Below are 57,671 nucleotides of genomic sequence, written 5' to 3'. Positions count from 1 at the left end.
AACCTTGATTGAAAATTCAATCGTCGAGGTGTTAGCACAGCACGGTATTACCTCTTATCCTAAGCCTGATGCGCCTGGGGTATATGTCGATGAAATGAAAATTTCATCGCTGGGGCTTCGTGTCCGCCGTGGTTGTTCTTTCCACGGTGTAGCCTTAAACGTCGATATGGATCTCGAACCTTTTTTACGTATTAACCCATGTGGCTATCAAGGTCTGCAAATGGTTGATATGAAACGCTTGCAGCCAACCACAGACATGGCTCAGGTTAAAGTTCAGCTGGCAAACATTTTAGCTGAACGTCTCGGATATTCTCATCCAACTATCCAACAAGGGTGAATTAGAATGACAACTCAGCAAAAGCGAGTGGTGCAGGGCGAGAAACTTCGCGGTGCCGATAAAATGGCACGTATTCCTGTCAAAGTTATCCCAACCGAAGAGATTCCGCGCAAACCAGATTGGTTGCGTGTGCGTATGCCGGCCTCTCCAGAAATTGCTCGTATCAAAAACACGTTACGTGAACACAAGCTGTCTTCTGTTTGTGAAGAAGCTAACTGCCCCAATTTAGGTGAGTGTTTCTCCAACGGTACAGCGACCTTTATGATTATGGGCGATATTTGTACTCGTCGTTGTCCGTTTTGTGATGTGGCGCACGGCCGTCCTAATGCCTTGAGCCTTGATGAGCCAAAAGAGCTTGCCGTGGCGATTCGTGATATGCGTCTAAAGTACGTTGTGATCACATCCGTTGACCGTGATGATTTGCGTGATGGTGGGGCTCAGCACTTTGTTGATTGTATCGACGAAACACGTAAATTAAGCCCATCGATTGAAATCGAAACCTTAGTACCAGATTTTCGTGGTCGTATGGATGTAGCATTAGATATTTTGCAAGTGTCGCCGCCTGATGTGTTTAACCACAACTTGGAATCGATTCCACGCCTTTACCGTCAGGTTCGTCCGGGCTCGGATTACCAGTGGTCGTTGGATTTGTTGAAGAAGTTCAAAGAGCGCTGTCCAGACGTGCCGACGAAATCTGGTTTGATGGTCGGTATGGGTGAAAGCTTTGAAGAAATTGTAGAAGTGATGAAAGATCTACGTGCACACGGTGTGGATATGCTGACGATCGGTCAATATTTACAGCCTTCTAAGCACCACTTCCCAATGGATCGCTTTGTACACCCAGAAGAATTCGAGCGCTATGAGCAGGTCGCTAAAGAGCTTGGTTTTAAGCATGCCGCTTGTGGGCCGTTGGTGCGTTCATCTTACCATGCTGACAAACAAGCGCATGGCGAGCGAGTGTCTTAACATTCGTGTAATCTCTAAAGGCGAGCTGTGTTTCATAGCTCGCCTTTTTTATGGCTATGCATAAAAAAGCCCGCTGATGACAGCGGGCAAAAAAGACTCTTCCTGCTGGCGTATAAAACGCCAAAAAGTATAGGAAGCTAGGTGTAAGAAATCGCATAACCTTTGCAATTTCACAGATGGGTGGAGCTTCCTGCTTACTGCCCAGTCTGTATAAATTATAGACAAGCTCGGAGCTGTAAAGTTCCGAAACTGATAAAAATCTTTAGGTTGTCATACATGGAAAGTCGCTATCCTACGCCATATTTCGCGGTCAACGTCACCACTTCTACCTTGATGGACGACGTTATGTTTCGTGTCATGGCCGAAAAAATTATTGAGCTGGCCAGTGAACAAGCAGGCTACTTGGACACGGAATGGGTGGTCGAAGAGTGTTCTAGTATGACGTTTTATTGGCACACAAAGGATCAAGCGCAAGCATGGATGAATCACACTATGATGCAACGAACCTTATCCATTGGTCAGCAATGTTGGTTTGATCGTTACAGTTTAAAACTCATGGAAGTGCACAAGGAGAAAGTGGCGGTGACCTCATCTGATAAACGTCGTGAAGGGCGTTTTCCCTATCTTAAAACAGCACGTGGTGTGTTGAAGGTACTGGATCTAGAAGATATGCCATTGTTACATGCTTACGTAAATGAGCAACGCGATTTTCTTGCGCCTTGGGAGCCGCAACGCCATGAAGATTATTATTCAGAGCAAACCTGTTTGCTGCGTATTAAAGAAATGCGGCGTGATTTTTTGGAAGATAAAAGTTGTGTCTTGTGCCTATTAAATGCCGATGAAACACGCATGTTGGCCTATAGCAATTATTCCCAATTGGTGCGCGGTATTTCTCAGTCCTGCTTTTTAGGCTATAGCTTGGCCCAAGATTGTCAGGGGCAGGGGTATATGCACGAATGCTTAGACGCCGGCATTAAGTTTGTCTCAGACGTGTTAAATATTGATCGTATTCAGGCGTGTTATATGCCTCGTAACCAGCGTAGTGCAGCGGTACTTGAGCGGCTAGGCTTTGAGCGCGAGGGGATGGCTCGAGATTATTTGAAAATAAATGGCGTCTGGGAAGATCATATTTTAACCGCTCTTATATTACGTTAACGCGTCAGCTTAATGATTCTTCCTGGGCGTGGGTAAGGGGCCGTGATGCTAAGTAATGTCAAAGGTCGATCGCTGATGTTGCGTAGACTATGGGACTGGTTTGCTGCAATGATGAGACCATCCTTTGTAACGGTTTCGACGGGTTGCTCGCTATAGTGTGCTTGTAAGCCATTGGCGCTGTTGATGGGTAAAATAAACTGAGTTGCCTCGCGCACGTAGTACATAGGTTCTTGGTAACGTGCGGGCAGCATTTGCCACTGAACTTTTGCTAATGAGTCATCAGAGGCGGTCCACAAGGTGACTCCTGTAGGCAGGTGTTTTTTGGCTTCAGTGCCACTGGCGAAGCGCTCTAAACGATTGTCTTTGCGTTGAGTTTGGCCGTTAAAGCAGACCACAAAAAACCTAGAGTGGGGGGCGATGGTGACCAAGCGTAAAGGCAGTAAATGTTGTACCCAGACAGCTTGATTTGCCTTGAGAGTGAGCTCTTCACTGTCAGTCTGCAAGAACACCTGACCATCACTCATAAATAAAACGCTGTCAAAAGGTAGTGCCAAGTTATGACTGCTATGCTCGTTGAGCGCGAGCTGAATGTCGTACACTCTAAGGTGTGCCGTTTCAAACGCAACTCGCTGCCAACTATCGCTTCCTAATGGTGTTTTCATGAAGAGTCCCTGTATGGTTTGTCGCCATATTAGTGTATACGCGAAATAAAAAACACACTATCTGTAGAAATCCTGATGCCCAGTGGTTGCAGGCTTGCAGGTGCCTCATTATAGTAGATGCCACATTAAGTTATCGAAATGCCTAGGCTTTTTGCCAATCAGCCAGACTAAGAAAGGAAATTGCTTTTGAGTGATATTGCCAACTTTGAAGCCAACGAGACGCTATCGTTAAAAGATTATACGGAAAAAGCGTATCTCAACTACTCGATGTACGTCATTTTAGACCGGGCGTTGCCGCACATCGGTGACGGGCTAAAACCGGTACAGCGTCGCATTGTGTACGCGATGAGTGAGCTAGGTTTAAAGGCAACGGCTAAATACAAAAAGTCTGCGCGTACAGTCGGCGATGTGTTGGGTAAATTCCACCCTCACGGTGATAGTGCCTGTTATGAAGCCATGGTGTTGATGGCTCAGCCATTCTCTTATCGTTACCCGTTAGTAGACGGCCAAGGTAACTGGGGCGCACCAGATGATCCAAAATCCTTTGCTGCCATGCGTTATACTGAGTCACGTCTGTCTAAATATTCGGATGTGCTGCTAAAAGAAGTCAATCAAGGCACTGTTGATTGGGTGCCAAACTTTGATGGTACGCTGCAAGAACCTGCTGTATTGCCGGCGCGTTTACCTAACTTACTGCTAAATGGCACGACGGGTATTGCCGTGGGCATGGCGACGGATATTCCACCACATAATTTGCGTGAAGTGGGACAAGCTTGTATCCACATGCTGCAAAACCCTAAAGCGGGCTTAGACGATTTGATGGAGTTCGTACAAGGGCCTGACTTCCCGACTGGTGGTGAAATTATTACCCCGCGCGATGATATTCGTAAGCTCTATGAAACGGGTAAGGGGCAAGTCAAAGCGCGTGCTCGTTATTTGATGGAAGAAGGCGAAGTGGTGGTGCATGAGCTGCCTCATCAGGTGTCTGGTAGTAAGGTGCTAGAGCAGATTGCCGCGCAGATGCAGGCCAAGAAGTTACCAATGGTTGTGGACCTGCGAGATGAATCTGACCATGAAAACCCAACTCGACTGGTGATTGTGCCTAAGTCTAATCGTGTGGATGTTGAAGCGCTGATGACGCATCTGTTCGCAACGACTGATTTAGAGAAGTCCTATCGCGTCAATATGAACGTGATCGGTCTTGATGGCTTGCCGCAAGTGAAGCCGTTGGCGGCTTTTATTAGCGAGTGGTTGCGATTCAGAATCGGAGTGGTACGTAAGCGTCTGCAATATCGTTTAGATAAAGTCCTGAATCGACTGCACATTCTCGAAGGCTTGTTGGTGGCTTTTTTAAACATCGACGAAGTGATCGAAATTATTCGCAACGAAGATAAACCTAAGCCTGTATTAATGGAGCGCTTTGGTTTAACGGATACGCAAGCGGAAGCAATCCTTGAGCTTAAACTGCGCCACTTGGCCAAGCTTGAAGAAATGCGTATTAGATCTGAGCAGGATGAGCTTGAAAAAGAGCGTAAGCAGCTTGAGGCCTACCTTGCATCGGATCGCAAGCTTAAAAACTTGATTGTTAAGGAAATCGAAGAAGCCATCGATGCGTTTGGCGACGACCGACGTACGCCGATCATTGAGCGTAAAGAGGCCCAAGCGTTCAGTGAAGAAGACCTGTTGTCTAATGACCCGATCACGGTCGTGCTGTCCAAGCAAGGCTGGATTCGTGCCGCTAAAGGACATGATATTGATGAGCGTGGTCTAAGTTATAAATCGGGCGACGAATTTTTATTGTCTACCAAAGGTCGTTCAAACCAAACATTGGTGTTGTTTGCTTCCAACGGACGTACTTATTCTATCAAGGCCCATACCTTGCCATCAGCGCGAGGACAAGGTGAGCCAATCACTGGTCGAATCTCCTTAGAAAAAGACTGCCACATCGTCGCTGCGGTATTAGATCATGACGATGCCTTCTATCTGGTGGCGTCAGATGCAGGCTATGGCTTTGTTGCTAAGCTAGGTGATTTGCACGCCAAAAATAAAGCTGGTAAAGCGACTTTGAGTTTGCCAGTCAATGCCCAGGTATTAGCGCCGGTAAAAGTCGTTGACCCCGAAACAGCGCGTGCTGTGGTGGTGTCCAACGAAGGGCGCATGTTGGCCTTTAGTGTCGCTTCGCTGCCGCAGATGGCGAAGGGCAAAGGGAACAAATTACTGAATATCTCATCCGCTCGTGCCAAAGACCGAGAGGAGTGGGTGTGTGCCATGGCATCTCTACAGCCAGATGATTTGCTGTGTGCGCACAATGGTAAGCGCTTCACATCGTTTACCGAAAAAGAGTTGATGGATTATGTCGGTGAGCGTGGGCGCCGTGGTTTGAAATTGCCACGAGGCTTCCAGCGTATCGATCAGCTTGAGGTAAAAGTAGGAGAGGGCAAGTCTACAAATTAGGCTTGGTAATTTAGTATTGAAACATTATGGTGCTATTTTTAAATAGCTACTACGAATAAGAGGTAAAACCATATGAAAGGTAGTCAAAAAGTCATTGATAGCCTAAACGCGTTATTGGAAAACGAGTTGGCCGCGATCGACCAATACTTTATTCACTCTCGTATGTACGATGATTGGGGTCTAAGCAAACTTTATGAGCGCTTAAACCACGAAATGGACGAAGAAAAAGATCATTCTGATTGGCTAATTAAGCGTATTTTGTTCCTTGAAGGCGTGCCTTGTATGACTAAGCGTCGCGAGCTGCTAGTGGGAACTGACGTGCGCTCTATGATGAAAAATGATTTAACACTTGAGCTTGAAGTGGTGGCGTGTGCGCGTAATGTTATCGCCATCTGTGAAGAAGAGGGTGATTACCAAACCCGCGAAATGCTTGAGAAGCTTTTGTATGACACAGAAGAAGATCATGTTTACTGGCTTGAGAAACAGCTACGCTTGATGGATACCATCGGCGAGCAAAACTACATTCAGTCACAGATGTAAGAGGTCGTTATGAAAGGTGATCGCGAAGTCGTCGCTAGCTTAAATAAAGTGCTAGCAAACGAGCTGGTAGGCATTAACCAGTATTTCTTGCATGCGCGTATGTTTAAAGATCAGGGGTTTGATCTGTTGGATAAAGCGGATTACAAAACTTCTATCCAGAAGATGAAAAACGCCGATCGTTTAATTGAGCGTATTTTGTTTTTGGAAGGCTTGCCAAACTTGCAGGACCTTGGTCGTCTGCGCATTGGTGAAGATGCTGAAGAAATGATTGACTCTAATATGGCGTTTGAATTGGCAACACTGCCTGATCTTCAGGCGGGCGTTAAGCTTTGTGAAGCGAAAAAAGACTTCATGAGCCGTGAAGTGCTAGAGAAGATCCAAGAAGAGCAAGAAGAGCAGATTGATTGGCTGGAAACACAGCAGAATTTGATCAAAACGGCAGGCCTGCAAAACTACCTACAGTCACAAATGGGCGAGTCATCACTGGATCACTAAACCAGTGATGCTATGCCACCTTGACGAGGAGCTCGTCAGCCAGTTTTAGTAGCTCCTCGTTAAGAATTCCTTTTACGTCTTTACAGCACTTCCCGCACTGTTTACCAATATCATGCTCGTTATAAAGCTCACGCATCGTTGTCGCGCCGTCGGCGATCGATTTTTTGATGGCTTTATCTGAGATAGCATTGCAAAGACAAACGTACATAAAATGAAAATCACTCTCAATTCGATTTATTGTAAATAATATTTGGGATGATAATTGTTATCAACAAAAATAAATTTATCTGAATTGCAGGCCTGATAGATTTTGTTAAATGTTTCGGTGAAGGGGGTAGGCAAAAAAAATGACGCTTAAGCGTCATTTTCTTGGTTGATATCGGTGAGGATTTCAGCAAAGGTTTCCGGTGGGTGCGCCCCTTGTACAAGGAACTTTTCATTGATGATATAGGTTGGCACCGAATCGATGTTTAGCTGCGCCAAACGTTCCATTTTCTCTTCTACTAAGATTTCTGCCTCACGAGAAAGTGCCTCTTCGATGTCTTCTTCTTGTAGACCTACTTCTTTGGCTAAGCGTGTTAGCACAGCACTATCACCAATGTTTTCGCCCTTCGTGAAGTAAGCGTAAAAAAGCGTGGTTACCATAGGCGTTGCTAAGTTCATACGACCTGCTTGAGCAATAAACTGATGGGCCAGCTTGGTATTAGGGACGATATCTTTATCTGAAAAATTAAACTCAAGACCCGCTTCATGGCCTACGTTCTGCAGAGCATGAGTGACTTCGTTAAGCTTTTCTTGGCTACCAAACTTTTTGCCTAAGTAATCGTTACGGGCAACGCCATCTTTAGGAACATCTGGGTGCAACTCAAATGGCAGCCAGTGAATGTCGAAGCGAAAATCATCGCCTAGATGTTCCATAGCCGCTCTTAAGCGGGTGTAGCCAAGGTAACACCAAGGACAAACGGGATCGGCGACGATATCAATAGTTAGATCGGCCATTTCAACTCCAATTAATAGTTAGTTAACACTGTAAGCAATGCACTGGCTGATTTGGCAATAAGGTAAAGCTGATTCTTTATGCCAGTGATTGAAGGCTGCCTGGGCAGCGTTGAGCGCGCTTTGCGTGTCTCGGCCTGTCGTTAGGATAGACTGATGACGCAAATAGCCCTCCACGTCTTTGCTGAGCAAAAACGTATCTTTCCCCATGATGCGTAATGTATAAGCACCAGTATTGCCGCCTAAGCGCGATCCCTGTTGTTTGAGATAGCGCCACAATGAAACGATGTCGTCGCTGGGGTAATGGGCAATAAAGTTAGCAAAGCTGCCATGAGTTGCTTGGATATCTGCCATCATGAGCGCATTGTCACGAATTGTCATAACCTTGCCAAGATGGCGAATGATGCTTCGGTCTTGAGCTTTTTGTTCCCACATTTCGTCGTGCATTAACAGCATCTTCTCGATGTCAAAGCCAAAGAAAGCTTGCTCGAAGTTAGGCCATTTATTACGCACCACTTGCCAGTTCATACCGGATTGGAAAATCTTCTGAGTAAAGGCCGCCAACCAGCGATCATCGCCGATCTTGGTAAGCTCAGTTGGTGTGAGCGGCTGTGCCAGTTGCTGTTGCAACAGCGCTTCACTGCCAAAACGTGTGACGGCACGGTCATAAATGTCGGCAAAAGGTTCATACGTCATAATCTTCCTCCGTAGCGCGCGATTGTAGCATAGGATGTGAGCCGCGACTTATATCTGTAGAATTAGTGCTTAAAGTTAGCGCCAGCTATCGCTTATACTCCGTACTGAATGTTTTTAATAGGAAGTAACATGACGCACCTTAGTGTAAACCTTAATAAAATCGGCCTGTTACGTAATTCTCGTGGCCGCAATTATCCTAACATGGTCGATATGGCCAAGCGTACCTTGGAGCTAGGGGCGTTCGGTTTGACCATTCACCCGCGTCCAGATCAGCGCCATGCTACTTACCAAGATGCGTTTGATTTAAAAGAGCTGCTAAAACACTACCCTGGCCGTGAGCTTAACATCGAGGGGTTCCCTGATGAGAAATTCTTAGAAGTGGTGTTAGAGGTGCTTCCAGATCAGTGCACGTTGGTGCCGGATGATCCGAACCAGCTAACTTCCGACCATGGCTGGAACATTGCGCGTGATCAAGATGCCTTGCGTCCAGTGATTGATCGCTTAAAAGAGCAGGGTATTCGAGTGGTGCTGTTTATGGACCCGAACCCTGACAATATGGCGCTGGCCAAAGCCGTAGGCGCGGACCGTGTCGAGCTTTATACCGAGGCGTACGCGAATGCCTATCACACAGAGCAGGCTACTGAAGTAAATGACCAGTATCAAGCGGCTGCTCAAGCGGCTTTAGACGAGGGTTTAGGTGTTAATGCTGGTCATGATCTAGACTTAGAAAACGTCGCACAGCTATGCCAAGAGGGTCGCATTACCGAGGTGTCGATTGGTCATGCGTTGACGGTCGAAGCGTTAGATTATGGCTGGGATAATGTTGTTAAGCGCTATTTGGAGCTGCTTGGGTGAGCGACTTAGTGGGTAAGCGCCCAATTTGCAGCGCTTGCCAATATCCTGCTAAGCAGTGTATTTGCCACTTAATTACCCCTATGGACGGCCGAACTCAGGTTTGGATTTTGCAGGATAAGCATGAAGCCAAGCACGCCAAAAATAGTGCTCGCTTATTTGCCTTAAATTATACCTCGACACACATCGTACCATTTACGGATGATCAAGCGCTGGCGCATTGCTTGGCGAGCTGTCGCCCAGAAGAAACCTTATTGCTTTTTCCTGAAGAAGAGGCGACGCCAGTTGAACGGTTATCAGAGGATAAAAAGCGTTGTATCAAGCATGTGATTTTATTGGATGGTACTTGGCCTAAAGCCAAAAAAATGCGCTTACTTGAGCCGCGTCTAAACGCTTACCAAAGTGTCAGCTTTGCCTCGCCGCCAGAGTCTGTGTATGAAATCCGCAAATCGCCCAATGCTACGGCCTTGGCAACCCTTGAAGCCGCTAGCTATTTTTTGGAGTGTGTAGAAGATTTACAATTTTCTGTAATTCGACACACTTTTGCTGACATAATCGCACTACAATGGTCTCAACAGCCTGTAGCGCATAAACACAAACAAGATTGAGATGACTAATGGATAAACAAACGCAAACCGAAGTGGAAGCAGCCGTATTACGTCGATTGATCGAGCATCTTGATGCGCGCAAAGACGTACAAAACATTGACTTGATGAATCTAGCAGGCTTTTGCCGCAATTGTTTGAGTAAATGGTATGCGGCGGCCGCACAAGAACGTGGTGTGGAAATGGATTACGAACAAGCTCGTGAAGTCGTTTACAAAGAGCCTTACGCTGACTGGAAGGCTAAGTATCAAGCGGAAGCATCGCCTGAACAATTGGCGCAATTTGCTGAACGCTCTAAAAGCGAGAGCTAATCGATGAAAACGTCGCTCCGAGCGTTTGCTGGCGTCATCACTTTGTGGCCTCGTGCCATTTTAAGTGTGTGGCTTGGGCTTGCGCTATTAGGGGCGACTTTTCTTCAAGCTGATATTTCACAAAAATATGTGACCTTGGCGCAAAACATTGGTGCCAAATACGGTGATCGAGCTGAGAAACGAATCTTGGCTTGGCGTCGGATGGTGGAAGGTGCACAAGGCTCTGATGTAGTGGGTAAGCTGCAAACGGTCAATGACTTCTTTAATATGATGGAGTTCGTCAACGACATCAAACACTGGGGCAAAGAGGACTATTGGGCAACGCCGATAGAGTTCTTGGCAACAGGCGGCGGAGACTGTGAAGATTTTACCATTGCAAAATACTTTGCCTTGCGTGAGCTTGGCGTGCCCGATGACAAGTTAAGACTTGTTTACGTTAAAGCGTTAACATTAAACCAGCATCACATGGTGTTGGCTTACTATGATACCCCAACCTCTGTCCCAGTAATCTTAGATAACTTGGATCGTACTATTAAGCCGGCAATCCAGCGTAATGACCTGCAACCAATTTATTCCTTTAATGCTGAAAACCTGTGGCTCTCCAAAGAAAAGGGCCGTGGTCAGCTAGTAGGGGGTTCATCACGTTTAAGCTTATGGACAGATTTGAATAATCGACTAACAGACTTGGAAGGTTAGGAGACAAACCGTGACATTATTTAGACAACTTTTATTGACCATTGTGCTGCTCTTGTCTCTAGTGCTCCTAGTAGTGTTGGCGATTAACTTTCAGAATACGAAAGATTATTTGATCAATCAGCTGCAGTCGACCACCCAGGACTCTGCTACAACCTTGAGTATGCAAGTCTCTGACTACATGGCGCTGGAAGATTATACTTCCGTCGAGAGTAGCGTGAATGCGGTGTTTGATAGCGGCTATTTTGCCAAAGTTAGAGTGCATGCTTATGCGACGGATCGCTCGATTGTACGAGCTAACCCGACGCGCATTGTTGGTGTGCCTGACTGGTTTATCCAAGTTATTGACTTTGAGGTGCCTACGGCGAAAGCGGTCATTTCCAATGGCTGGAACGAGCTGGGCCAAGTCTATGTTACGGGCAGTGCAGGTTATGGTTACTACCAGCTTTGGCTGGCAACGCGAGATTTATTACTTTCATTTATTGTGATCGGCACCATCGCGATTCTATTAGGCGCTTTAGCCGTGCGTTGGCTGGTACGTCCATTATCTCAAGTTGAAAAACAAGCGGAAGCGATTCAGCAGCGCCGCTTTGTGCAAATGACTGAGTTGCCCAAAACCCGTGAGCTTAAATCCGTCGTACAGTCCATGAACCGTATGGCGGCGAAGCTGGAAAAAGAATTTGCCGCTGAAGCGCAGACTGCCCAGTGGCTGCAGGCCAAAGCGTTCAAAGACCCTGTCAGTGGCCTAGGTAACCGTAACTTCTTTGAAAGCCAAATCGTCGCACATTTTGATGATGGCGATCGTACTTTTGATGGCTTGTTGTTAGTGAACTTATTAGACCTTGCCAAGGTAAACAATGAGCGCGGTTATGAAGCGGCCGATGGTTTTATTCGTAGCTCCGCTGAGATTATTTCAAAGCATGTGCGCCAATACCCTGAAGCCATTGTGGCGCGATTGAGTGGGGCGGACTTTATTGTTTTGATTCCTAATATCGAAACAGAGCGCCTAACAGAACAGGTGCAAAGCTTGATGGTTGAACTCAAAGAGCTGTCTGGAGCGCGCATCAGCTATTCGGAAGCTGTTGCCAATATCGGTGCGGTCATTATTGATGACAGCGTGACACGTTCAAGCGCAATGGCACAGGTGGATGCCGCATTAAGGGCGGCGAAGCAATTAGGTGCCAACCAATTTAAAGTGTTCGACTCAGATATGGCGCAGCAAATGGCGATTGGTCGTATGGCGTGGAAAGCGATGTTGGAAAACGCTATCGAGACGCAAAGTTTTGCCTTGCGCCGTCAGCCTGTTGCGAATATGAATCAACGTGATCAAATTATACAGCAAGAAGTGTACGCCAGCTTAGTGAGCGATGGTAAACAGTATCATGCGGGCTATTTCATCGGCCTAGCAGAACAGTTTGATTTGGGTGAGCAGGTCGACCAAGTGATTATTGAGCGAGTGATCTCGACCATCGAAACTACGCGTGATCAAGGTCCATTTGTGATCAACTTGTCGGCGTCTGGTTATGCAAAATTGACCTTTGTAAGTTGGTTAGATAAAACCTTGGCGCAATTGCCGGCAAGAGTGAAATCATTGTTGGCATTTGAAGTGTCTGAGCAAAGTGTTCTAGCGGCTGAAGATCATGCATTTTTGTTGGTGCAAACACTTAAAAATCATGGCGTGAAATTCGGTATTGATAACGTTGGCAAACAATTTTCTGCTTTCCAATATCTGAAAACCTTAATGCCGGATTACGTTAAAGTGGACCCTTCCTATACGAAGCTTGCGGTGGGCAAAGAGTCAGAGTCCTTCTTTATGCATACCTTATGTAAGATGTTCAATAGTCTGAACATCGAAGTCATTGCGACAGGTGTCGAAACGGACGAGCAAATAGAAATCCTTCGCGGGTTTGATATCAGCGGCCTACAAGGCTTTGGTATCGGGCGTCCAGAAGCCTTTGGCGAGCGCTAATCTTATATTAACGAATCGGTTTCGTTGAATTCCTCAAGGATGAGGGCTTCATTGTTACCGTTATGGATATTACGCACCCATTTGCGGCTGAGGATTTTCTTTTGTGCCGCAAGTGGCAGTTCGGTAAATTGAATTAAGCGCTTTTCTGCTAGTAAATCAATTAAATCTTCCAGTACCCGCATCATGTCTTGATCAGAAGAGTGCAGAAGATCTTGTGAGGACTTTTGGTCAAGTTTTTGTGCCAGAATATTTGCGACAACAGGATTATCTGGGGCGACTAAGGTGTTGTATTCTTCACTATGTTGGGTAGCAACATCTAAGATGTCGCCGTTTTCGTCTAATTTTGCGTACAGCATCCTTTGATCACCTTCTATATTGAACCATAATGGTTATATTCATGATGTGTATGGGTTACGATGATTGAATTTTAGATTACTAATCAAGTTGTTGTAACATACTATACGTTTAAATTTTCTCTTAGAGTATGATTATGGGTGTTTTTTAGCGGGCAAGCTTTGTCAGTCGTTGAACACCTTTATCCTCTACTAGGCTGTAAACTCCCGCGCAACGGAATCACATAACATGGCTGCAAATAACAGTTCTGAACATTCGCTTAAGCAAGAAGAATCGGACTACGATACGGATCGTAATGACGAGTTAGCGCAGACCGAGCCAGCCGAAGACGATAATACTGCGTCGGACGCAGCATCGACAGATGACGCCAACGCGGCAGCAACCGAGTCGGCGTCACGCCCTAAAAACAGTAAGTGGCATAAATCTGTAGAAGAGTTAGAAACTCCGGACCCATTACTCGATTGCTTGGTGAGCCTGACCAAATATTTTGATAACCCTTATACGCATCAAGGGGTGTCTGTCGGCTTGCCATTGTCGCAAAGCGGTATGACGCCAGAATTGTTCCAGCGAGCAGCACAGCGTATCGGCTTAGTAACACGCTTCGTCAAACGCCCGCTAGACAAGATTTCATCAGCGTTATTGCCAGTGGTACTGTTGCTTGAAAATGATCAAGCTTGTGTGATGCTTGAAGTTGATGAGCAAGAGCAGCAGGTCAAAGTATTTTTGCCTGAAACAGGGGATGGTGAGACGTGGCTCGCGTGGGAAAACATCGCTGAGCTATACACTGGATACTGCTTTTTTATTCGCCCGCAATACCGTTTTGATAAGCGAGCACAGTCCACTAAAGATGAGAAGGTCAACGATCGGCATTGGTTTTGGGGGACGGTGGCGACCTCTTGGCGTATTTATCGAGATGTGTTCATTGCCTCGTTATTGATCAATATCTTTGCTTTGGCTAGCCCACTGTTTGTCATGAATGTGTATGACCGAGTGGTGCCTAACAATGCCTTCGATACCTTATGGGTATTGGCGATCGGCGTGACAATCGTCTATTTCTTCGATTTCTTACTGCGTACCTTGCGTGCCTACTTTATTGATGTAGCGGGCAAAAAGTCAGATATTCTGCTGTCCGCCAATATTTTTGCCAAGGTCAATAACATTCGCATGGCGTCACGTCCTAAGTCGGTCGGTGCGTTCGCAAAAAATCTGCAAGAGTTTGACAGCATTCGCGAGTTTATTACCTCTGCGTCTATTACCACCTTGGTCGACATCCCTTTTATGTTCCTAATCGTTGGGGTGATTTGGTTAATCGGTGGACCTATGGGGGTGATTCCGTTGATCACCATTGCTCTGGTTTTGATTTACTCCTTAGTGATCCAAGCACCATTGCGTAATTCGATCGAAGAAGGGCAAAAAACATCGTTGCAGAAAAATGCGGTATTGATTGAAAGTCTTTCTAATGCTGAGAGCGTTAAGCTGAACAACGCCCAAGGTACCTTGCAGCAACATTGGGAAAGTGCGGTAGGCAACATCGCTGACTGGGGCTTAAAAACGCGTCAATTGGCTCAGTCTTGTTCTTCTTTTGCTATGACTGCGCAGCAGATGACCAGTGTGGCGATGGTGATTGTCGGGGTGTACCTGATCTCCGAAGGTGAGATGAGTATGGGAGCCTTGATTGCCTCCGTCATGCTGACGGGGCGCGCTTTAGCGCCGATGGCGCAGTTTGCAGCATTGGCTTCGCGTTACAATTACGCAAAGTCAGCGTTTAAAGCATTGAACGAAATCATGGCTTCCCCCGTCGAACAGCCAGAAGATACTAAATTTGTGCATCGTTCTCGTTTTGACGGACGCTTTGAGTTCGACAATGTTAGCTTCAGCTATCCTGAAGAAGAGCAGGATGCTGTGGCGGCGCTCAATCTTAGTATTAAAGCCGGCGAAAAAGTCGCCATTATCGGCCGAATCGGTTCTGGTAAAAGCACCTTAGGTAAGCTTATGACGGGGCTTTACGAGCCGCGCGAAGGCGCCGTGCGTATTGATGGCATTGATCTGCGCCAAGTTAATCCGGTGGACTTGCGCCGTAGCATTGGTGTGGTGTCTCAGGATGTCAGTTTATTTTATGGCAGCATCAAAGAGAATATCTGTTTTGGTGTGCCTTATATTGAAGATGAGGCGATTATTCGAGCAGCAGATTTGTCGGGTGTGTCAGAGTTTGCTAATCACCGTCCGTCGGGACTGGATAGTATTGTTGGTGAGCGTGGTTTGCAATTATCGGGTGGTCAAAGACAAAGTGTGGCGATTGCTCGTGCACTGCTATTTGACCCGCAAATCATGATTTTAGATGAGCCAACCGCGTCAATGGATAACACCACTGAGGTACGAATGAAGCGTCGTCTAGCAAATATTATTGCGGATAAAACCTTGATTCTAATCACCCATAAGTCGTCAATGCTTGACCTAGTAGATCGAATTATCGTCATGGATAACAGTCGCATTGTTGCCGATGGACCGAAAGAACAAGTCTTTGAAGCGTTGCGTCAAGGCAAGCTTAAGGTAAGCTAAATCAATGAGTAAAAATACTTCAGTAGCACAATCAGATCTCAGCTTTTTGAGTGATCGTAATGCAGCCCTGATGCTGAAAACCCCACGTGGTGGGCGCATCATTCTTTGGTGTGTCTTGCTGTTTGTTGTGTGTGCGCTAATTTGGGCCTATTTTACCGAGCTGGATGAGGTGACGGTCGGTGATGGTAAGGTCATTCCTTCCAGCCAAGTACAGGTTATTCAGAACCTTGAAGGCGGCATTCTAAAAGAGATTAATGTGCGCATTGGCCAGCGTGTTGAAGCTGGTGATTTGTTGATGACGATCGAAAACACAGAGGCTTTATCAACATTGCGTGAGCGCCAAGCCGAAGAGATGAATTTGTTGGCTCGCGCGGCGCGCTTATATGCCGAAGCGAACGGCCAGGCGCCTGACTTTCCTGATAGGCTCACCAAAGATTATCAAGACCTAATCGATCGTGAAACGAATCTGTATGATAACCGTGCAGCTTCTCTTGCTGCTAACCAAGCGATTTTTGAACAGCAGGTTCAGCAGCGCCGCCAAGAAATTGTTGAGCAAGAGGCCAAATTGAGCAACTTGCGCAGCAGTTACGAGTTGGCCAGTGAAGAGCTACGTTTAACACGTCCGGCTTTTGCGCAAGGGGCGGTATCAAGAGTAGAGTTACTGCAGTTGGAGCGCCAGGTTAACCAGCTACAAGGGGAGCTTGAGGCGACACGCTTGGCCCTACCGCGAGCGCGCTCTGCATTGGTTGAGGCACAAACCAAATTAGAAGAAAGTGAAGCGAAGTTCAGGGCTGAAGCACAAGAGCAATTGACAGATGTGCGTGCCGATTTAGACAGCATCCGTGAGGCTAGCGTCTCCTTAGAGGATAAGGTGAATCGTACTTTGGTGACTTCGCCAGTGAAAGGGGTGGTGAAGCAAATTGAGATCAATACGGTCGGTGGAGTGATTCGCCCTGGTATGAATTTAATGGAAGTGGTGCCCATCGAAGATTCGCTGTTGATTGAAGCGCGCATCAAGCCAGAGGATATTGGCTTTATTAAGCCGGATTTGCCAGCTGTTGTGAAATTAAGCGCCTACGATTTCTCCATTTATGGTGGCCTTGAGGCGTCGGTTGAAACGATCTCGGCAGACACTATCGTGGATGAAGAGGGTAACAGTTTCTATGTCGTACGTGTTCGTACTGATAAAAGTTATCTAGGTAGTGAGGCTAATCCTCTGCCAATCATCCCAGGTATGCAGGCATCAGTGGATATCATTACTGGTAAAAAGACTATTATTGACTATATTCTTAAACCAATATTTAAGGCAAAACAAAACGCTTTAAGAGAGCGGTAGTTACATAAATTCCGTTGCTAAACATGCTTTTGTTACAAAACATTACAGGGAAGAATTAGGGCTAGCGCTAACATCAAAGTATACAGTCTTAAGGATACATCTATCGTGAAAATATTGTGCTGGAACGTTAATGAATCAGTATGGCTCCACTGGTGCAATGTCTTGAGTGGTCGAGCGGAGTTGACGCGCACAACAGGTCAGCAGGAAACGCTAGATCAGTTAGCCAAGGAGCCATATGACTACTGCTTTGTTTATCTTGATGAAGCGCAGTTCTCCAGAAAAGTAGAAGATGTGGTGGCGCTTAGAAATGCGCACGCCAACCTTAATATTATCGCTTTTCCTTACTTACGTAGCCAAACGGCTGGTATTCGCATGCTGTCAGCGGGCGTTAATGCCCAATGCCCTCCATTTGTTAAGGCGGAGCAGTTGTCTCTTATTATGTCGGTAGTGGAATCGGGTGAGATTTGGGGCGGAAAAGAGTTCATTCAAAGCTTAATTGCTCAGTCTGCAAAGAATATTCCTGAGGAACATTGGGAACAGGATGAATTAGGGAGTCTGTCTGAGCGTGAAAATGCGGTGGCGTTGTTGGTGTCTCGAGGGTCTTCCAATAAGGTGATTGCAACACAGATGAATATCACTGAACGTACGGTTAAGGCCCATTTGACTGCTATTTATAAAAAACTGGCGGTAAAAGATCGCCTAGCGCTAGCTTTGTTAGTACAGCAGCATATTAAGTCCCATGGCTCAGCCGATGAAACTCAGTCTCCTGATCAGTTGATGGCACATTAGTGGTGGTTTCTCATTACTCCGATATAACTCTTACTGCCGTCATTCTCGCAGGTGGCGAAGGACAGCGAATGGGGGGCGTTGATAAAGGTTTGCAGATCTACCAAGGCCGCCCATTAGTACATTATATGCTGTCTTTGGCCGGCTCACTTAGTGAGTCTCTTGTTATTAGTGCCAATCGCAATCTTGATCGCTACCGCCAAATGGCTGACTGCGTTGTACCAGACGATGAATGTTTGGGGGGAGTCGGTCCGCTAGGTGGTCTTTTGGCGGTGCTGGGATATGTACATAGTTCGCATATGCTAGTGTTGCCATGTGATACGCCTAAGCTTTCTCGTGCAGCGCTCGTTGAGCTAATTGCTAGTGCTGAAGCCTGCTCTGATAAAATTCACTACTTGTCTACTGTCTCCGGTTCTCAGCCTTTACATGCCATCTTGCCTGTAGCGTCATTACAGGCATCACTTAGAGCGTTTTTGCACACTGCTGAACACCATGGTGTGATGAAGTTTTATCGTGAAATTGGCTGTCACGCGGTCCATTGGGATGTGGAAAGCGAGTTTGACAACTTTAATTACAGCCACCAACTACAAGCAGCGAAGTAGCACTACCTTTAGTGCTACTTGAGAGCGATCTTCTCAAGATCGAGAGTGTAGGATTCGCCTTTGTCGTGGTATTCCATTCTGACTAACAAAAAGTCGTACTTTGGGGCAAACCAAAAATAGGAGCTACGTTTATCTGAGTCGTTATCAGTACGAATGACTTTGATGGCGTCCAGCTTCCCCAATTGGGTGTCAATCTGTTCATGGCCTTGTGCTGCAAATGCATAGGTCTTGAGTTTGCCGCCGTCTGCTATGTGATAAGCAAAATTCCCTGTTGGATCGGCTTTGAGGTCATAGCGTAACTGCAATTGCATGCTTAGGCGATCGAGTGTTTGATCGGTAATGTCCATACGCCAAGGCTTCTGCTTAACGTCATTCAAAACACTCATTGCTTGCCAATCAAAGGTCAACTTGGCTTGTTTTTTCTTACCTAAAATACTGGATTGGTAATGGTAAGAAAGCGGACGTATTTGTGATGCTTGTCGGGTAAAGGTGCTTTGCTCTGAAAGCGTAGCAAAGAAGGTGTCGGCGTAAAATTTAAAGCGCCATTGATCGGCACTGGTTTGGCTTAGTGTTTGTGAGCCTTCTACTTTAATGCTGATGCCTTTTTTCCAAGTCGTACTGTAAGTGGCTTGGTAAGGTTGGAAAAAACTCGCCGCGGGTGCTTGAGCAGGTGACGGCGAGTCGGCAATTATGGGCAGAGTGGGAATGGCGAGTGTTGCAGCGACAATAATCCGGCGAATGCCCATAATAATACTTCCTGTTGCTAAGTTAATGCATTGTGGTAGCGCATACCTGTCGTGGGTAGCGCTTGACCATCTAAGTTAGCGATTCCGTTCTCAAGTGTTAAGCGTCCTGTACTAAACCACTTTACACTTAATGGATAAATGATGTGTTCAAGAGTATGAACTTTTTGCGCAAGTGAGTCTGCGGTATCGTCAGCTTGAACGTCAGTGGCTGCTTGTAAGACTACTGCACCGCCATCAAGTTCCGAGGTAACAAAGTGGACTGAAACGCCATGCTCTGTTTCGCCATCCTCAAGTGCTCGTTGGTGGGTATTCAGCCCTTTATACTTAGGCAGTAGAGAGGGGTGAATATTAAGCATGCGTCCTTCATAGTGACGAGTAAATTGCTCGGTCAAGATGCGCATAAAACCTGCAAGCACCACTAGCTTGGGTTGGTACTGATCAATCACCTGCATCAGTGCTTGATCAAACGCTTCACGTGATTCAAATTGCTTGTGATCAAGGCTGTGTGTTGGAATGCCAGCTTTGCTCGCGCGCTCTAGACCAAAAGCCGACGCTTTATTGCTAATGACAGCTTTGATGTCGATATCAAGATCACCTTGCAGGCTTTGATCGATCAAAGCCTGCAAGTTGCTGCCGCTGCCTGAAATTAGAACAACGACGGGGAAGCTCATGCAGACGCCTCTAGGTCAGAGATGATGACTTCTTTATCTGTCTTGTTGCGAATTTCACCGATGACCCATGCTTGCTCGCCTTCGCTCTGAAGTACTTGTAGGGCTTGCTCGGCTTTGTCTGCATCAACTGCGATCACCATGCCGACACCGCAGTTAAGCACGCGGTACATTTCTTCTTGCTCAACGTTGCCTTGCTCTTGTAGCCAATCAAATACAGCAGGGCGAGTCCAGCTTGCAGCATCAATGTAGGCCGCTGAACCTTCCGGTAGCACGCGCGGAATATTCTCAAGTAAGCCACCACCAGTGATGTGAGCTAGCGCGTTGACGGGCATTGTTTCCATCAACTTAAGGATCGACTTAACGTAAATCTTAGTTGGCGCCATCAAAGCGTCTTTAAGAGCGACACCGTCGATCTCTTCGTTAAGGTCGGCGTTGCTTACTTCTAAGATCTTACGGATCAAAGAGTAACCGTTAGAGTGCGGGCCTGATGAGCCAAGTGCGATCAAAGTGTCGCCTGATTTTACCTTAGAGCCATCGATGATGCCGTCTTCTTCCACGACGCCAACACAGAAACCTGCAAGGTCGTAATCGCCATCGTGGTACATGCCAGGCATTTCAGCTGTTTCACCGCCAACTAGCGCACAGCCAGACTGTAGACAGCCTTCGCCAATACCGGTAACAACGTCCGCAGCGACGTCTACGTCTAGTTTGCCTGTTGCATAGTAATCTAGGAATAGCAGAGGCTCGGCACCGGCAACGACCAAATCATTGACACACATAGCCACAAGGTCGATACCGATTGTGTCATGTTTGTTTAGATCCATGGCGAGACGTAATTTTGTGCCAACGCCGTCAGTTCCGGATACCAGGATAGGATTTTTGTACTTTTGTGGTAGGCGAGTTAGGGCGCCAAAGCCGCCCAAGCCGCCAAGTACTTCTGGACGACGTGTCTTTTTGCTAACGCCTTTGATGCGTTCTACGAGCTCATTGCCCGCATTGATGTCGACGCCTGCGTCTTTGTAACTGATCGAGGTTTTATTCGAATCGGTCATTGCCTAAGCCTTATCATGGTGTGGGAAAAAAATGCATTTTACCACAGTGGGAAATAAGGGCTATGGTTCTTTGCATAGAAGACAGTAGAATAGGCGCAATACTTTGTATGAGGGGACAGTTTTGAGGCAAATTCTATTTTTATTGGCATTGATGATGGCGCCGCTAAGTTTTGGTGCACAAGTGTCTAACCTTTACAGTGCAACGGTACAAATTCGTGACGCTGATAATGATTCCGCCTTACTAGAGCAAGCATTCTCGCAAACCGTGGAGCAGGTATTAGGGCGTGTTAGTGGTCAGCCAAGTGCTATATCTTCCAGTGTGCTGTCCGAGGCACAACGCCAAGCCGCTTCTTGGGTTGCTCAGCATTCCGTAGAGTCCATCGCGGGCGGTGATGCCAAGCGCGTTCATGTGACCTTTTATAAAGAATCCATTAACAATTATTTATACCAATCTAACCTACCGGTTTGGGGGGCGAATCGTCCTAGTGTGCTGGTGTGGATGGTTGAAGAGAGTGATGCTGGGCGAGTGACCTACGGTTCGCAACGTTCTTCCAGTACGTTATCTGGGTTTTTTGACCGTGCCGGTGCGCTTGGATTGCCTGTATACGCGCCATTAGACGATAACAGCGACCGTACTAAGCTGCCTTCAAGCGAGCTATGGGGTTTCTTTCAAGAGGAAATTCGTGACGCCAGTCAGCGTTACGACACGGATGTCATCGCCGTTGTTCGCATCGGACGATACTCAGGGGAATACGTATTTGACAGTATGTTGCTATACCCCGAGCAAAGCGTGCGTTTGAGCTCTGTTAGTGATGCATCGAAGTCTGAAGGTATGGGTCAAGTGGCAGCTATGTTAGCATCCAGACTCTCAGAGCGATACGCAGCGACTCGTGCTAGCGGTGATCCGGATGCTATGCAAATTCGTGTCGATGGGATACATAGCTACCAAGATATAGCCAAGGTGACGCGTTACTTGAGTGACCTGAGTATTGTACGCCAAGTGCAGCTGGCTAAAGTCGTTGAGGATAAGGTGGAATTTATCTTGTCGCTAGATGGTACTGCGGCCAAGTTTAACAATAGTGTGGCATTAAATACCGTGCTGCGTAGTAAGCAGGTCAGTGCGTTAGATCCTGATGCCAATCGCTTAACAGTTTTTGAATACAGAAAATAAGGTGTCGGTTAATGACCAATACAAATGAAGAAACTCCAGTCGCAAAAGATTTTTTTGCGCGTCCAGTCGAGGAGCAAAACGACTTTTTGAGCCAGACTTGGTGTAACCAATGTCAGGAAATGGATTTGGGGATGAAAAATCCAAAAGAGTTTGAGACATCAAGCCGTTTTTGGATTGAAGGTGAGTGCGTTAAATGCGGGTCGCCAGTGGTCACCGAAATCCAGTATGAAGACGAAGAGTGAACTGACTTTATTAAATAGGTATTGTGGTAATAAAAAAGCGGCTAATTAGCCGCTTTTTTTGTATCACAGATAGGTGATGAAACTATTTTTTGTCGCTTGGGTAATCGCGCTCAGTGTGGCCAACGTACAATTGACGAGGACGACCGATTTTGTAATTGCCACTGATCATTTCATTCCAATGCGAGATCCAGCCAATCGTGCGCGACATAGCAAAGATTACCGTAAACATTGACGTTGGAATACCGATGGCCTTCATGATGATGCCAGAGTAGAAGTCTACGTTAGGGTATAACTTACGCTCGACAAAATAGGGGTCTTCCAGTGCGATTTGCTCAAGGCGCTTGGCGATCTTAAGCATTGGGTCGTCTGCTTGGCCAAGTTCAGCAAGAACTTCATCACATGTCTCGCGCATGACTTTGGCGCGCGGGTCAAAGTTTTTGTAAACGCGGTGACCGAAGCCCATTAGACGGAATGGATCGTTTTTGTCTTTTGCCTTAGCGATGTACTCATCTATTTTAGACTCGTCACCGATTTCTTCAAGCATTGTCAATACTGCTTCGTTGGCGCCGCCGTGAGCAGGGCCCCACAAGGTTGCGATACCGGCAGCGATACAGGCAAATGGGTTGGCGCCTGAAGAGCCTGCTAGGCGTACTGTAGAGGTTGAAGCGTTTTGCTCATGATCCGCATGAAGGATGAAGATGCGGTCCATTGCTTTCGCAAATACAGGATTTACCTTGTAGTCTTCACACGGCGTAGCGAACATCATGTAAAGGAAGTTTTCGGCATAGCTTAAGTCGTTACGTGGGTACATGGTCGGTTGACCTTTTGAGTACTTGTAACACATAGAGGCAAGTGTCGGCATCTTAGAAATCAAGCGGAACGCAGCGATTTCACGGTGCTTTGGATCGGTGATGTCCATTTGGTCTTGGTAGAAAGCAGACATAGCGCCAACTAAGCCAACCATAACGGCCATCGGGTGAGCATCGTTGCGGAAGCCTTCAAGGAATTTCTGCATCGATTGTGAAACCATGGTGTGATTTTTTACGGTTTCAACGAATTCGGCTTTCTCTTCCGCGCTCGGAAGCTCTCCTTTAAGGAGTAGGTAACAAGTCTCAAGGTAATCTGAATGTTGTGCTAAGTCGGCAATTTTGTAGCCGCGATGTAGCAGCACACCTGCTTCACCATCGATGTAGGTGATAGCAGATTCGCATGAGTCAGTGGACATGAAGCCAGGGTCGTAAGTAAATACGCCATGTGAGCCTAGGGTTCTAACGTCTACTGCGTCGAATCCTGCTGTGCCTGAAAGTACAGGCAGCTCAATCGTTTGATCGATACCGTCTACTGTTAAGCGAGCTTTTTTGTCAGCCATTATATAGGTCTCCTTCGTACTCTGGTCCGGGGCAAAGAGCCTTGAGTTAGCTCTCCAGGCCCAGAAGGTGCGGAAAAAATACTGTCTTAGGGTAGGCAAAGTCAATTAGACAATTTTCTCAGTGCTTACCTAATCATTTTAATTTCTTTGTAATTTTGTAACGAAAACAAGGGCTTAAAGTTTTCTTGATAGTGATAAATAATTCTTAAGTATCTGATTTAAAAAAACTAATTGGCATTGATTGGGTGTCTTTCCTTTGTAATTTTCTACCATTATTGTCTATGTTTATGGCTGCATTCATTTTGTGAATGATGACCATCAAAAACCCTACAATCTGTCTATTTGTATTAAGTTTTTTGCGTGGTCTATAATTGCGCACCGATGATTTCATTGATTTGTCGGGGGTAATTGGCAAGTTTGAGTCGCTTTCGCCAATGTCGCTTGCAAATCGATGGGATTTTCACGTAGGCCTATGTAATCCAACTGTCGCTAAAATGAGTAGTGAGTATAGTCGGAAAAAGTAGAACTTGGGTCGTGATTGACCATTCAATCAATTTAAGTGGTGTAGAGTCGTGAATAAAAAAAGACCAGTCAATCTTGATATTTCTACAATATCAATGCCAGTAACAGCAATCGTCTCAATCCTTCATCGTGTGACAGGGATCATCCTATTTATTGGGTTGGTGTTCTTGTTTTACGCGTTTGATACGTCTTTATCTTCGCAAGAAGGTTTTGATCAAGTCGTTGAGACACTTCAAAACAACTTCCTAGCGAAATTCATTATCTGGGGCGTTGTGTCAGCTCTGATGTACCACTTCGTAGCAGGCGTCAAACACTTGTTCATGGACATGGGACATTTTGAAGAACTTGAAAGTGGCCGTATGGCGGCGAAAGCGAACCTAGTGATCGCTGCGGTTCTAATCGTATTAGCAGGGGTGTGGATATGGTAACTCAAATAACTAGTTTTGGCCGTTCAGGTCTTTATGACTGGATGATGCAACGCATCTCTGCGTTGGTTTTGTCAGTTTACAGTATTTTTATCATTGGTTACTTGGTTCTGAATCCAGATCTTACCTACGAGCAGTGGAGCGGTTTGTTCGAAACTACGGCAATGCGCATCTTCTCTCTACTAGCGCTGCTATCTGTTGGTATTCACTCATGGATCGGTTTGTGGTCGGTCTCTACTGACTACATCAAAGCAACTGGTGTTCGTTTCTTCTTTCAATCTCTATGCGGCTTAGCAATGTTTATCTACGTCGTATGGGGTGTTCAGGTTCTTTGGGGGCTGTAAGTAATGGCTAATATTCGTACGATTTCTTTTGATGCGATTGTTGTTGGCGGTGGCGGCGCAGGTATGCGTGCTGCGCTTCAGTTGACGGAATCTGGTCTTAACACGGCCTGTGTAACCAAAGTATTTCCAACGCGTTCGCACACAGTATCTGCTCAAGGTGGTATTACTTGTGCCATTGCAAGTGAAGATCCAAATGACGATTGGCGCTGGCACATGTACGACACCGTGAAGGGGTCGGACTACATTGGTGACCAAGATGCGATCGAATACATGTGTTCAGTTGGCCCGCAGGCGGTGTTTGAACTTGAGCACATGGGTTTGCCGTTCTCACGTAAAGAGAATGGTCGTATTTACCAGCGTCCTTTCGGTGGTCAATCAAAAGACTTTGGTAAGGGCGGTCAGGCTGCTCGTACCTGTGCTGCTGCGGACCGTACTGGTCACGCACTACTGCACACGCTTTACCAAGCCAACTTGAAGGGCGGTACTACGTTCTTTAACGAGTGGTATGCCGTTGATCTAGTGAAAAACGCGGACAACGGTGTTGTGGGTGTGGTTGCGATCTGTGTCGAAACTGGCGAAACCGTTTACCTAAAAGCCAAAGCAACTGTGTTGGCGACAGGTGGTGCAGGTCGTATTTACCAGTCTACTACGAATGCTCACATCAACACTGGTGACGGTGTCGGTATGGCATTGCGTGCTGGCTACCCAATGCAAGACATGGAAATGTGGCAGTTCCACCCAACTGGTATTTACGGTGCGGGTACGCTTGTTACAGAAGGTTGTCGTGGTGAAGGTGGTTACCTGATCAACAAAGATGGCGAACGTTTCATGGAGCGTTACGCACCAAATGCTAAAGACCTTGCGGGTCGTGACGTGGTAGCACGTTCTATGATTCTTGAGATTCTTGAAGGCCGCGGTTGTGGCGAGAATGGCGATCACGTATTGTTGAAACTTGACCACTTGGGTGAAGAGACATTGAACAAACGTTTGCCTGGTATCCTTGAGCTATCTCGCACGTTTGCTCACGTAGACCCTGTGAAAGAGCCGATCCCGGTTATCCCTACTTGTCACTACATGATGGGTGGTGTACCGACGAACGTTGGCGGTCAAGCCTTGATTCAAACGGAAAGCGGTGAAGATCAGATTATTCCAGGCCTTTACGCTTGTGGTGAAGTAGCTTGTGTATCGGTACACGGTGCTAACCGTTTGGGTGGTAACTCACTACTAGACTTGGTTGTCTTTGGTCGTTCAGTAGGTCTTCAGGTGAAGAAATCTTTAGACGAAGGTTTTGAGTCACTGGATGCCAGCGATACAGACGTAGCGAAAGCGATGGCACGTCTGGAGCGTTTGAATAACAGCACTGGCGGTGAAAGTGTTGCCCAAGTTCGCGAAGACCTACAAAAGACTATGCAGCTTTACTTCGGTGTATTCCGTGAAGGTGAGTCTATGCAAAAAGGTCTAGAGCAGCTTAAAGAGCTGCGTAAGCGTGTTGAGAACCTTCACCTTGAGGATAAGAGTCAAGCCTTCAATACCGCGCGTATCGAAGCCCTTGAGCTTGAAAACTTGTTGGAAGTTGCAGAAGCAACTGCGATTCCTGCAGAGTTCCGTAAAGAGAGTCGTGGTGCCCACGCTCGTAATGACTTCACTGAACGTGACGATGAAAACTGGTTGAAACACTCTTTGTATCACCCAGCTGAGAAGAAAGTAACCCAGCGTGATGTTAACTTTGCGCCGAAAACTATGGATGCTTTCCCACCTAAAGTTCGTTCATACTAAGGAGTTATGTCAATGTTAGTTAGTATCTATCGTTACAATCCTGAGAAGGACGATGCGCCTTACATGCAGGATTTTGAAATCGAGCTGCCAAAGGGTAAAGACCTAATGGTGCTTGATGTTTTGAACTTGTTGAAAGCGCAAGACCCAAGTATTTCTTACCGTCGTTCATGCCGTGAGGGTGTGTGTGGTTCTGATGGTATGAACATGTCTGGCAAAAACGGTCTAGCGTGTATTACACCAGTGTCTGTTGCAGCCAAAAACAACAAACTAGTGCTTCGTCCTCTACCTGGCTTGCCAGTTGTGCGTGACCTAGTCGTTGATATGGCTCAGTTCTACAAGCAGTATGAAAAAATCAAGCCATTCTTGATCAATGATAATCCAGCGCCAGCGATTGAGCGTTTGCAGAGCCCTGAAGAGCGTGAGAAGCTTGATGGACTTTACGAATGTATCTTGTGTGCATGTTGTTCTACGGCTTGTCCTTCGTTCTGGTGGAATCCAGATAAATTTGTTGGTCCATCTGGTCTTTTACAAGCTTACCGCTTCTTGGCGGATAGCCGTGACACTGCTACGCAGGAGCGTCTAAGTGATCTAGATGATCCATTTAGCGTTTTCCGTTGCCATGGCATCATGAACTGTGTAAATGTATGTCCTAAGGGACTTAATCCGACCAAAGCGATCGGTAACATTCGCACTATGTTGCTACAGCGCGCGACCTAATTGATTGGTCCAACTGGCGTTTTTAGTATTTAACGCTATGGTTAAAGAGGCGAACATCTTTCGCCTCTTTAACACCTCTCCAGTGCAGTAAGGAGACACGTTTATAAATAAGGACTGCAAAGAATTTAATTTTTCATGACTGTCTATTTTGGTTCATGAAAAACACTGAATAGCCCCATTTGTTACTGAAATAGTAAAGCAAACGTGCTTTAAAATAGGACTGTTAAGTGTGGTACACAGCGAAAGCAATAATAATCTGACAGCTTCAGAAAAAGCCTAGTCAGCAAGACATAACATGAGTTATCCCATAAGGTGATAGCTAGCTCGAACATAAAAGGGTGATCGAGAATGCATGAAAGTTTGATGGAGTTGCTATGGAGCACTTCTCACTTTTCAGGGGGCAACCTTGAATATGTTGAGGGGCTGTTTGAAAGCTACTTAGTTGACCCCAACTCAGTATCAGAAGAATGGCGAAAATGTTTTGATCAGTTGCCAAGAGTCAGTGAAGCACAATCAACCGATCTTCCACATTCCGTTATTCAACAACAATTCTTAGAACTTGGTAAAAACAAGTTCCGCAACATTTCTGCTTCTTCAGGTGTTGCTACCAGCTCAGAGCATGAGCAGAAGCAAATCAATGTTCTTCAATTAATTAATGCCTACCGCGTACGAGGCCACCAGCATTCTAATCTGGACCCACTCGGCATTCAAAAGCGCGACAAAGTTGCAGACTTAGATCTCAGCTACCACCAGTTAACTGGTGCCGATCTTGATACACAATTCAATACTGGTTCTCTTTTCTTTAACCAAGATGCCATGCCTCTTAAAGACATGATCTCAGAGTTAGAGAAGACCTACTGTGGTTCAATCGGCTACGAGTTCATGCACATTGTTGACACTCAAGAAAAAGCTTGGTTGCAACAGCGTGTGGAGTCTGTCCGTTCGCGTCCTGAGTATTCAGAAGAAACCCGTAAAGCATTGTTAGAGCGTCTAACGGCAGCTGAAGGTCTAGAGAAATACTTAGCCAGCCGATACCCAGGTGCGAAACGCTTCGGTCTTGAAGGTGGCGAAAGCTTAATTCCAATGGTGAATGAGCTGATTCAACGCTCTGGTGCACTAGGTGCTAAAGAAGTTGTCATCGGCATGGCTCACCGTGGTCGTCTAAACGTATTGGTTAACACGTTAGGTAAGAACCCGAAAGACTTGTTCGATGAGTTCGAAGGTAAAAAGCTGGTTAACACTTCAGGTGACGTAAAATACCACCAAGGCTTTTCATCGAACGTGATGACGGCGGGTGGTGAAGTACACACAGTGCTAGCCTTTAACCCATCTCACCTTGAAATCGTATCGCCAGTAGTTGAAGGCTCGGTACGTGCACGTCAAGATCGTCGTCAAGACAAAACGGGTAAAACGGTTGTCCCTATTTCCATTCACGGTGATGCAGCATTTGCTGGTCAAGGCGTGGTCATGGAAACCTTCCAGATGTCACAAACACGTGCCTACAAAACAGGCGGTACGGTGCACATCGTGGTTAACAACCAAGTAGGTTTCACTACTAACCGTCAAGAAGACTCACGTTCGACTGAATACGCAACAGATGTTGCTAAGATGATTCAAGCACCGATCTTCCACGTTAATGGCGATGATCCTGAGGCAGTATTATTTGTTACTCAGCTGGCACTGGATTACCGTTACGAGTTTGGTCGTGATGTCGTAATTGACATGGTATGTTACCGCCGTCGTGGTCACAACGAGACGGATGAGCCTTCTGGTACACAGCCGCTGATGTACAAAATCATCAGCAAGCTAAAAACCACACGCACAAAATACGCAGAGTTCTTAGTAGAGCAGGGTGTTATCACACAGCAAGAATCTGATGAGTTTGTGAGTGAGAACCGAGAAGATCTAGATAATGCACGTCATGTAGCGAAGAGCCTTGTCTTAGAGCCTAAGTCAGAGTTGTTTGTTGATTGGACGCCTTACCTAGGTGTTGAGTGGACGCACGAAGGTGATACCTCTTACCCATTGGCGCAACTGCAAGAAGTGGCACGTAAAACGACCGCTATTCCAGATGGTGTGGTTGTTCAACGTCAGGTTACGAAGATCTACGAAGATCGTGACAAAATGACTGCCGGTGCGATGCCTATCAACTGGGGTTATGCTGAGATGATGGCGTTTGCTACCTTGCTAGAGCAAGGCTACCCAATTCGTCTAACAGGCCAAGACTCAGGTCGTGGTACGTTCTCGCATCGTCACGCGGTCATCCACAGTCAAAAAGATGGCAGCACTTATATTCCTCTGAAACATTTGTCGGAAGATCAACCGACATTGGATCTATACGATTCTTACCTTTCAGAAGAAGCTGTATTAGCGTTTGAATACGGCTACTCAACCACATCACCGAAAGGATTAGTGTTGTGGGAAGCGCAATTCGGTGATTTTGCAAACGGTGCCCAAGTGGTGATTGACCAATTTATCACTAGTGGTGAGCACAAGTGGGGCCGCCTATGCGGTCTAACGATGCTGCTGCCACATGGTTATGAAGGTCAAGGTCCAGAGCACTCTTCAGCACGTCTAGAGCGCTTTATGCAGTTGTGTGCGGAGTACAACATCCAAGTATGTGTACCAACGACACCATCGCAGATTTTCCATATTTTACGCCGTCAGGCGATCCGACCCATGCGTCGACCTCTAATCATCATGTCGCCGAAGAGTTTGTTGCGTCATAAGCAAGCGATTTCGACACTTGAAGATTTATCTGAAGGCAGCTTTAAAACCGTGCTACCAGAAACCGCCGATAACATTTCACCAGAAAATGTTAAACGTTTAGTTATCTGTAGTGGCAAGGTGTATTACGACCTATACAATCGTCGTGAAGAGCTGGCCAAGGAAGATGTGGCCATCATTCGACTAGAACAACTGTACCCATTCCCATACGCTGATTTTGAAGCCATTTTGGAACAGTACAAAAACGTTGAAGATCTTGTTTGGTGTCAAGAAGAGCCTAAGAACCAAGGCGCTTGGCATGCAAACCGCCACCGTATGAATCGTGTACTAGAGCGTCTGTACCCGGATCTTAAGATTCGATTTGCAGGCCGCATTTCATCTGCTGCTCCGGCTGCAGGTTACATGTCGGTACACGTAGAGGAACAAGAAGCGCTGGTTAACGACGCAATTGTCGGCTAGCAACACTGCCTGTCAGAGATAAGGGTAAAAAATGAGTATTGAAATTAAAGCACCTACTTTTCCAGAATCTGTAGCGGATGGCACTGTCGCTACTTGGCATAAACAACCAGGCGAAGCGTGCAAGCGCGACGAGCACATTGTTGATATCGAGACTGACAAGGTCGTTCTTGAAGTGGTTGCACCAGCAGATGGTGTGATCAAAGAAATCAAAAAGAACGAAGGCGATATCGTTTTGAGTGAAGAAGTGCTGGCCACTTTTGATTCAGGTGCGCAAGCGTCTTCGTCTGACGACGCTGCTTCAGAAGCTAAGCAAGAAGAAGCACCAGCAAAAACTGAAGAAGCGCCTAAGGCAGCCGCTGCCTCAGCAGCCAAAGAAACGGTACAAGTGAAAGCACCTACTTTCCCTGAGTCAGTTGCTGACGGTACGGTTGCTGCGTGGCACAAACAGCCAGGCGAAGCGTGTAAGCGCGATGAGCACATCGTAGATATCGAGACTGACAAAGTTGTGCTTGAGGTAGTAGCACCTGCAGATGGCGTGATTGCTGACATCGTTAAAGCCGAAGGTGATACGGTATTGTCCGAAGAAGTGCTGGCGAACTTCGCAGTGGGTGCTGCCGGTGAAGAAGCGGCCCCTGCACAAGAAAGTGCAGCGCCTGCTCAAGCAGAAGAAGGTGATGAAGATGCTGTTGCAGGCCCTGCAGCTCGCAAAGCTATGGCTGAAGCAGGCCTAACGCCAGCGCAAGTAAAAGGCACTGGTAAAGGTGGACGCATTACTAAAGAAGACGTTGATGCTGCTGTGAAAAGCAAGCCTGCTGCAGCACCTGCAGCTTCGTCTGCTAAATCAGAATCTGCTCCGGCTAAAGCAGCGGCGACAGGCGCTTCTATGCCTGCGTTAGGTGACGAGGGTCGTGTTGAGAAGCGTGTACCAATGACGCGTCTACGTGCAACGATCGCTAAACGCCTAGTAGAAGCACAGCAAACAGCTGCCATGCTTACCACTTACAATGAAGTGAACATGGGTCCTGTGATGGAACTGCGCAGCAAGTACAAAGACTTGTTCCAGAAAACGCACAACGGCACTAAGCTTGGCTTCATGTCATTCTTTGTTAAAGCTGCAACAGAAGCTCTTAAACGCTTCCCAGCAGTAAACGCATCGATTGATGGCAACGACATGGTTTACCATGGTTACCAAGACATCGGTGTAGCAGTATCGACTGATCGTGGCCTAATGGTACCAGTACTACGTAATACTGAAGCGATGGGCCTTGCGGATATCGAATCTAATATCATGGATTTTGCAGTTCGTGGCCGTGAAGGTAAACTAGGCATGGACGACATGCAGGGTGGTACCTTTACAATTACGAACGGCGGTATCTTCGGTTCTCTATTGTCTACGCCGATCTTGAATCCACCTCAAACGGCTATCTTGGGCATGCACAAAATCCAAGAGCGCCCAATGGCAGTTAATGGCCAAGTTGTGATTCAACCAATGATGTATCTAGCCCTTTCATACGATCACCGTATGATTGATGGTAAAGAAGCAGTGCAGTTCCTTGTTACCATCAAGGAGCTTTTAGAAGATCCTGCACGTCTACTGCTTGAAATCTAATAAAAAGTACCCACTTTTTAGTGTAAGAGTAAAACTTGTTGGGGCGCATAACGCCCCAACAAACAACAATGGATAAATCCTATGTCTAATAAATTTGATGTAATTGTAATCGGTGGTGGTCCAGGTGGTTACGTAGCGGCAATTCGCGCGGCGCAACTGGGCCTAAAAACAGCGTGTATCGAAAAATGGCTTGATAAAGAAGACAAGCCTCGTCTTGGTGGTACATGTCTGAACGTAGGTTGTATCCCTTCTAAAGCGCTTTTGGATTCTTCGCACAAATACCATGATGCAAAAGAAGAGTTCAAAGTTCACGGTATCGGTATCAACGAAGTCTCTATGGACGTTGATGCAATGATCAACCGTAAAGACAAAATTGTAGATCAATTAACTGGCGGTATCGCTGGTCTATTTAAAGCCAACGGCGTAACAAGCTTTGAAGGCTTCGGTAAGCTTCTAGCGAACAAAAAAGTTGAATTCACTGCACACGATGGTTCGGTGGAAACACTAGAAGCAGACAACGTGATTCTTGCGACGGGTTCTGTGCCAGTTAACATTCCACCAGCACCACGTACTGAAGACATCATCGTTGATAACGAAGGTGCGCTAGAGTTCCGTGAAGTACCGAAGCGTCTTGGTGTTATCGGTGCCGGCGTTATCGGTCTTGAGCTTGGCTCGGTTTGGAAACGTCTTGGTTCAGAAGTCGTTGTGCTAGAAGCGCAAGAGCAGTTCTTAAGCCTTTGCGACCAAGATCTAGGCAAAGAAGCAGCGAAAATCTTCAAAAAGCAAGGTCTAGACATTCGTCTAGGTGCACGCGTAACAGGTAGTAACATCAATGGTAACGAAGTAGAAGTGACTTACCTTGATGCGAAAGGTGAAGAGCAAACTGTGACCTTTGACAAACTAATCGTTGCAGTAGGTCGTAAACCTTTCACTGACGGTTGTCTTGCAGGCGATTCTGGCGTTAATCTTGATGAGCGCGGTTTCGTATTTGTTGACGACCAATGTCGTACAAACGTACCAGGTGTATTTGCGATCGGTGACATCGTGCGCGGCCCAATGCTAGCGCATAAAGCGTCTGAAGAAGGCGTGATGGTTGCTGATATCATTGCTGGTCATAAAGCTCAGATGAATTACGACTGCATTCCTTCTGTTATTTACACGCACCCTGAAATTGCATGGGTCGGTAAAAATGAGCAACAGCTTAAAGCAGAGGGTGTGAAGTACAAAGTGGGTAAATTCCCATTTGCAGCATCTGGTCGCGCTATGGCTGCCAATGACACCGACGGTTTCGTGAAGATGCTAGCGTGCGAAGAGACAGATCGTATTTTAGGTTGCCACATTATTGGTGGCCATGCGGCTGACTTGATCGCTCAGGCAGTTATCGCAATGGAGTTCGGCTCAACCGCCGAAGACATTGCTCTCACTGTCTTTGCTCACCCAACGGTCAGTGAGGCAGTGCATGAAGCAGCCTTAGCTGTCGATGGTCATGCAATTCACGTTGCAAACCGTAAACGCAAGTAAGAAATTCGATTTGCCGGCCATGAGCCGGCAATTTTCTGTCTGAGGGCAGAGCTTAATTTAACTAATAAAATGAGCGGAAGAATCAAATGAACTTACACGAATATCAGGCGAAACAGCTTTTTGCTGAATATGGCCTGCCAGTATCTACAGGGCATGCAGTTGACACGCCAGAAGAGGCAGTGGAAGCAGCGAAGAAAATTGGTGGAGACAAGTGGGTCGTTAAGGCTCAAGTGCACGCAGGTGGTCGCGGTAAAGCAGGTGGTGTAAAACTTGTTGATTCTTTGGATGAAGTAAAAGAGTTTGCGGCAAGCTGGTTAGGTAAAAACCTAGTCACTTACCAGACTGACGAACATGGTCAGCCAGTCGCGAAAATCCTTGTTGAATCTTGCACAGACATTGCTAACGAGTTGTATCTTGGCGCTGTTGTGGATCGTTCTACTCGTCGCGTTGTATTTATGGCATCTACTGAAGGTGGTGTTGAGATCGAGAAAGTTGCCGAGGAGACGCCTGAGCTGATCCATAAAGCAGAAATCGATCCGTTGGTGGGCGCACAGCCATACCAAGCACGCGAAATGGCTTTCAAAATGGGTCTTAACTCTGACCAAATCAAGCAGTTCACTAAGATCTTCCTTGGTTTGTCAAAGATGTTCCATGACTACGACTTCGCTCTACTAGAAATTAACCCTCTAGTCATCACTGACGAAGGTAATCTTCACTGTCTAGACGGTAAGATTAACATCGACAGCAACGCTGTGTATCGTCAGAAGAAAATGCAAGAATTCCACGACCCATCTCAAGAAGATGAGCGTGAAGCCCATGCGGCTCAGTGGGAGCTTAACTACGTTGCACTAGACGGTAACGTTGGCTGTATGGTCAACGGTGCGGGTCTGGCAATGGGAACGATGGATATCGTAAACCTACACGGTGGTAAACCAGCTAACTTCCTAGACGTAGGTGGCGGCGCGACGAAAGAACGTGTTGCTGAAGCATTCAAGATTATTTTGTCTGACAGCAATGTCAAAGCCGTACTGGTTAACATCTTTGGTGGGATCGTACGCTGTGACATGATTGCTGAAGGTATCATTGGTGCGGTCGAGCAAGTGGGCGTAGATGTGCCTGTAGTCGTTCGTCTTGAAGGTACTAACGCAGAGAAGGGCCGTGAAGTTCTAGCAAACTCTGGTCTGGATATCATTGCTGCATCAAGTCTAAAAGACGCAGCTGAACAAGTTGTAAAAGCTGCGGAGGGCAAATAATAATGTCTGTTTTAATCAACAAAGATACCAAAGTCATCTGCCAAGGTTTCACTGGCGGTCAAGGCACATTCCACTCTGAGCAAGCGATTGCTTACGGTACTAAGATGGTCGGCGGTGTGACACCAGGCAAAGGCGGTCAAACGCACCTTGGTCTACCAGTATTTAACACCGTTAAAGAAGCGGTTGAAACGACTGGTGCTGAAGCATCTGTTATCTACGTTCCCGCTCCTTTTGTTAAAGACTCAATCCTTGAAGCTGCGAACGCTGGCATCAAGCTAATCGTTTGTATCACTGAGGGTGTGCCAACACTTGATATGCTTGACTGTAAAGTGAAGTGTGACGAGCTAGGCGTTCGCCTTATCGGCCCTAACTGTCCAGGTGTGATCACACCGGGTGAGTGTAAAATCGGTATCATGCCTGGTCACATCCATAAGCCAGGTAAAGTGGGGATCGTATCGCGTTCTGGTACCTTGACCTATGAAGCGGTTAAGCAGACAACGGATGCAGGCTACGGCCAATCTACCTGTGTTGGTATCGGTGGTGACCCAATCCCAGGTACGAACTTCATCGACGTTCTAGAAATGTTCCAAAACGATCCACAAACGGAAGCGATCGTGATGATCGGTGAAATCGGTGGTACGGCCGAAGAAGAAGCGGCGGCTTACATTAAAGCTAACGTGACTAAGCCTGTTGTGTCTTACATCGCAGGTGTGACGGCTCCTGCTGGTAAGCGTATGGGCCATGCTGGTGCGATCATTTCTGGTGGTAAAGGTACCGCTGATGAGAAGTTTGCTGCACTGCAAGACGCTGGTGTGAAGACTGTGCGTTCGCTAGCTGAGATCGGTGACGCACTTCAGGAAATCACTGGCTGGTAAGCTTATTATAGAGCACCGCTTGAGATCGAAATCCCTGCCTTTGGCGGGGATTTTTTTATTAAAAAGGCAATAACTGTCAGCAAACTGCAAACTGAAATGCAAAGCATGCATAGCTCGGTATGATGTTCTCCTGATAAAAAAGAGTAGGGAATCATTATGAAGTTGTTTGGTATGGTGATGCTAAGCGCGGCGGCATTGGATCTCACGAAATGGTTCTGGGTGGCCAGTAATCTAGGCTAAGTGAATTGTCATTAAATTGTTTGCTTTGCCGGTTAATGTGCCAAAAACAGGCAAACAAAAGCCAAGTTGCTCCATCAGCTTGATAACTCTTATTTATAAAGCAAAATGTAAGATATCAATTTGCAAAAGGAGAGAGTGATGAAAGTGACATCAAAAGGGGTAACTAAGGTAGTTGTTGGGTCTTTGATTGCATCCCAGCTGGCGGCTTGTGGCACACTTATCTATCCAGAACGTCAAGGTCAGACAGGTGGTAAATTAGACTTAGGTGTCGTCGCTTTAGATGCTTTGGGTTTATTGCTTTGGTTTGTGCCAGGCGTGGTGGCCTTTGGCGTTGACTTTGTTACGGGTGCGATCTACTTGCCAGGTGGAACCGTAGCGCAAATGTCTGACGAAGATATGCAAAAGATGACCTTGCCAGATGGTCGTCTAGACCAAGAAGCCATGAAGACTTGGTTAGTCGATAACGAATACTTGGATGCAAAGCAGGTACAAGACCAGCAATTCATGACGCAGGTTTACCAAACGCCAGAAGCGCTACAGCGTGCGGTGAATATTTCGTCTACTACTCGCTACGCATCACTTGAGACGCTTAACTAGTCTCCTAGATATACCTATTAACAAAAAGCCCGCCCTCAAACGTTGTTGAGGGCGGGCTTTTTGTTTTAAGCTAACGATCAGCCAATGACATGATAGAGCTGTTTTGGGCGACCACCAGTATTGTAATTGAGAGTCATGCTGACCATGCCTTGCTCCTCAAGGTACTCAAGGTAGCGGCGTGCGGTGATACGGCTTAACTCTAATTCGTCACCAATCTCTTGGGCTGAAAATGGCTCTTTACGCGCCTTGATATGTGCAATCATGGTCGAAAGGGTGGTTGAGTCAATTCCCTTAGGCGTTTTACGAGCTTTTAGCTGGGCTTTGTTTTTGCCCATTAAATCATCGATCTGTAGTTGATCGATTTGATTCGACTCCTCAAGCTTGGTTTGAAAGGCGACGAAGTCATTCAGTGCTTGGTGCACACGTGACAGTCGTAGCGGCTTGACTAAGTAGTCGATGACACCAAGCTGGATGGCGTTTGCCACCGTGGTGGATTCTCGTTCCGCGGTGGTCATGATAACTGAGGAGGTGATTCCCTGCTGGCGCATGGTGCGCAGCAAATCCATACCATTGCCATCGGGCAAACTGATGTCCAATAATACAAGATCTGGCATTTGCCCTAGTAGGCCATGTGTTTCAGCGGCGCTTTCGGCTGCAGCAATAACCTTAAATAAAGGGTGCTGGTTAACTGCTTGTTCCAGTGTGTAGCTCGCTTGCTGATCGTCTTCAACAATTAAAACTGTATACTGCGTCATTCTTTTAGCTCTCGTTTGTCTAAATACACGCTAAACACTGTTGTGTCTTGCTCGCTACGTTCCCAATCAAGGCTACCGCCATAACGACGTACGATGTTGCTGACCAAATATAGTCCAACACCGTGCTCGGTTTGTTGCGGTTTGCTGCTAACCCCTAAGTCATAAATGTAGTCGGCAATATCGTCGTCAATGCCGGCTCCAGTGTCTTCTACTGTGATCATTAAATAGGATGTTCGATCACTGATAAACAACGTTATGTGGGGTGAATGTTGCGCTCGATTGGCCTCAGCGGCGTAAAAAGCGTTATCAATAAAGTTGCCAAGCAAAGTGATTAAGTCGTCATTTACCGACTGTGAATAATGCTTAAGCTGGCTGTCTTCGTCTAAGGTAAAGGTAATACCGTGTTCATTGGCATAATTATACTTGGATAGTAGCATTCCTGCGACTGGGCTGTTCTCAATAGTACGTACAAGATTGCCTAGCATAGACTGATGGTGATCGCTTTCTTGTTGTAAATACTCGATCGCAGCGTTGGTTTTGCCTGCTTGTAGTAGTCCAGATACCACATTGAGCTTATTATTGTGCTCGTGCGTCTTTGCGCGCAATTGGTGTGTATAAGCGGTGAGTCGAGTCAGCTCTTGCTCCAATTCAGACATATCTTGTTCGTGGTTTAGTACGATCAAATAGCCCGTATGCTCGGTTTCATTTAATGGGTAAAGGGTCGCCGCAAATTCGTGTCTGCCCAATTTGATTACTTTTTTATGGCGCTTCAAAAGTGCCTCATGAATTAGCTGTGCCAAGGTTCTGGATAGGCTTTCAAGAGGGGTGCCAATAAATTCTTTTTGGCCCAGCTCTGGGTTTAACCAAGTGCTGGCGGTAGGGTTGATAGCTGTAATTTTATGCTCTTTATCAATCGCTATAATGCCTTCACGAATGCCATTTAGCAGCACGCTGTGCTGTTTAAAGCGCTGTACGATTTCTTCAGGCTCGTACTCCAAAAAGGTACGCTTTAGCTTGCTGAGCAGAGAAAGGGTTAATGCAATAGCCAATACATAAATCACACCGAGCCAAATGATAGCTTCGATATAATATGTAAACAGTAAATCCGCGACGGATTGCTCTAGATAGCCAATACTAATGGCGCCGATCACTTGACCTTGGTCTTTGATGGGCACGAAGTTGCGGATGGCTGGCCCGAGGGTGCCGGTGGCGAATGTGGTTCGAGCTACGCCGGTTTCCAGTGTTGGCCAAATATCTGCACCACTAAAAGGGCGTCCAATACGTTCTGCTAGTGGATGGCTTAGTCTGACGCCATTGGCATCGGTAATGACAATATAGGACGCATCGGTTTTGGAGCGTAACGGCTCGATGGTTGCTTGTAGGCTGACAAGCTGCCCCTGATTGGAGCGCTTAACTGCAGTGATGATCTCTTCATCGCTAGCAATGACTTTGGCTAACTCAATACCGCGTTGGCTAACACCATCGATGTAGGTTTGTTGGGTGACAACGACCAATAGCACGCCCGATATCGCCATTATCAGAGTAATGGTGATGAGAACGATGGCTTTAAGATAGGATTTTAGAGTCATGGTATTAGCGATCATATGCGAATACCTAGCATTATAAGGAAGCAAGAAGAGCCCCGATAGGGGCTCTTCTAAATCCGTGGATGGATTAGGCTAAGAGTTGAATGGCAAAGGTTGCCAAAATCAACATAAAGGCTCCGCCAATACGTGATGAGATCTGTGCAAAAGGCATCAGCTGCATGCGCTTGCTGGCTGCCAGCACGGCCACATCACCCGTACCGCCCATATTGGCCATACATAGGCCGCCAGTGATAGCGGATTCGATCGGGTAGAAGCCCATAACGCGACCGATCAAACCGGCACCGACGGCTGCGCCCAACACCGTTGCAAAGACCATCACAAAGTACATAGGTGTTAGTGCATCAATGATCTGGTTAAGGTCTGTGTACGCCACACCGATCCCCACCAATAGCGCTGGTGTTAAGTTGCCCACAACGAAGGTGTACCAAGCATGCGCCGCTTTTTCTAAACGCTCAGGCATGAGACCAGTCACCTTGATGATAGCAATCGATAAGATCATCAGAGCATACGTGTGCATAGCAATCACAGAAGACAATAGTGTGCCTAGGAAGAACATGCTGATGGCAATCAGAGCACCCATGCCAAGTTTCTTCACATCCAGCGCTTCGCCTGGTTTAGACGAATCGGTAATGTCTGGTGCATCGCCGCGGATCAGTTCACCGTTGCCAGTCCAGCTTGGTTTCATTTGACCGACTTTGTTTAAAAGACCTGCAATCACGATCGCCACAGCATTACCAATCGCTAACGCTGGCACCATTTGTGACATCAGCGACGCTGCATCAAGCCCCGTGCGGCCAGACATAATTTCAACTAGAGGTACCGCACCTGCACCCATGCCGCCGCCCATGATAGGCAAAGCGATCAACATCAAGGATTCAAATAGGTTCTTACCAAAGAATAGACCAATCACACCAGCAAACAGGAATGAAACCGCTACAGCGCCTAAAATAACAGGAATGTACTTCAGCGCGGCTTTTTTCAGCGTTTCTGTACTCATGCCTAAAATAGAGCCGGTCACTAGGCTGGCAACATAGAAAGACAAGAAGCCACCGCTCTTAGTAAACGTGGTAATTTGCTGTTCGATTTCGCCGGCTAGGAAGCCACTATGGAATAAGTAAGAAGAACCAAAGATAACGACGATAGCGCCGCCACCAAAAAATTGGTTAATGATAGGTGTTCGGTCACCTAGGTAGTTCAGGATAAAGCCAACAATGACCATGGCGCCTAGGGCACCGATCATTCCACCAGGAAGCTGGTTAAAGAATGTTGCCAACAGGATAACGAAAGCAGCGATCAATAGGACAATTTTGACCTCACGCTGGTCGTTCGAAGGTAATGCTTCGTTATTAATCATGGAGGATACTCTCTAGTTTGTGATTATTATAAGCTGGGCAGTCTACCAATCTCTGGCAGAGACAGAAGACTGCATATCACTTAAGAAAGTAAACGATCCTTTTGTAACTTATGTAATGCATTATTTGGCGGTTATTTAGTCAATAAACGCACAAAATCAATGCTATTTGCGCATTTTAGTTTTAATACTGAGCTTTAAAACCGATTCTAAATCCCCCCCAGTGTTTGCCATTTACAAAAATAGGAATGGAGAGGTCGTGCAAAATATCCCCTGTGTCACGTTTGTAGGTTTGCAGTAGAAAGTCATCAGTGTGCGCCCCGCAACGGCGCCCCGTTGCATCATCAAAAATCCGTTTAGTACGGTTTTGCATCAGGTCTGTCTGATAATCTCCTGTGAGAGGCTGGCTATAACAGCGATTGTGAGTGGGGAAGTAGCCCTTAGTGTCTACCGCACCGGCGTACAGAATGTCCTTGTTCTGCTCCAGCAGGGGCTCTTGAATGTCAGGTAAAAATTGGTCAGTAAGCTGGTCATAAGCCGTGTGATACTTTGTTGGGTCGGTCTTTGCAATCGGTATGTACTGTTGCGCAAACAAATCCGCTTCGCTGATGTTGCCTTGCGCGATTAAGGATTCAAATAAGTTACCGATTTGTTTTGCCGCATGACGTCCCACTTTGAGCGTATTACTGAAAAAATTAGTATGTTCAATACCATTGAGTGATAAGAAGATCGCCTCACTGCCGCTGCTTAAGGTGCTGGCTTGCTGAGATAGGGTAACACTTCGATTCGACAGTGAACTTAAGCTGGCACTGATATCATCAATGGCGTCGTTGATCTGTACACTCGTTGCTTGTAAATGATGGCTAGAATGCCGCAACTCTAATACAGACTGTGACACTGTTTGGACTTGATGGGATATGTGAGTAAAGGAATCAGTAATAGCCATCAGCTCATTTTTTAAGTCACTGCTTTGAGCGGTTACTTTATCCATATCTGCTCGTGTTTTCAGGGTGTTGTCACGTACTTCATTAAGCATATCCGCGATCTGCTGTGAGGCATCGGCACTCTTACCTGCTAGTGCTCGCACCTCATCAGCGACGACAGCAAACCCACGCCCTTGTTCACCGGCACGCGCTGCCTCGATGGCTGCATTTAATGCCAGCAAATTGGTTTGTTCAGACACGCCTTTGATGACATCAGTGATCGTTTCTATGTCGTCTGCACTTTGCTTTAAACGGGCTAGCTGTTGGCCGGCTTGATCGACTGATTGAGACAAAGCAACCACTTGATTAGCACCATGGCGTAGTTGTTGCTCTGAGTGAGTCGCGGCTGAAGCAGTCTGCTCCATCGCTTGATTAACCGCGTTAATGCTGCTGGACAGTTGTTGGCTAGTCTCAGACAACTCCGTCGTTGCCAGGCTAATCTGTTGGCTATTGTCTTCAACGTGTTTGATATTGCCTGTTAAGCTATCTACCGCAAACGAGACTTCAGCAGCGCCAATGGCCATTTTTGAAGTTGTAGCCGTAACCTGTTCAGCAATTTTACTGGTGCTGGTAGGGGCTGCGGTGGTGTTGTCTTTAAGCTTTGAGAAGTGTTGCTGATGACTGACTATCGCAATGACACCGTTTAGCGCGCATATCGCACTTGCTAGCAGGGCAAACCACAAAGGCACTGAGGTGAGCCATACAGCCAAAAAAGATGCAGCCAGCATCAGTGAAGTAGCGATCCATGTACGCACCATTAGGTACTCTCCATTGATTTATTATTTTCTGACAGTTTTTATATTTGCGCAGAGGGGGTCAACTAATACCTGAACCAATCAGACGAAAGTCTTAGTCTCCGTCTTAACTAAGGTGCAGTGTCCAAGGGCGTATTAGATGCAGTACAGAGTGTGGAACTGTGGCTGCTTAGATCGAAACTCGAGCAGGGTTAAGGTAATCTTTATGCATAAAGTCTAATAAGGAGACCTGTATGTCCAGTCCTATTATGCAACGCCTGAAACTCGAAATGTTTTGGCCGACATTTGATCCTTTCTTATTTTGCGCCTTCCATGATGACCGCTTTCCTAAAGGCAATGGTCAGCTTGGCCCTGACGCCTCATTGGCAGGGCGCAACATTGGCCAAGACTTCGCCGGCATTAATAATTGGCGTATGTATCATGGCAGTAAAATACCTGGTTTTCCGGCCCACCCACACCGAGGTTTTGAAACGGTCACCATCGTCAATGAAGGCTTTGTCGATCATGCCGATTCTATGGGCGCAGCAGGGCGCTATGGCGAAGGGGATACTCAGTGGATGACGGCGGGTAAAGGTGTGCAGCATTCGGAAATGTTCCCGCTCGTCTACGACGACCAAGACAATCCGTTAGAACTGTTTCAGATTTGGTTAAACTTACCTGCCAAAGACAAAATGGTCGAACCACACTTTGCCATGCTATGGAACGATGATACGCCGATTGCGAAAGTCGCTGATGCGCAAGGCCGTACGACGCAAATCAAAGTGGTCGCAGGGGAATACACGACGCCTAATCAAGAGCATATTACGCCTGTCGCGCCACCGCCTAATTCTTGGGCCGCTGATGCGCGTAATGAAGTAGCGATATGGATTATTGATCTGGAGCCTAATGCACAATGGACCATGCCAGCGGCATCAGCAGGTCTTAATCGTACGGTGTATTTTTTCGAAGGTGATAGCGCAGCCTTAGAGGGTGAGACGGTTCAGCCCAAAGAAGCTCTAGTACTGGCCAGTGATCGTGAGGTGGCATTTGTTAACGGCGAACAGAAGTCACGTTTCTTATTACTGCAAGGTAAGCCAATCGATGAGCCAGTTCAGCAGCATGGGCCTTTTGTTATGAATACAAGACAAGAGCTGCAGCAAGCGTTTGCTGATTTTCAGCGTACACAGTTCGGTGGTTGGCCATGGTCTGACAATGACCAAACTCATGGGCTAGAGAAAAAACGTTTTGCCAAGCATGCTGATGGCACACTTGAGCAGCCTAAGCCTTAAATACCCACCATTTCGCCAGAGCAAAATTAATGAGCATGCCAGCAAGGACGCCAGGCATCATCGCTAAGTAAGGGTACCAAGCTTGCTCAGCAAGACCACTTGGCTGGGCAAGCCACATCAAGCTTGTAAAGACCCCCCAATTGGGAACAAACCCAATCATAGAAGCGAATAAAAACTTACCCCATTGATGATGTTTGCGTTCTTGATGTGGCGCCGTCTTAAATGTAAACAGCCGGTTCAGCCACCAATTAGACGTCACTGCAGCCCAGAAGGACAGAGCCCTCGCGCTCGGATAGGAAAGCCAATGAGAGGCTAGCCACAAGACAGCAGCATCGATTAAAAAACCAAAAAAGCCGACGAGGCCGAAATGTACAAACTGCTTAGTCATGGAAGTTGTTCGATTATTGAGATGACGTGATAGTGAATAAAATTATTTGAAGATGCAAATACTACACTAGCAGGTATTCCTTAAGGGAATCTTAAAAATTCTAATTATTCTTTTTACAAATCCATATTGAGAGCGCATGCTCTGCGCCATCGCTTTCTTACCTTTGGAACCTTCAAGACATGTGGATCTTTGTCACCTTATTTGCCGCGGCTTGCCAATCCTTGCGTACCGCTTACCAAAAAACACTTTCTCAAGAACAAGGCTTTTTGCATGCCACCATGGCACGCTCTTTATACGGTTTGCCGTTGGTGAGCTTATATTTGCTGGTGTGTTGGCTGTTATTGGGTGGTGTTCGCCTAGGCGACAACGGCTTGTTTTTTGTTTACGCCAGTGTCTGTGCGATTGCCCAAGTGCTAGCTACTTATTTAATGTTGCGCGTGTTTCAATCAGGTAGCTTCGCCTTAGGCACCTTACTTGCCAAAACGGAAGCAGTCTTAGCGGCTTTGATTGGTATTCCCTTATTGCACCACGCTCTTAATGGAACGGCTTGGTTAGGTATCATTCTGGGCGTTGCGGGCGCTCTAGTGATGAGTCTGCGCTTAGAAAATTTACGCCGCGCCCATAAAGACATTTCGTTGATTGCAGGGCTCGGTAGTGGTTTGTGTTTTGCGGTCACATCTGTGACGGCGGCACTGGCAAGTCATTCATTGACGGGGTCGATTATTACCAGTGCAGGGGTGACGCTTTGGTATGTACTGGCGCTTCAGTCGCTGATTTTATGCGCCATACAAATCATTATGAGTAAGGATTTGAAAGCGCCGATCAATCGCTCGGTAGCGCTAAGCTGGAAGGTCGGCATATTAAGTTCCTTAGGCTCGATCGGCTGGTTTACAGGCTTTGCATTGGTCAATCCTGCGCTCGTAAAGACATTAGGGCAAGCTGAGATCTTAGGTACCTTGTACTTTTCAAAGCGTCGCTTCAATGAGCGTGTCACGCCCCAGCAATGGTTTGGTGGTGGTATGATACTGGGCAGTGTTATTCTGGTCACCATCGCCACGATTTAACCGAGGATCACCATGGATAAGCAGATTAATTATGTTGAGTTACCAGCACGAGATCTTGCTCTTAATAAGCGTTTTTTTGCTCAGGTGTTTGGTTGGCAGTTTGAAGACTTCGGTCAAGAATACACAGCGTTTTCCAACGCGGGCGTAAAGGGCGGCTTCTTTCGAGCTGACTTTACCTCAAGACCGCAAACAGGCGCCGCACTGATTGTGCTCTATGCAAACGAGCTGGAGCAGACGCTGGCTGATGTTGAGCAAGCGGGTGGGACTATTGAGCAACCCATCTTTGAGTTTCCAGGTGGCCGACGCTTCCATTTTCTCGATCCATGCGGCAATGAATGGGCAGTGTGGTCTGAGCCCAAAGTTAAGGAGTAGTAAATGAACGAGGCATTACAAAGCACCTACGTAGGCTGTCCTTATTGCGGCGAAAGTATTGAGGTGGTCATCGAAGTGCTTGATGAAAGCTACGAATACATCGAAGATTGCCAAGTGTGCTGTCGGCCAATCGTGTTTCACGTAGAGATTAGCTGGAGTGGCGAGCCAACCCTCTCAGTGCGCAGTGAAAATGAGTTATTTTAGCCAAGCGTTAAAGACAAGTTAGGCGCCGCTTGTGCGCCTAACTTATTCAGCGCTTATGCTTAAAATCCACCTTAAAGTTCTTCAGGTGCACATCCAACGCATCGCATGAGATATTAATTTCGCGGACCGATAAAAACAGCGAATACAACAAGCAAGCCAAACTGCCCGCAAAAATATACCCGCCAACAGTTTCATATTGCCAGTAAAGGGCCAACATCGACACCACACATAAACAAAAGCTGATGACGCCTGCTTCTTGCATGCGGCGTATTAAATAGATGCGACGACGCAAGTTGGCGATCTGGGCTTGGGTGTTTTCGCTATCACTCTCTGGATCAAAATTACGAATGATAGACGCCAAGGTAACGAAGCGGTTGGTGTACGCTAGCAGGAGTAGCGACACCGCGGGAAACAGCATGGCAGGAGTGGTGAGGGAAATAATCATAACGGTCTCACAATGGGGCAGTGGAACCTAAATCATCCTCTATGGTGGATGGTGAATCAACCTACCATGCTGAATTTTGTGGCCCTTGGGCCTATTGTAACTATCGAAACTGATTAGGCTTCGGTAAATTCTCCAATGACGGCATGCGCCCACTGTTGTGTGATCGAGTCGTAGTCGTAACCTTGTGCAAGCAACCAGTGGACCTTGGCGTAAGCGGCTTCTAGGGTCATGTCTTTGCCATCCAAAATGCCGAGCTTTTCAAGCAACGAGCCGGCAGCGTAAGTGCCTTGAGCCGTGCCGCCGTGGGCACACTGAGTGACATTGACGACAATCTTTTGTTGGCGCTGTAATGCGGCCAAAAAGTCGACAAAATCCGTATTCATATCGGCAATATTGCCTGCGCCGTAGGTTTGAAGAATCACCGCCTGACACTGCTCACTGTGCAGCATGCCCTCGTAAGCGTAGCGGGGTAAGCTTGGGTACAGCGGCAACACGGCTACCGCCCCGTCGCGAAATTCATAATCCCTAACGACTGGGGTGTAGGCCGCATCATTATTAAAGCAAGTGCCATTAAATTGCTTATGAATCGAAAGCTTAGCAAGTGGCTCTGCGTTAAATGACTGAAAAGCCTTAAAGTCATGACTACTAAACTTAGTCACTCGGCTACCTTGCATCAGCGTATGATGAAACAGCACCGACACCATGCCAAAGCTTGGCTCCGCAGCAATGGCAAGTGCTGATTCGATATTGGTAGCGCCATCACTACGACTCATGCCAAGTGGAATCTGTGACCCAGTAATCACCACGTTTTTATTGCATTGTCCCAGCATAAAAGACAACACCGAAGCACTGTAGGCAAGGGTATCGGTGCCGTGCAAGATGACGAACCCCGCATAACTTGACCAATGATGTTGCAAGGTATCGTAAATCGCTTGCCAGTTAGCGGGGGTGATATTGGAACTGTCGATCAATGGCGACAGTTCTAATAAGTCAAACAATGGTAAATCATTTAAGCCTTCACCCAACGCTTCTTCAATGCGTGTTTGCAACCCAGGAGCAGGGGCTAAGCCCTGCTCCGTTTGCGTCATACCGATGGTGCCACCGGTATAAATGATTAACAGTTTTTGAGTCACATGATCTCCTTGCTGATCAGTGCGCGGTACGAGTGGGCGCGATCATATTTTCTGGTTTTAGCAGCTCATTCATCTCTTCTTCGGACAGTATGCCTTGTTCTAAGATCAAGGCTTTCACGGTTGCGCCAGTAAGCAATGCTTGGCGTGCAATCCGCGACGAAGTCGAGTAGCCAATGTGTGGCACCAGCGCGGTGATAATACCTATACTGTTTTCAACGTGTGCCAAACAAGCGTCTTCGTTGGCTTGTATGCCGCGGATACATTTATGTTCCATCATCTCACAAGCTTGCTTTAGCATCTTAATTGAGTTTAGCAGGTTATAAATGATCATTGGCTCCATGGCGTTTAACTGTAATTGGCCAGCTTCGGCTGCCAGTGTTACAGCCAGGTCAGAGGCCATTACTTGATACGCCGTCTGGTTCATCGCCTCTGGAATCACAGGGTTGACCTTACCTGGCATGATCGAAGAGCCGGGTTGCATCTCTGGCAGGCGAATCTCACCAAAACCGGTGCGCGGGCCACTAGAGAGTAAGCGTAAGTCATTGCTCATCTTACTTAATTTAATCGCCAAGCGCTTTAAAATGCCAGAGAAGAACACAAATGCACCCATATCCGACGTCGCTTCAACCAAGTTAGCCGCTGGGACCATCGGCTTTTTCGAGATGATAGCGAGCTTTTCGACCGCTTTAACAGCGAAGCCTTCAGGCGTGTTAATACCAGTACCGATGGCAGTACCACCCAAATTGACTTCACACAGCAACGCGCAGGCTTCTTTAATGCGATCGATGTCTTCGCCTAAGTTGACGGCAAAGGCATCGAACTCTTGGCCAAGCGTCATCGGCACAGCATCTTGCAACTGTGTGCGTCCCATCTTCAAGACTTTGGCAAACTCTTGGCCTTTGCTTTCTAGCGCCGACTTTAATGACGCCAACACCGGGATAAAGTTATCCGCGGCAAATTGGATGCCTAAGCATGCCGCCGTCGGGTACGCGTCATTTGTGGACTGTGAGCGGTTCACATCGTCATTAGGGTGTAGGTATTGGTAATCGCCTAATTTATGGCCAAGCTTGGTTAAGCCAATGTTTGCGATGACTTCATTGGCATTCATATTGGTCGAAGTGCCAGCACCGCCTTGGATGACGTCCACGATAAACTGATCGTGATACTGGCCGTTGATCAAATCATGACAAGCGTAAACGATAGCATCTGCTTTGGCCTCAGACATCAGACCAAACTCTTGGTTGGTACGGGCCGCTGCGGCTTTGACCATCGCTAATGCGCGGATCAGCTCAGGGTAGTGCGAGATCGGCACACCGGTAATAGAAAAGTTTTGTGCTGCACGTAACGTTTGAATGCCATAGTAAGCATCAGCAGGTACGTCTAAGTTGCCCAGTAGATCGTATTCAGAACGAGTATTCATAACAAATCCTAAAAAAGGCGTGCCATGCTACCGAAACACGACACGCCAAAGGTGGTTAAAGGACAAAGGACTTAGCGTTTCGGCCAAGCGGTCTCATCTAGTTCAAGATCAGAGAAATCTTCAGCGGCAAATGTAGGCGTAGTGATACCTGCTTTACGCTGGTTTTCATAGTCCAGCATCACACGCTTAGCCGGTTTAAACAGCATCGCCAAGGCGATTAAGTTGACCAGTGCCAGCAAGCCCATAGTTAGGTCGGCAAAGGCAAACACTGTTCCTAGATCTAGCATGGCGCCTGTGCAACATAGACAAATAATGACCACGCGGAATGCATTCATGATGAAATCGTTGTTGCCGCTGTGAGTTACATAGCTGACACTGTTTTCGCCTAAATAGTAGTTGTACAAAATCGTAGAGAAGCCAAACAGCAGTAGCGCGATACTGACAAAAATACGGCCCCATTCACCCATATGCGTCGCCAATGAAGCTTGGGTCAACGCCACACCCTGGACGGAGTCTTGCGCAATCGAAGGGTCGTAAGCAGAGCCTAGTAAGATGATCAGTGCGGTACAGGTACACAATAGAATAGTGTCGATGAATACCGAGAACGATTGCACGATGCCTTGATTAGCAGGGTGAGGTACATACGCCACGGCGGCCACGTTAGGTGCGCTACCAAGCCCCGCTTCGTTGGAAAACAGACCGCGTTTTACCCCCATCATGATCGCCGCACCGATGCCGCCACCGATGGCTGGCTCTAGACCAAAGGCACTTTTCACGATCAAGCTCAGCATGGCAGGAATATCTGCGTAGTTCAGACCAATGACGATCAAGGCAATCAGTAGATAGCCACCGGCCATGATGGGCACCAAAATCTCAGCCACTTGAGCGATACGCTTCACACCACCGAAGATAATCAAGCCGACCACGAGCGCCAGAGCGATACCGCTGTAATAAAGTGGGATGCCAAAAGCATCTTCTAGCGAAGTCGCGACCGAATAAGACTGTAACGTAGTGAAAGCGATACCAAAGGTGGCAAACAGCAATACTGAGTACAGCACACTCAGCCATTTCCAATGTTTACCAAGGCCACGCTCGATGTAGTAGGCTGGACCGCCGCGGTAAGTGCCATCGGCCTCAGAAGACTTATACGTCTGCGCCAGCGTACATTCGAAGAAACTGGTCGCCATGCCCATTAAGCCAACAATCCACATCCAGAAAATCGCGCCAGGACCACCCAACGTAATCGCAACAGCGACACCAGCGATGTTACCGCCACCGACGCGCCCTGCGACAGACAGCACTAAGGCTTGAAAGGAACTTAAATGTTGCTCGTCGTGCTGACGGCTTTTGGAGGACAAAATGCTGAACATATTGCCAAAGTAACGGAATTGGACAAAACGAGAGGCAACGGTAAACCAGATGCCCAGTCCGATTAAGAATGCAATGAGCACTTTGCTCCAGAGCAAGTCGCTGAGGAAGGCTAACATAGGGAACTCCTAACTGATGTGATTGTAGTTATTTGGATCAGGGCGCCTATTGAAACCAATCGTCATCAAAAATGGGATTTTGTAACTTGGTTAACTATGATGCTAATAGATGGTTTAATAGAGTCAGTTAGCGCTAATTAATAGGTTTAACTACACGAGGTTAAGCGCTAAGATTTGCGCAGATCAGGGGGGCTTATGAACGACAGTTTTCCAGAGAACCTAAGGTTACTCTGCAGTTATTACAAATCCATTGCCGAAGTGTGCCGTCGTTTATCGGTCAATCGGCCGCAGTTTAACCGCTATCTAAGTGGCACTACCTTTCCCTCTAACAGTACTCTGCGCCGTATTTGTGACTTCTTTGGTGTAGAAGAGCACGAGATCCTATTACCGCATGGCCAGTTTCGGCGCCTGTTGCAAGTTCGTCCCATCGCTGAACAAGAAACCGTCCAAGCTAATACGCCGGAGCAGCAATACTTTGATCAGCTAAACGGGGTGGGGCAAAACGGCATCGAAAAATACGTCGGGTATTATTTTGAATATTATTTGTCGATGGCCTACCCAGGTAAGGTCTTGCGCACCCTAGTCTGCATCGAGCGCCAACAAGGTAAAACCTATTACCAACGTACTGAGCGTATGAGCCCACGTAAAAGCGGCAAACCTTTTCATGGCATGTACAAAGGCGTGGTGCAGTTTTTAGGGGATCGTATTTTTCTGCACGACTACGAAACCCTGACCAACTTAGAAATGACGCAAACGATCCTGTATCCCACCTTTAAAAACCGTATCGACCGTTTAACTGGGCTACGTTTGGGCGTGTCGGGTAGCGGGGAGCGTATGCCGTGTTGCAGTCGTGTGGTGTTAGAGTTTATTGGTAAAGAGATCAAGCGCAATAAAGTCATGCCTTTGTTAGGCTTGTATGATTTTGATGATGAGCATATTGACGAGGATATTCGTCAGTCCATCCAAAACGATATCGCAGAAGGTGAGTGGCACTTTCGCGCACGCTTTTAAGCACACTAATCGGTTAAGGAGTCTTTATGACAGCTATTCCCACATGGCAGACACGAGACTGGCAGACACACTGGCATTCGGTTCAAGATCGTTTAGCGCAGGCGCAAGACAGTGTTTTTATAGAGCGTTTTGAAGTAGTGCAAGCTCCCCAGGAGTCGAGTGCAGCGCCGCGACCATTAGAGGGCGCTATAGCTAGTATCAAGGCGAACTTTGATGTCAAAGGCCAGCGCACCTCGGCTGGCTCTTTGCTACTAGGTCAAGAGCCAGCTACTCAGTCAGCTGAGGCTGTGGCCCGCCTGCAACAAGCAGGGGCGAGCTTACTCGGGCATACCAATATGACGGAGTTGGCTTACTCAGGAGTAGGGCTGAATCCACACTTTGGCACGCCTGCCAACCCGTCGCTACCTGATGCTATCCCGGGTGGCTCGACCAGTGGCGGCGCTGTCACAGTAGCGCAAGGCATGGCGGATATTGCCTTGGGCACGGACACCGGTGGTTCACTACGAATTCCCGCAGCATTTTGTGGTATCACGGGCTTTAAACCCAGTCGCAACAGCACACCGCAACAAGGCTGCATGCCCTTATCTCAAACACTTGATAGTGTCGGTGTAATAACCAAAAGCGTGGCAGATTGCCAAGTAGCGTGGCAAGTATTAGCGCAAGACAGCGCTGCCCAAGATGTGCCACTTGAAAGCGTTCAGTGGCTCGTGCCCGAAAACTTTGGTTTTGATGACGCTGATGCGTCTGTAGTAGCGCAATTTAATGCTGCTATTGATCAGTTAAAGGCGGCTGGCGTGGCGCTAGAGCAGCGTGCTCTCCCAGAGCTTGAACAATACAAAGAGATCCCAGTGTGGCAATTCTCGGCGGTTGAAAGTCGCCGCTACTACGGAGAAAAGTTTGATTTAAGCAGTAGCAAACTTGATCCACGGGTACGCAAACGTATCGAACGAGGCGCTGAGGTGAGTGATGAAGCCTTCTCCAACACCGAAACTCAGCGTCATAACCTTATCGCAAGGTTACGGGAAGCTTACTCAAACAGTGTATTTGTATTGCCAACCGTAGCGTGTCTGCCCCCTAAAATGACAGACTTTGAAAGCGATGAAGCGTTTGATCGGATCAACCTGTTATGCCTACGTAATACCACCTTTGCTAATGTGATTGATGGTTGCAGTATTTCATTGCCGCTAGCTAATGCGAAGCAGCCGGTAGGATTAATGTTGACCATGCAATCTGGGCAAGACGCTCGTTTGTTAAGTCTTGCAGCACAGGTAGAGCGTCTAATTGGTGGCGCGCAATAAGGTTAGTCTACAGCAGGGTGTCAGGTTAAATCGTTAACACCGATGCCTTGCTTAGCCATCTCTTCTAATATGGCATGAGCCGCGTCAGCACGTTGTTGCATGCGCTCAAGTACATCCTCTAAAAAATGCAGTAGCGTTGTTTTCTCAAGCTCGGTCAGCAGGTTACAAGACTTTTGTAGCTCGAGGATCTTTAGTTGGCCAGTTTGAATGCGATCTAAAATGGTTAAACAGGTATTTTCGGTTGGTAACTGTTTGGTCTCTAAGTCATAGCCACCACTGCGATGGCGCGCAACCCCTTTATGCCATTTCTCTAGGTCAGTTTTGTATTCATGATGTTGAGCCAAAGCGTCTATACATCGGCTCGATGCAGGCACTACCGTTAGTGAATAGGCTAATGATTTAACTAAATGGGATAAGTCATTCATTTAAAGTATTAAATCTCAGAATTACACAGAAAATTAGGTATAGAACAGACTGAGCGACATTAGAACACGTGCTCATTCTAGACTTATAGTACGGGCTATTACCTGAAATACCTAGCAGATTTAGGCTTTATTACTTTGTTGACTAATGTGTAAAAGCCTAAATGCTTGATTTAAGAGGGTAGTACCGTGGCCGATATAAGGTAAACTTCGCATAAGTTTAAAAGGAATGACTTGTCTTTAAAGAGGGACTATGCCAGAACAAGATCATCTGTCGGATATCTTTACCCAAACCTTGCAGCAGGCCATTGATGGCGTGGTTGTCATCAACTCCCACAACAATATCATTTTGTTTAATAAAGCAGCGGAACGACTATGGGGGTATTCGCAAGCAGAAGTCTTGAATCAAAACGTTAAAATTTTGGTGCCCGATCATATTAAACCCAATCATGATGATTATATTAATGCCAATCGCGAAACGGGCATCGATAAAATTGTTGGTGCCAGCCGCAACATAGAAATTATCCGCAAAGATGGCACCCGTCGTTGGGGTACCTTCTCCATTTCTAAGGTGGAAATGGACGGCAAAATTCTCTACACCGCATTTGTCAAAGACGTGACACATTTAGTCGCTGAGCAAAAGCGTACGCAGATGTTATCACTGGTTGCAGATCGTACTGATAATGCCATTTTTATCACCGACAGCGAGTGGCGCGTCGTTTACGTCAATCATGGCTTTGAAGAGTTATTAGGTTACAGCGAAGCGTTTATGTTGGGGAAAACGCCGAGTGCCATTATTGCGCCGTACTTCGATGAAGAACGCACACTTGCTAGTCGGCGAGCGATCCGCTCAGGTCAATCGATTAAACTTGAAGAGCTATTGCGTACCGCAGATGGTCGTAAAATGTGGTGTTCTGTGACCGCCAATCCGGTGTTTGATGATCACGGTGAGTTCACTCACATGGTGACGATTTTTTCAGAAATTACCGCCTCGAAATTGCACCAAGTGATTCATTCGAAAGTGTTGTCATCGATTGCCAATGACGAGCCACTCGAAGTGATTATGGAAACCGCCTGTCAAGAAGCCAGTGCCATTGATCAAGGCTTGTATCCTGCGGTGTTTAAAGTCGATGAGCGCAATCATTTAAGACTGCTTGCCGCGCCCAAACTACCCCATAGCTATAAAAAGACCTTGAACGATATTGCCATCGGCGAAGGCGTTGCTTCTTCAGGTACGGCCGCATACCGTGGCGAGCAGGTAGTGGTTTCTAATATTGGCGACGATCCTTTATGGCAGGATTATCAGCACATCATGGCGCCGTATGGACTGAAAAGTTGCTGGTCTACCCCAATTAAAAACCAGCAAGGAAAAGTCATCGGTGTGATCGCTTTTTCGCGCAAAGAGTGTGAAGAGCCGACACAGTTAGATCAAGTGTTGATCGATGTCTTAGCGCCTATTTGTGCCTTGGCGATCGAACGTGAAGAGCAGCAGCAAAACATTCGAGAACTGGCGTATTACGATAGTCTGACTAAATTGCCCAATCGCAGTATGCTGCATGCCAAAGCCGAACAATTACTCGCAGAAGCCATTAAAGCCAATCATAAGCTGGGTGTCTTATTTATCGACTTGGATCGCTTTAAGCACGTCAATGACACCTTAGGACACCCTGCTGGGGATCAACTACTCATGCACATAGCCGATCGCATCCGCGCGGTTTGCGGCGCTAATGAAGTGTTTGGGCGACTCTCGGGGGATGAGTTTGTGATTCTCACGTTAGATCGAGATCGCCAGGCAATTGCTCAATTTGTTGAAGAAGCCAAACAATCCTTATGTAAACCACTGTCGATTGCGGGTGAAACAATATTTCCAAGTGCCAGCATTGGTATCAGCCTGTTCCCTGATGACGGTTATGATGTAGGAACATTATTGCATCGTGCCGACATGGCGATGTATCAAGCCAAAGCGTCAGGCAGTGGTCGATTTGCCTACTTCAGTCATGAACTCAACCAGCTAGCGCAAGAAAAACAAGCGCTAGAAGCGGCGCTAAAAAAAGCCATCCGAGCCTGCCAATTAACCTTGGTGTATCAACCACAGATCCGCATTAAAGATGGTTCATTGTATGGTGTTGAGGCTCTGGCGCGCTGGGAACACCCTAAATTTGGCAGCGTTTCGCCAAGCCAATTCATCCCCTTAGCAGAAGAGTGTGGTCTGATCAGTGAACTAAGTCGCTGGGCTTTAGCCGAAGCGTGTCGCCAGTTATCCATTTGGCGCCAACAACAGATGCCGATTCCGACAGTCTCGGTGAATTTGTCGCCGATCAATTTTCACAACTTAGAGTTGTGTGACTGGGTAATGAATGAAATTACCCGCCATGGCCTCAAACCCAAGGATATTACCCTTGAACTGACTGAAAATGTGCTTTTGGATACCAACCCAACCACCATGAAAGTACTGCACGAGCTGCATGCTAAAGGGGTGCATTTCTCGATTGATGATTTTGGTATTGGCTACTCCAGTCTCAGTTATCTACGCAAAATTCCGATCAAGGAGCTAAAGCTCGATCGCAGCTTTGTTACTGAGCTTGAACATGACAGTAAAAGCCGAGCTTTAAGTCGCGCAGTACTGCAAATCGGCACCAGTCTGGAGTTGGACGTGGTGGCTGAGGGAATCGAAGATACGGCGCAATTAGATGTGCTTAGAGAGCAGGGCTATCATGTCGCTCAGGGTTATCTGTTTTCAAAGCCATTAAATCCAGCGGAGCTCGAACGTTGGGTGGACGGTACCACCAATCGTTCAGCTATTGGTGCTTACTAAACAGTTTAGCCTAGAGCACTAGGTGCTTTTTATTGCTTGGTTTAGAATGTCCTCAGCTAAGTGTTTTGACTTAGCTAAATCGGTTCCCATTGTGCTTTTAAGGAGAAGTAAATGGACACGCTGATGGCGTTCTATTCCACCTACGAAGACCAGATTTTTGAAATGGTCAAAAATGCGCTACTGACTTGTTTGATTATTGTTGCTGCCTCGTTTATCTCAAAGATTGCCAAAAAAGCCGTCTATGCAGCGGTAGCAAGAGTCAGTCACAATGATGAAATTATCGCTCAATTATTTTCTAAAGTAGCGGCTTATGCTGTGTACTTGATTGCGCTGGTAATTATTTTAGATCTGTTTGGTGTCAACACGGCAAGCTTGGTTGCTTTGGTGGGTGCTGCAGGTTTGGCGATCGGCTTAGCACTCAAAGATACGTTGAGCAACATCGCTGCTGGCATTATGATTTTGTTCCTAAAGCCAATTAAAAAGGGCGAGTTTGTTGAATTCAGCGGCTATATGGGAACGGTTATGGACGTGGGTTTGTTTACGTCTGTATTTGAAACCGCCGACGGCCTTTATATCTCAAGCCCCAACAGTGCCGTGTGGAACTCTACGATTAAAAACTTCAGTCGTAACAGCAAGCGACGTTTAGAAGTAACGGTCGGTATTTCGTATGGCGACTCTATCGATGATGGCATGAAGGCACTGCTCGAGCTTGCCAGCGAATACGACGTTATTATGAAAGACCCAGCGCCTCAAGTGATCGTACATATGTTGGCAGATAGTTCGGTGAATTTACAGCTACGTGCTTGGACCACCCCCGATAAGTTTTGGGATACGCATTGGTCATTACAAAAACAAGTCAAACCGCGCATCGAAGCCGCCGGCCTTACTATTCCATTCCCGCAGCGCGACTTGCATATTATCAAGCAAGACTAAGCGTCAGCGCTGGCACTCCCTTTTTACGTGGGTGTCAGTGCTTAATACTTACTTTTTATGTAGTTTTTTTGCACGCTTCTTATCCCTGACCTAGACTCAAAACACTACTGTTGGATGACTAAGGGATTGACGATGCGCATACACTCTATTCGTGTGAAGGTTATGCTACCAATTATATTGTTAGCATTAATATTGATCGGTTTATTTGGCTTTATGCTGATCATGAGCGCTTACCAAGAGCGTGCTATGCGGGTTCAAGCGGAGCACTACTTTGAAGCAATTTCAGAAGTTTTAAATGCCGACCGAGATATTTACCAAGCTCGCTTAGCACAAGAGAAACTCATTACCGGTGAGGGTGATACGGCCAAAAACCAGACTGATTTTGAAAATAATGCCCAGCAGGTGTTTGATCGCTTTCAGCTTTATCGCCAATATCTTAAGGATGAGCCAGAGGAGCTGATCGCTCCGTTTGCAGATTTTGAGACAGTCTATAATCAATGGCGCCAGCGCAGTGAGCAGTTCACGGCCACCACTAGCCAAGCTCGCACTCGGTCACAACAAGTTATCGAAATTGAACAGCTTTTTACTCAGCTAAGAGCCCTACTGGATGAGGCTGGTGAGTCCCTACGTCAGCACACTAGAGAAGAAGAAAGTGAATTAACACAAGCTCGTTTAGAGCGCCACTTAGAAGCTATCACGGCAGTGCTCAATTCCGATCGAGACTTATATCAAGCGCGCTTGGCGTTTCAACATGCGCGCAACGGTTTGGTGGCTTACGAACTGGCCAAAGAGAATTTTCATGCCAATGCCAATCAGGTCATCGAGCACTTTAATGAATATCGTATTTATCTTAAGAACGAGCCTCAAGTGATCGATAAATATCAGACTTTTGATGCCATTTTTAACCAGTGGTACCAAGCCAGCAGCCAATATTTAGCGCAGCGAGGTGCTGCAGAAGCTGTGATTGATACCAGTGAATTTGCTCAGGTTGAATCAAGCTTTGATCAGTTGCGTGACATGCTAGATGCCGCCGGCAACTTAGTACAAAAACATTCTCGTGACATGGAAAAGCACACAATAGATCAAATCGATACCTATCAGTCGATTGCTGTGGTGGTCATCTTGATTGCTTTTATCGTGGCGCTTGTGATCGGTTACCTAGTGCCACTGCGTTTGACGCGTAGTATTAAACACATCGGTCAACGCATCCATGAGATTGCAGAAGGGGATGGTGATCTGACCCAGCGTATCAACTCTGACTCGAAAGATGAGCTCG

Annotated in this window: 55 protein-coding genes (2 of these 55 running past the window's edge); 36 read left to right on the top strand and 19 right to left on the bottom strand. The window is 46.9% G+C overall.

The genetic code is table 11. The features are described 5' to 3' along the window. The 3 genes from lipB to JQX58_RS05185 form a co-directional block, all read left to right on the top strand. Positions 1-337, top strand: partial view of a lipoyl(octanoyl) transferase LipB gene (gene lipB, locus JQX58_RS05195; RefSeq protein ID WP_204145736.1) — the 3' portion only. It extends 302 nt beyond the left edge of the window; the window shows 337 of its 639 coding nt (coding positions 303-639); its start codon lies beyond the left edge, outside the window; it ends in the stop codon at positions 335-337. A gap of 6 nt (positions 338-343) precedes the next feature. Beyond that, positions 344-1,303, top strand: coding sequence for a lipoyl synthase (gene lipA / locus JQX58_RS05190; RefSeq protein ID WP_204145735.1), 960 nt, complete (start codon positions 344-346; stop codon positions 1,301-1,303). Between the two features lie 276 nt (positions 1,304-1,579). Continuing rightward, positions 1,580-2,458, top strand: coding sequence for a GNAT family N-acetyltransferase (locus JQX58_RS05185; RefSeq protein ID WP_204145734.1), 879 nt, complete (start codon positions 1,580-1,582; stop codon positions 2,456-2,458). Here the strand turns inward: JQX58_RS05185 and JQX58_RS05180 are convergent. Next, on the bottom strand, positions 2,455-3,120 hold the full coding sequence (locus JQX58_RS05180) for a hypothetical protein (protein WP_204145733.1): 666 nt from the start codon (positions 3,118-3,120) through the stop codon (positions 2,455-2,457). The genes JQX58_RS05185 and JQX58_RS05180 overlap by 4 nt on opposite strands. Before the next feature lie 186 nt (positions 3,121-3,306). On the opposite strand from JQX58_RS05180, the gene parC reads away from it, so the two are divergent. The 3 genes from parC (at position 3,307) to bfr (JQX58_RS05165) (ending at position 6,609) form a co-directional block, all read left to right on the top strand. Next, positions 3,307-5,574 carry a DNA topoisomerase IV subunit A gene (parC, locus tag JQX58_RS05175; RefSeq protein ID WP_204145732.1) on the top strand — a complete coding sequence of 756 codons (2,268 nt, stop codon included), beginning with the start codon at positions 3,307-3,309 and terminating at the stop codon, positions 5,572-5,574. A 72-nt stretch (positions 5,575-5,646) separates the two neighbouring features. Continuing rightward, the gene (bfr, locus tag JQX58_RS05170; RefSeq protein WP_204145731.1) at positions 5,647-6,114 is read left to right on the top strand and encodes a bacterioferritin; all 468 of its coding nucleotides are present in this window, start codon (positions 5,647-5,649) and stop codon (positions 6,112-6,114) included. A 9-nt stretch (positions 6,115-6,123) separates the two neighbouring features. Continuing rightward, positions 6,124-6,609 (top strand): bacterioferritin, encoded by a 486-nt coding sequence (gene bfr, locus JQX58_RS05165; protein WP_204145730.1) that lies wholly within the window; start codon positions 6,124-6,126, stop codon positions 6,607-6,609. A gap of 10 nt (positions 6,610-6,619) precedes the next feature. Here bfr (JQX58_RS05165) and JQX58_RS05160 read toward each other — a convergent pair whose 3' ends face one another. The 3 genes from JQX58_RS05160 to JQX58_RS05150 all read right to left on the bottom strand — a co-directional run bounded on the left by JQX58_RS05160 (position 6,620) and on the right by JQX58_RS05150 (position 8,301). Continuing rightward, a complete protein-coding gene (locus JQX58_RS05160; protein ID WP_204145729.1) occupies positions 6,620-6,817 on the bottom strand; it encodes a (2Fe-2S)-binding protein in 198 nt (65 codons plus the stop codon). Between the two features lie 146 nt (positions 6,818-6,963). After that, positions 6,964-7,608, bottom strand: a complete 645-nt coding sequence (locus JQX58_RS05155) for a DsbA family oxidoreductase (protein ID WP_204145728.1) — start codon at positions 7,606-7,608, stop codon at positions 6,964-6,966. A gap of 18 nt (positions 7,609-7,626) precedes the next feature. Then, positions 7,627-8,301, bottom strand: a complete 675-nt coding sequence (locus JQX58_RS05150) for a DNA-3-methyladenine glycosylase I (RefSeq protein ID WP_204145727.1) — start codon at positions 8,299-8,301, stop codon at positions 7,627-7,629. Positions 8,302-8,430: 129 nt separating this feature from the next. On the opposite strand from JQX58_RS05150, the gene JQX58_RS05145 reads away from it, so the two are divergent. From JQX58_RS05145 to JQX58_RS05125, 5 genes are read left to right on the top strand one after another with little or no spacing between them, the layout of a single operon-like run. Beyond that, entirely contained in the window at positions 8,431-9,156 is a 726-nt protein-coding gene (locus tag JQX58_RS05145) for a pyridoxine 5'-phosphate synthase (protein WP_204145726.1), read from the top strand. Beyond that, positions 9,153-9,761, top strand: coding sequence for a DTW domain-containing protein (locus JQX58_RS05140; protein WP_204145725.1), 609 nt, complete (start codon positions 9,153-9,155; stop codon positions 9,759-9,761). The genes JQX58_RS05145 and JQX58_RS05140 overlap by 4 nt, the downstream gene beginning before the upstream one ends. Before the next feature lie 8 nt (positions 9,762-9,769). Continuing rightward, positions 9,770-10,069, top strand: coding sequence for a DUF1244 domain-containing protein (locus tag JQX58_RS05135; protein ID WP_204145724.1), 300 nt, complete (start codon positions 9,770-9,772; stop codon positions 10,067-10,069). Positions 10,070-10,072: 3 nt separating this feature from the next. After that, positions 10,073-10,765, top strand: coding sequence for a transglutaminase-like cysteine peptidase (locus JQX58_RS05130; protein ID WP_204145723.1), 693 nt, complete (start codon positions 10,073-10,075; stop codon positions 10,763-10,765). Positions 10,766-10,775: 10 nt separating this feature from the next. Continuing rightward, positions 10,776-12,731 (top strand): EAL domain-containing protein, encoded by a 1,956-nt coding sequence (locus JQX58_RS05125; protein WP_204145722.1) that lies wholly within the window; start codon positions 10,776-10,778, stop codon positions 12,729-12,731. A gap of 2 nt (positions 12,732-12,733) precedes the next feature. Here JQX58_RS05125 and JQX58_RS05120 read toward each other — a convergent pair whose 3' ends face one another. Beyond that, complete coding sequence (locus JQX58_RS05120) at positions 12,734-13,087, bottom strand: hypothetical protein (RefSeq protein WP_204145721.1); 354 nt, start codon at positions 13,085-13,087, stop codon at positions 12,734-12,736. A 226-nt stretch (positions 13,088-13,313) separates the two neighbouring features. Here JQX58_RS05120 and JQX58_RS05115 point away from each other — a divergent pair, with 226 nt between their 5' ends. From JQX58_RS05115 to JQX58_RS05100, 4 genes are all read left to right on the top strand, one after another. After that, positions 13,314-15,644: a type I secretion system permease/ATPase gene (locus JQX58_RS05115; RefSeq protein WP_204145720.1), complete on the top strand. Its 2,331-nt coding sequence runs from the start codon at positions 13,314-13,316 to the stop codon at positions 15,642-15,644. A 4-nt stretch (positions 15,645-15,648) separates the two neighbouring features. Continuing rightward, the gene (locus JQX58_RS05110; RefSeq protein WP_204145719.1) at positions 15,649-16,980 is read left to right on the top strand and encodes an HlyD family type I secretion periplasmic adaptor subunit; all 1,332 of its coding nucleotides are present in this window, start codon (positions 15,649-15,651) and stop codon (positions 16,978-16,980) included. 162 nt (positions 16,981-17,142) lie between these two features. Next, positions 17,143-17,769, top strand: coding sequence for a helix-turn-helix transcriptional regulator (locus JQX58_RS05105; RefSeq protein WP_239090144.1), 627 nt, complete (start codon positions 17,143-17,145; stop codon positions 17,767-17,769). Next, a complete protein-coding gene (locus tag JQX58_RS05100; protein WP_204145718.1) occupies positions 17,769-18,368 on the top strand; it encodes an NTP transferase domain-containing protein in 600 nt (199 codons plus the stop codon). Before JQX58_RS05105 ends, JQX58_RS05100 begins: the two co-directional genes overlap by 1 nt. Before the next feature lie 14 nt (positions 18,369-18,382). On the opposite strand, the gene JQX58_RS05095 is transcribed toward JQX58_RS05100, so the two are convergent. Genes JQX58_RS05095 through purM form a run of 3 tightly spaced genes read right to left on the bottom strand, consistent with a single transcriptional unit; the run spans position 18,383 to position 20,837 of the window. Beyond that, entirely contained in the window at positions 18,383-19,114 is a 732-nt protein-coding gene (locus JQX58_RS05095; protein WP_204145717.1) for a DUF3108 domain-containing protein, read from the bottom strand. A 17-nt stretch (positions 19,115-19,131) separates the two neighbouring features. Continuing rightward, complete coding sequence (purN, locus tag JQX58_RS05090) at positions 19,132-19,785, bottom strand: phosphoribosylglycinamide formyltransferase (protein WP_204145716.1); 654 nt, start codon at positions 19,783-19,785, stop codon at positions 19,132-19,134. Then, positions 19,782-20,837: a phosphoribosylformylglycinamidine cyclo-ligase gene (gene purM / locus JQX58_RS05085; RefSeq protein WP_204145715.1), complete on the bottom strand. Its 1,056-nt coding sequence runs from the start codon at positions 20,835-20,837 to the stop codon at positions 19,782-19,784. Before purM ends, purN begins: the two co-directional genes overlap by 4 nt. A 121-nt stretch (positions 20,838-20,958) precedes the next feature. On the opposite strand from purM, the gene JQX58_RS05080 reads away from it, so the two are divergent. Continuing rightward, positions 20,959-22,008 (top strand): DUF2066 domain-containing protein, encoded by a 1,050-nt coding sequence (locus JQX58_RS05080; RefSeq protein WP_204145714.1) that lies wholly within the window; start codon positions 20,959-20,961, stop codon positions 22,006-22,008. Positions 22,009-22,019: 11 nt separating this feature from the next. After that, on the top strand, positions 22,020-22,250 hold the full coding sequence (locus tag JQX58_RS05075) for a hypothetical protein (protein ID WP_204145713.1): 231 nt from the start codon (positions 22,020-22,022) through the stop codon (positions 22,248-22,250). An 82-nt stretch (positions 22,251-22,332) separates the two neighbouring features. On the opposite strand, the gene gltA is transcribed toward JQX58_RS05075, so the two are convergent. Beyond that, on the bottom strand, positions 22,333-23,619 hold the full coding sequence (gene gltA, locus JQX58_RS05070; protein ID WP_204145712.1) for a citrate synthase: 1,287 nt from the start codon (positions 23,617-23,619) through the stop codon (positions 22,333-22,335). A 572-nt stretch (positions 23,620-24,191) separates the two neighbouring features. On the opposite strand from gltA, the gene sdhC reads away from it, so the two are divergent. From sdhC to JQX58_RS05020, 10 genes are all read left to right on the top strand, one after another. Continuing rightward, entirely contained in the window at positions 24,192-24,569 is a 378-nt protein-coding gene (sdhC, locus tag JQX58_RS05065) for a succinate dehydrogenase, cytochrome b556 subunit (RefSeq protein WP_204145711.1), read from the top strand. Next, positions 24,563-24,910, top strand: a complete 348-nt coding sequence (sdhD, locus tag JQX58_RS05060) for a succinate dehydrogenase, hydrophobic membrane anchor protein (protein WP_204145710.1) — start codon at positions 24,563-24,565, stop codon at positions 24,908-24,910. Before sdhC ends, sdhD begins: the two co-directional genes overlap by 7 nt. Before the next feature lie 3 nt (positions 24,911-24,913). Continuing rightward, positions 24,914-26,686 (top strand): succinate dehydrogenase flavoprotein subunit, encoded by a 1,773-nt coding sequence (gene sdhA, locus JQX58_RS05055; protein ID WP_204145709.1) that lies wholly within the window; start codon positions 24,914-24,916, stop codon positions 26,684-26,686. Positions 26,687-26,698: 12 nt separating this feature from the next. Continuing rightward, complete coding sequence (locus tag JQX58_RS05050; protein WP_275412730.1) at positions 26,699-27,403, top strand: succinate dehydrogenase iron-sulfur subunit; 705 nt, start codon at positions 26,699-26,701, stop codon at positions 27,401-27,403. A 348-nt stretch (positions 27,404-27,751) separates the two neighbouring features. Further along, entirely contained in the window at positions 27,752-30,589 is a 2,838-nt protein-coding gene (locus JQX58_RS05045) for a 2-oxoglutarate dehydrogenase E1 component (protein WP_204145707.1), read from the top strand. Between the two features lie 31 nt (positions 30,590-30,620). Beyond that, on the top strand, positions 30,621-32,198 hold the full coding sequence (odhB, locus tag JQX58_RS05040; RefSeq protein WP_204145706.1) for a 2-oxoglutarate dehydrogenase complex dihydrolipoyllysine-residue succinyltransferase: 1,578 nt from the start codon (positions 30,621-30,623) through the stop codon (positions 32,196-32,198). 81 nt (positions 32,199-32,279) lie between these two features. After that, positions 32,280-33,719, top strand: a complete 1,440-nt coding sequence (lpdA, locus tag JQX58_RS05035) for a dihydrolipoyl dehydrogenase (RefSeq protein ID WP_204145705.1) — start codon at positions 32,280-32,282, stop codon at positions 33,717-33,719. 86 nt (positions 33,720-33,805) lie between these two features. After that, on the top strand, positions 33,806-34,972 hold the full coding sequence (sucC, locus tag JQX58_RS05030; RefSeq protein WP_204145704.1) for an ADP-forming succinate--CoA ligase subunit beta: 1,167 nt from the start codon (positions 33,806-33,808) through the stop codon (positions 34,970-34,972). Between the two features lie 2 nt (positions 34,973-34,974). Then, positions 34,975-35,847: a succinate--CoA ligase subunit alpha gene (gene sucD / locus JQX58_RS05025; protein ID WP_204145703.1), complete on the top strand. Its 873-nt coding sequence runs from the start codon at positions 34,975-34,977 to the stop codon at positions 35,845-35,847. 378 nt (positions 35,848-36,225) lie between these two features. Beyond that, positions 36,226-36,684 carry a hypothetical protein gene (locus JQX58_RS05020; RefSeq protein WP_204145702.1) on the top strand — a complete coding sequence of 153 codons (459 nt, stop codon included), beginning with the start codon at positions 36,226-36,228 and terminating at the stop codon, positions 36,682-36,684. Between the two features lie 77 nt (positions 36,685-36,761). Here JQX58_RS05020 and JQX58_RS05015 read toward each other — a convergent pair whose 3' ends face one another. The 4 genes from JQX58_RS05015 to JQX58_RS05000 form a co-directional block, all read right to left on the bottom strand. Beyond that, positions 36,762-37,439, bottom strand: coding sequence for a response regulator (locus JQX58_RS05015; protein ID WP_204145701.1), 678 nt, complete (start codon positions 37,437-37,439; stop codon positions 36,762-36,764). Next, a complete protein-coding gene (locus JQX58_RS05010) occupies positions 37,436-39,043 on the bottom strand; it encodes a sensor histidine kinase (RefSeq protein WP_204145700.1) in 1,608 nt (535 codons plus the stop codon). The genes JQX58_RS05015 and JQX58_RS05010 overlap by 4 nt, the downstream gene beginning before the upstream one ends. A gap of 70 nt (positions 39,044-39,113) precedes the next feature. Continuing rightward, complete coding sequence (locus tag JQX58_RS05005) at positions 39,114-40,400, bottom strand: 2-hydroxycarboxylate transporter family protein (protein ID WP_204145699.1); 1,287 nt, start codon at positions 40,398-40,400, stop codon at positions 39,114-39,116. Between the two features lie 181 nt (positions 40,401-40,581). Beyond that, a complete protein-coding gene (locus tag JQX58_RS05000) occupies positions 40,582-42,138 on the bottom strand; it encodes a methyl-accepting chemotaxis protein (protein WP_204145698.1) in 1,557 nt (518 codons plus the stop codon). Between the two features lie 230 nt (positions 42,139-42,368). Here JQX58_RS05000 and JQX58_RS04995 point away from each other — a divergent pair, with 230 nt between their 5' ends. Beyond that, positions 42,369-43,403, top strand: a complete 1,035-nt coding sequence (locus tag JQX58_RS04995) for a pirin family protein (RefSeq protein WP_204145697.1) — start codon at positions 42,369-42,371, stop codon at positions 43,401-43,403. Here JQX58_RS04995 and JQX58_RS04990 read toward each other — a convergent pair. Then, on the bottom strand, positions 43,393-43,791 hold the full coding sequence (locus JQX58_RS04990; RefSeq protein WP_204145696.1) for a GtrA family protein: 399 nt from the start codon (positions 43,789-43,791) through the stop codon (positions 43,393-43,395). The genes JQX58_RS04995 and JQX58_RS04990 overlap by 11 nt on opposite strands. A gap of 179 nt (positions 43,792-43,970) precedes the next feature. Here JQX58_RS04990 and JQX58_RS04985 point away from each other — a divergent pair, with 179 nt between their 5' ends. Genes JQX58_RS04985 through JQX58_RS04975 form a run of 3 tightly spaced genes read left to right on the top strand, consistent with a single transcriptional unit; the run spans position 43,971 to position 45,431 of the window. After that, entirely contained in the window at positions 43,971-44,855 is an 885-nt protein-coding gene (locus tag JQX58_RS04985; RefSeq protein WP_204145695.1) for an EamA family transporter, read from the top strand. Positions 44,856-44,867: 12 nt separating this feature from the next. After that, on the top strand, positions 44,868-45,227 hold the full coding sequence (locus JQX58_RS04980; RefSeq protein ID WP_204145694.1) for a VOC family protein: 360 nt from the start codon (positions 44,868-44,870) through the stop codon (positions 45,225-45,227). Between the two features lie 3 nt (positions 45,228-45,230). After that, complete coding sequence (locus tag JQX58_RS04975) at positions 45,231-45,431, top strand: CPXCG motif-containing cysteine-rich protein (RefSeq protein WP_204145693.1); 201 nt, start codon at positions 45,231-45,233, stop codon at positions 45,429-45,431. Between the two features lie 46 nt (positions 45,432-45,477). Here the strand turns inward: JQX58_RS04975 and JQX58_RS04970 are convergent, their stop codons facing one another. The 4 genes from JQX58_RS04970 to JQX58_RS04955 form a co-directional block, all read right to left on the bottom strand. Next, complete coding sequence (locus JQX58_RS04970) at positions 45,478-45,876, bottom strand: DUF2721 domain-containing protein (RefSeq protein WP_204145692.1); 399 nt, start codon at positions 45,874-45,876, stop codon at positions 45,478-45,480. Between the two features lie 113 nt (positions 45,877-45,989). Then, positions 45,990-47,009, bottom strand: a complete 1,020-nt coding sequence (locus JQX58_RS04965; RefSeq protein ID WP_204145691.1) for an asparaginase domain-containing protein — start codon at positions 47,007-47,009, stop codon at positions 45,990-45,992. Positions 47,010-47,025: 16 nt separating this feature from the next. Then, complete coding sequence (locus JQX58_RS04960; RefSeq protein WP_204145690.1) at positions 47,026-48,429, bottom strand: aspartate ammonia-lyase; 1,404 nt, start codon at positions 48,427-48,429, stop codon at positions 47,026-47,028. A 71-nt stretch (positions 48,430-48,500) separates the two neighbouring features. Then, entirely contained in the window at positions 48,501-49,916 is a 1,416-nt protein-coding gene (locus JQX58_RS04955) for an alanine/glycine:cation symporter family protein (RefSeq protein WP_204145689.1), read from the bottom strand. A gap of 195 nt (positions 49,917-50,111) precedes the next feature. Here JQX58_RS04955 and JQX58_RS04950 point away from each other — a divergent pair, with 195 nt between their 5' ends. Together JQX58_RS04950 and JQX58_RS04945 are read left to right on the top strand one after the other, a co-directional pair. After that, positions 50,112-50,927: a helix-turn-helix domain-containing protein gene (locus JQX58_RS04950; protein ID WP_204145688.1), complete on the top strand. Its 816-nt coding sequence runs from the start codon at positions 50,112-50,114 to the stop codon at positions 50,925-50,927. Between the two features lie 26 nt (positions 50,928-50,953). Beyond that, positions 50,954-52,225, top strand: a complete 1,272-nt coding sequence (locus JQX58_RS04945) for an amidase family protein (RefSeq protein ID WP_204145687.1) — start codon at positions 50,954-50,956, stop codon at positions 52,223-52,225. Between the two features lie 20 nt (positions 52,226-52,245). On the opposite strand, the gene JQX58_RS04940 is transcribed toward JQX58_RS04945, so the two are convergent. Continuing rightward, positions 52,246-52,569 (bottom strand): hypothetical protein, encoded by a 324-nt coding sequence (locus JQX58_RS04940; RefSeq protein WP_204145686.1) that lies wholly within the window; start codon positions 52,567-52,569, stop codon positions 52,246-52,248. 331 nt (positions 52,570-52,900) lie between these two features. Here JQX58_RS04940 and JQX58_RS04935 point away from each other — a divergent pair, with 331 nt between their 5' ends. From JQX58_RS04935 to JQX58_RS04925, 3 genes are all read left to right on the top strand, one after another. Then, positions 52,901-55,462, top strand: a complete 2,562-nt coding sequence (locus JQX58_RS04935; RefSeq protein ID WP_204145685.1) for an EAL domain-containing protein — start codon at positions 52,901-52,903, stop codon at positions 55,460-55,462. 111 nt (positions 55,463-55,573) lie between these two features. After that, a complete protein-coding gene (locus JQX58_RS04930) occupies positions 55,574-56,395 on the top strand; it encodes a mechanosensitive ion channel family protein (RefSeq protein ID WP_204145684.1) in 822 nt (273 codons plus the stop codon). Positions 56,396-56,527: 132 nt separating this feature from the next. Further along, on the top strand, positions 56,528-57,671 hold the 5' portion of the coding sequence (locus JQX58_RS04925) for a methyl-accepting chemotaxis protein (protein WP_204145683.1). Its footprint extends 890 nt past the window's final position; 1,144 of the gene's 2,034 nt are visible here — the first part of the coding sequence; its start codon is at positions 56,528-56,530; the stop codon falls past the right edge of the window.

This window comes from Marinomonas ostreistagni, assembly GCF_016888445.1.
Taxonomy (GTDB): Bacteria; Pseudomonadota; Gammaproteobacteria; order Pseudomonadales; family Marinomonadaceae; genus Marinomonas; species Marinomonas ostreistagni.
The sequence above is the reverse complement of the archived record's forward strand: the minus strand, read 5'-3'. Positions and strand labels throughout refer to the sequence as shown.

What these genes read in the sequence shown, in the direction of transcription:
- JQX58_RS05015 (WP_204145701.1), bottom strand. Translation starts at nt 37,439, where the DNA reads ATGACGCAGTATACAGTTTTAATTGTTGAAGACGATCAGCAAGCGAGC.
- JQX58_RS04975 (WP_204145693.1), top strand. Translation starts at nt 45,231, where the DNA reads ATGAACGAGGCATTACAAAGCACCTACGTAGGCTGTCCTTATTGCGGC.
- JQX58_RS04985 (WP_204145695.1), top strand. Translation starts at nt 43,971, where the DNA reads ATGTGGATCTTTGTCACCTTATTTGCCGCGGCTTGCCAATCCTTGCGT.
- JQX58_RS05185 (WP_204145734.1), top strand. Translation starts at nt 1,580, where the DNA reads ATGGAAAGTCGCTATCCTACGCCATATTTCGCGGTCAACGTCACCACT.
- JQX58_RS04995 (WP_204145697.1), top strand. Translation starts at nt 42,369, where the DNA reads ATGTCCAGTCCTATTATGCAACGCCTGAAACTCGAAATGTTTTGGCCG.
- sdhD (WP_204145710.1), top strand. Translation starts at nt 24,563, where the DNA reads ATGGTAACTCAAATAACTAGTTTTGGCCGTTCAGGTCTTTATGACTGG.
- purN (WP_204145716.1), bottom strand. Translation starts at nt 19,785, where the DNA reads ATGAGCTTCCCCGTCGTTGTTCTAATTTCAGGCAGCGGCAGCAACTTG.
- gltA (WP_204145712.1), bottom strand. Translation starts at nt 23,619, where the DNA reads ATGGCTGACAAAAAAGCTCGCTTAACAGTAGACGGTATCGATCAAACG.
- JQX58_RS04970 (WP_204145692.1), bottom strand. Translation starts at nt 45,876, where the DNA reads ATGATTATTTCCCTCACCACTCCTGCCATGCTGTTTCCCGCGGTGTCG.
- JQX58_RS05135 (WP_204145724.1), top strand. Translation starts at nt 9,770, where the DNA reads ATGGATAAACAAACGCAAACCGAAGTGGAAGCAGCCGTATTACGTCGA.
- JQX58_RS05045 (WP_204145707.1), top strand. Translation starts at nt 27,752, where the DNA reads ATGCATGAAAGTTTGATGGAGTTGCTATGGAGCACTTCTCACTTTTCA.
- JQX58_RS05050 (WP_275412730.1), top strand. Translation starts at nt 26,699, where the DNA reads ATGTTAGTTAGTATCTATCGTTACAATCCTGAGAAGGACGATGCGCCT.
- sdhA (WP_204145709.1), top strand. Translation starts at nt 24,914, where the DNA reads ATGGCTAATATTCGTACGATTTCTTTTGATGCGATTGTTGTTGGCGGT.
- bfr (WP_204145731.1), top strand. Translation starts at nt 5,647, where the DNA reads ATGAAAGGTAGTCAAAAAGTCATTGATAGCCTAAACGCGTTATTGGAA.
- JQX58_RS05115 (WP_204145720.1), top strand. Translation starts at nt 13,314, where the DNA reads ATGGCTGCAAATAACAGTTCTGAACATTCGCTTAAGCAAGAAGAATCG.
- JQX58_RS05150 (WP_204145727.1), bottom strand. Translation starts at nt 8,301, where the DNA reads ATGACGTATGAACCTTTTGCCGACATTTATGACCGTGCCGTCACACGT.
- sucD (WP_204145703.1), top strand. Translation starts at nt 34,975, where the DNA reads ATGTCTGTTTTAATCAACAAAGATACCAAAGTCATCTGCCAAGGTTTC.
- JQX58_RS05110 (WP_204145719.1), top strand. Translation starts at nt 15,649, where the DNA reads ATGAGTAAAAATACTTCAGTAGCACAATCAGATCTCAGCTTTTTGAGT.
- JQX58_RS04930 (WP_204145684.1), top strand. Translation starts at nt 55,574, where the DNA reads ATGGACACGCTGATGGCGTTCTATTCCACCTACGAAGACCAGATTTTT.
- odhB (WP_204145706.1), top strand. Translation starts at nt 30,621, where the DNA reads ATGAGTATTGAAATTAAAGCACCTACTTTTCCAGAATCTGTAGCGGAT.
- JQX58_RS05130 (WP_204145723.1), top strand. Translation starts at nt 10,073, where the DNA reads ATGAAAACGTCGCTCCGAGCGTTTGCTGGCGTCATCACTTTGTGGCCT.
- JQX58_RS05075 (WP_204145713.1), top strand. Translation starts at nt 22,020, where the DNA reads ATGACCAATACAAATGAAGAAACTCCAGTCGCAAAAGATTTTTTTGCG.
- JQX58_RS05155 (WP_204145728.1), bottom strand. Translation starts at nt 7,608, where the DNA reads ATGGCCGATCTAACTATTGATATCGTCGCCGATCCCGTTTGTCCTTGG.
- JQX58_RS04950 (WP_204145688.1), top strand. Translation starts at nt 50,112, where the DNA reads ATGAACGACAGTTTTCCAGAGAACCTAAGGTTACTCTGCAGTTATTAC.
- JQX58_RS05160 (WP_204145729.1), bottom strand. Translation starts at nt 6,817, where the DNA reads ATGTACGTTTGTCTTTGCAATGCTATCTCAGATAAAGCCATCAAAAAA.
- JQX58_RS04990 (WP_204145696.1), bottom strand. Translation starts at nt 43,791, where the DNA reads ATGACTAAGCAGTTTGTACATTTCGGCCTCGTCGGCTTTTTTGGTTTT.
- JQX58_RS04945 (WP_204145687.1), top strand. Translation starts at nt 50,954, where the DNA reads ATGACAGCTATTCCCACATGGCAGACACGAGACTGGCAGACACACTGG.
- sucC (WP_204145704.1), top strand. Translation starts at nt 33,806, where the DNA reads ATGAACTTACACGAATATCAGGCGAAACAGCTTTTTGCTGAATATGGC.
- JQX58_RS05000 (WP_204145698.1), bottom strand. Translation starts at nt 42,138, where the DNA reads ATGGTGCGTACATGGATCGCTACTTCACTGATGCTGGCTGCATCTTTT.
- JQX58_RS04935 (WP_204145685.1), top strand. Translation starts at nt 52,901, where the DNA reads ATGCCAGAACAAGATCATCTGTCGGATATCTTTACCCAAACCTTGCAG.
- JQX58_RS04980 (WP_204145694.1), top strand. Translation starts at nt 44,868, where the DNA reads ATGGATAAGCAGATTAATTATGTTGAGTTACCAGCACGAGATCTTGCT.
- JQX58_RS05120 (WP_204145721.1), bottom strand. Translation starts at nt 13,087, where the DNA reads ATGCTGTACGCAAAATTAGACGAAAACGGCGACATCTTAGATGTTGCT.
- JQX58_RS05095 (WP_204145717.1), bottom strand. Translation starts at nt 19,114, where the DNA reads ATGGGCATTCGCCGGATTATTGTCGCTGCAACACTCGCCATTCCCACT.
- JQX58_RS05020 (WP_204145702.1), top strand. Translation starts at nt 36,226, where the DNA reads ATGAAAGTGACATCAAAAGGGGTAACTAAGGTAGTTGTTGGGTCTTTG.
- JQX58_RS04960 (WP_204145690.1), bottom strand. Translation starts at nt 48,429, where the DNA reads ATGAATACTCGTTCTGAATACGATCTACTGGGCAACTTAGACGTACCT.
- JQX58_RS04955 (WP_204145689.1), bottom strand. Translation starts at nt 49,916, where the DNA reads ATGTTAGCCTTCCTCAGCGACTTGCTCTGGAGCAAAGTGCTCATTGCA.
- JQX58_RS05005 (WP_204145699.1), bottom strand. Translation starts at nt 40,400, where the DNA reads ATGATTAATAACGAAGCATTACCTTCGAACGACCAGCGTGAGGTCAAA.
- purM (WP_204145715.1), bottom strand. Translation starts at nt 20,837, where the DNA reads ATGACCGATTCGAATAAAACCTCGATCAGTTACAAAGACGCAGGCGTC.
- JQX58_RS05180 (WP_204145733.1), bottom strand. Translation starts at nt 3,120, where the DNA reads ATGAAAACACCATTAGGAAGCGATAGTTGGCAGCGAGTTGCGTTTGAA.
- lipA (WP_204145735.1), top strand. Translation starts at nt 344, where the DNA reads ATGACAACTCAGCAAAAGCGAGTGGTGCAGGGCGAGAAACTTCGCGGT.
- lpdA (WP_204145705.1), top strand. Translation starts at nt 32,280, where the DNA reads ATGTCTAATAAATTTGATGTAATTGTAATCGGTGGTGGTCCAGGTGGT.
- JQX58_RS05145 (WP_204145726.1), top strand. Translation starts at nt 8,431, where the DNA reads ATGACGCACCTTAGTGTAAACCTTAATAAAATCGGCCTGTTACGTAAT.
- bfr (WP_204145730.1), top strand. Translation starts at nt 6,124, where the DNA reads ATGAAAGGTGATCGCGAAGTCGTCGCTAGCTTAAATAAAGTGCTAGCA.
- JQX58_RS05010 (WP_204145700.1), bottom strand. Translation starts at nt 39,043, where the DNA reads ATGATCGCTAATACCATGACTCTAAAATCCTATCTTAAAGCCATCGTT.